Source organism: Thioclava sp. F28-4, from assembly GCF_002020045.1.
Lineage (GTDB): Bacteria > Pseudomonadota > Alphaproteobacteria > Rhodobacterales > Rhodobacteraceae > Thioclava > Thioclava sediminum.
In genome coordinates this window covers 562,017-618,429 of record NZ_MPZQ01000001.1, presented here as the reverse complement: position 1 = coordinate 618,429, position 56,413 = coordinate 562,017, and the positions used below count along the sequence as shown (strand labels likewise).

The window sequence follows — 56,413 nt, the reverse complement described above, 5'->3', positions numbered from 1 at the left end:
GCGGTCGAGACGTTGGAGCGCGACAGGCCAAGCTGCGTCACCAGATCATCTGCGGAGGGCGCCTGCGCCGCGCGCCAGATCGCGCCGAGGCAGCGGCCCGCGGGGCGGGAAAATCCGAAACGGGGGGCGAGTTCGGCGAAGGCTTCGGGCAGTTCGGTTTCACTCATGCATCCATCCTCTGCCGCCTATTTTCGCCGCTCGGTTACGCGCCGGGTCGGCGCGCCGCGGACAGCCCCGCGATCAGCGCGGCCTCCCCGTCGCCCAAAGTGACCTGCGCGCCCTGCGCTTGCAAGCCGCGGGCGCAAATTTCCGACCAGCCGGGGGCAGAGGCGGAGGACAGCGCCAGCACGGTTTGCCCGAGCCACCACGGCTTCGCCGCGGCGAGTTCCGCGCCAAGCACGGCACCGGCGGCGCGCGGGGCGGGACGTCCGAGGCTGAGGGGCGCCAGTTCGCGGGCGAGGCGTTCGGGGCGCGAGAGCGTATCGGCGAGGGCTGCGTCGAACCCGTCGCCTGCCTCCAGCGGTGCGCCAAGGGCGGCCAGCATCGCGGCGGAGCCTGCGCGCATCGCGCTGACGACTTCACCCGCCGAGATATGCGCCCAGATCGCGCTTGCGCCGCAGATCCAGATCACGCCGTCGAATTGCGGGAGGCCGGCGAGGATGCCGGCGATCCGGGCCGCCTCGGGGGCGGTGATCTCGGTGCCGTCGCTGTCTTGGATCAGGCCGGGCAGGGCGGGATAGCTTTGCCCGCCGATTTCGGTCAGCGGCAGCGCGCCTTCGGGGCGAGGGGTGCAGGGCAGGGCGCGCGGGGCAGGGCCTGCAGCGGAGGCCGCCACGATCGCAGCGGCCCCGTTGGGCAAGAGCGGGCGCGCGGCGGGCCCGGATTTGCGGTCGCTCACCGCCCCGTCCGAGACATTTGCGGCGCGCCAGCGCCCGAATTCTTCCGTGAGTGCGATCCAATCAGCCATGGCGCATCAGATCGCACGGAGGTGGTGCGGGATCAACCCTGCGACAGGCAGGCGGTGATCGTGTCCGCCATTCCCTGCATCAGGTCCTCATAGAGGCCGGGGCCATAGGTCAGCGCGGTGCCCGAAGGATCGAGCGGCTTGCCGAGCGTCACCGGCGTCCCATCGACGAGGATTTCGACCATTTTCGGGTCGTGGTTCGCTTCCGGGAAAGCACAGACGGCATCCTTTGCCGAGGCCTCGTCGCGCAGGCTCACCAGATGCGCCGCGCCGGGGGTCGAAGCGTCGCTGGGCGAGAGCGCACCCATGATGGTTAGCCCGTAATGATCGGCCAGATAGCCGTAAGCTGCGTGATAGACGAGGAAGGGCTTGTCCGCGACTGGCGCAAACTCAGCCTTGAGCTTGGCGTCGAGCGTCTCGATCCGGGCCTGCGCGGCTTCGGCATTGGCCGCGTAGGTGTCGGCATGTTCGGGATCGGCTTTGGAAAGGTCGTCGGCGATCAGGCCGAGCCAAAGCTTCGCATTGTCGGGGTCGAGCCACGCATGGGGATCGGTCATCTGGTCGACCTCGCCGTGGTCGTCGTGCCCCGCCTCGGCGTGATCCTCGTCCTCGTCGAGATCGGCGCTGTGATCATGCGGGTCCTGCGCCGAGAAGCTGCGCACATTCGTGCCGGGGGCGTGCAGCAATTCGACCGATTGGCCCTTCACGCCGACGCCCTCGATCGCGCGTTCGAGCCAAGGCGTCAGGCGCGGGCCGACCCAGAAGACGAGATCGGCATCCTGCAGATCGCGCGCTTGGCTTGGCTTTAGCTGATAGTGATGCGCGTCCGAATTCTGACCGAGCAGCACTTCGGGCTTGCCCAGATCGCCCATCACCTGCGCGACGAGAGACTGCACCGGCGGCACATCGGTGACGACGCTGGGCACTTCGGCTTGGGCGAGCGCGGGCAGCGCGACGAGGGCGCTCACGAGAACGGGAAGGGTGGGGCGCATCGGATGTCTCCTGTCCAACTTGATCTGAGGAGCGGAACATGTATGTTATAAAATCACTCGTCAAGAAGAAATGTGATAAGGTAACGCTCTCGTGGGATCTTCGACCTCTTCCGCCAAGGCTTTCACGCCGCATGACCACAGCCGATGCGCCGGCACGACGCTGGCGCGCGCCGAGGCTGTCGCCGCCGAAAAGGGCGCGCGTCTGACCCCGGTGCGCAAGCGCGCGCTGGAAATTCTGCTGGAAGAACACCGGGCTATGGGGGCCTACGAGGTGCTCGACCGGCTCGCAGAGGATGGGTTCGGCAAGCAGCCGCCCGTCGCCTATCGCGCGCTGGAATTCCTTGTCGAGCACGGTCTTGCGCATCGCGTGCGCCGCCTGAATGCCTTTGCCGCCTGCATGAGCCCGGGCGAGGAACATGCGCCGGTCTTCCTGATCTGCCGCAACTGTGGCGAGGTCGCCGAGGCTGGACCCGAAGAGGGGGCCGAAGAGGTGCGCCACGCGCTGCAGGGCGCGGCCGAGCGGCTGAATTTCCATGTCGAGCGGGCAACCGTCGAGGCGCTGGGGCTCTGCCCGAACTGCGCCGCTGAGGAGGCGCAATGAGCGAATTGATCACGGCGCAGGGCCTGAGTGTGCGCCATGGCGAGGTCGAAGTGCTTCACGGCGTCGACTTCACTATTTCCCCAGGCGAGATCGTTACCGTCGTCGGGCCCAACGGCTCGGGTAAATCGACGCTGATCCGCGCTCTGATCGGGCTGGAGCGCGCCGCGCGCGGCAAGGTGAACCGTCAGGCGGGGTTGCGGATCGGTTACGTCCCGCAAAAGCTGCATGTCGATGCGAGCCTGCCGCTGACGGTGCGCCGCTTCCTGTCGCTGCCCAAGCGCGTCTCGAACGCCCGCGCCGAGGCCGCCCTGGAGCGCACCGGCGTTCCGCATCTGGGCGCGCGGCAGATTTCGCGCCTCTCGGGCGGGCAGTTCCAACGGGTGCTTCTGGCGCGCGCCTTGCTGTCGGAGCCTCAGATCCTGATCCTCGACGAGCCGACGCAGGGGCTCGACCAGCCCGGCACGGCGGGGTTCTACAAGCTGATCGAGGAGGTCCGTCAGGAAACCGGCTGCGCGGTGCTGATGGTCAGTCACGATCTGCACGTCGTGATGTCGGCCTCGGATCGGGTGATCTGCCTCAACGGCCATGTTTGCTGTCAGGGCACGCCGAAGGTGGTGGCCGAGGCACCGGAATATCGCGCGCTGTTCGGGATGGGCACGCAAGGGGCCTTCGCGCTCTACCAGCACAGCCACGATCATGGCGAACATGCGGATCACGCAACCTGCGGCCACGATCACGCCCATGACGCGGCGCAGGACGGCACTCAAACCCACGGGCAGGCGCATGTTTGACGATTTTCTTTTCCGCGCGGCGCTGGCCGGGATCGGCCTGACCTTCGCGACCGGCCCCTTGGGCTCTTTCGTGGTGTGGCGGCGGATGGCCTATTTCGGCGATGCGACCGCCCATGCGGCGATCCTCGGCGTCGCGCTGAGCTTCGCCTTCGGTATCTCGGTCTATCTGGGCACGCTTGGCGTGGCGCTGGCGATGGCGCTCACCGTCGCACGGCTGTCGGGGCGCGGTCATGCGATGGACACGCTATTGGGGGTGCTCGCGCATTCCGCGCTTGCCTTCGGCCTTGTCGCAGCGTCGCTGCAATCGGGGTTGCGGGTCGATCTGTCGGCATGGCTGTTCGGCGATATTCTCGCCGTGTCGCGCAGCGATCTGGCCGTGGTCTGGGGCGGCTCGGCCGTGGTCGTGGCGCTTCTGGCATGGCGCTGGCAGGGGTTGCTGACCGCGACGATCAATGACGAGCTGGCGATGTCTTCGGGGCTCGATCCGCGGCGCGAACAGATGGCGCTGACCATCGCGCTGGCGCTGACCGTGGCGGTGGCGATCAAGATCGTCGGCGCGCTGCTGATCGCGGCGCTGCTGATCATCCCGGCGGCCACGGCGCGGCAATTCGCGCGCGGGCCCGAGGCGATGGCGGCGGGCGCGACCGGGGTGGGGATCGCCTCGGTGCTGCTGGGGCTCTGGGGCTCGTTGCAGTTCGACACCCCTGCCGGTCCGTCGATCGTGGCGGCCTCGACCGTGCTCTTCGTGCTGTCCTTGCCGTTGCGTCGCGCGCGCTAAGCCGCGCTGCCGCTTGCCATTCCCCCGCCCGCGCGTTGAGATGCGCGGCAAAGGAGCCCCGATGGATCACCGCAGTTTCAAGACCCCGGCGCAGATATTCGTCGACCTTGCCGCAGGCAATCCGCAGCGCCGCATGGCTTTTGATCCCGCGCAGCGGCGCGCGGCGCTGCAGGCGCTCTCGCGCGCGATCCACGATTGCGAGGCGGAGATCCTCGCGGCGCTGGCCGCGGATTTCTCCAAGCCCGAGGCCGAAATCCGCCTGACCGAGATCCTGCCCGTTCAGGCCGAGATTTCGCATGCGCTGCGCCACCTGAAGACGTGGACGAAGGTCCGCCGGGTCCGCCCGACCCGCGCGATGCTGGGCACCCGCGCGCGGATCGTGCCCGAGCCGAAGGGCACCGCGCTGATCATCGCGCCGTGGAATTACCCGCTGGCGCTGTCGCTCGGGCCGCTGGTTTCGGCCATCGCGGCGGGCTGTGCCGCGATCGTCAAACCGTCCGAGCTGGCCCCGGCCAGCGCCGCCGTGATCGCGCAGATCGTCGAGGAGGCGCTGCCCGCCGATCTCGTGCGCGTGGTGCAGGGCGGGGTCGAGGTCAGTCAGGAACTGCTCGACCAGCCTTTCGATCATATCTTCTTCACCGGCTCGCCGCGGGTGGGCAAGATCGTGATGGCGGCGGCGGCGAAGCATCTGACTTCGGTGACGCTGGAGCTGGGCGGAAAATCCCCGGTCATCGTCGGCCCCGGCGCGGATCTGAAAAAGGCCGCGCGGATGATCGCCTGGGGCAAGTTCGCGAATGCCGGTCAGACCTGCATCGCCCCCGATCACGTCTATGTCGCCAAGCAGATCGAAGCGCCGTTTCTGGCCGAGCTGAAAGCTGCGATCGCGCGGATGTATGGCAAGACGGAAGAGGCGCAGGCGGCGTCGCGAGACCTCGCGCGGATCATCAACCCGGATCATTTCGCCCGCCTGATGGGCATGATCGAGAGCGCGCAATCTGCTGGAGCAAAGGCGCTGACCGGTGCCACCAGCGAGGCCGAGAGCCGCTATATCGCGCCCACCGTCCTGATGGGCACCGACCCGTCGATGCGCGTCGAGCAGGAGGAGATTTTCGGCCCCGTTCTGCCGGTCATCCCCTTCGACGATGCGGCCGATGTCGTGGCGCGGATCGAGGCCGGGCCGAAGCCGCTCGCCCTTTATATCTTCGAGCGCGACCGCGGTCTGATCGACCGGTTGCGCCGCGCGACAAGTTCGGGCGCGGTCGGCGTCAATGTCGCGCTGGTCCATTACCTGCACCAGAACCTGCCCTTCGGCGGGATCGGGAATTCGGGTGTCGGGGCGGCGCATGGGCATTGGGGCTTCGAGGCCTTCACCCATCTCAAGCCTGTGCTCGAGAACCGGTTCGCGCCGCTTGCGATGCTGATGCCGCCCTATCGCAGCGGCCGCATGGCGAAGCTCGCCCAGAAATTCCTGCGCTAAGTCCGACTACAGATTTCACGCGTGATCGCGTTCCGCCACAAGCACGTGTAATCGCTCCGGTTGGCGAAATCGCGCCCTAGTTGAACCCTTGTGATTAATAAGAAACAGGGGATTAACCAATGGCATCAACAGAAACGATGGCCGGAGGAGGCAAACTGCGGCGTGACGCCGGGGTCATCGGGCTGCTCTTTGCCTCAACGACGTCGATGATCGGCTCGGGCTGGTTGTTCGGCGCCTATCACGCCTCGAAAATCGCAGGGCCGCTCTCGGTCTGGTCCTGGGTGATCGGGGCCGCGATCATCATGCTGATCGCGCTGTGCTTTGCCGAACTCTCCACGATGTTCTCCAAATCCGGCGCGCTCGTCCATATGAGCCATGCGAGCCACGGCGCGACGCTGGGCCGGCTTTGGGGCTGGATGCTGTTTCTCAGCTATGCGCCGGTGCCTGCGGTCGAGGCCGAGGGGATCGTGACCTATGCCAATAACTACCTGCCGTATTTCCTGCGCGGGGACGGGTCGGGCACGCTGACGCTGGTGGGCTTCATCACCTCCGCGCTGCTTCTGAGCGTGTTGGCGCTGCTGAACCTGCTGGCGATCAAGGCGCTTTTGAAGGTGAACAACACCGTGACCTGGTGGAAGATCGCCGTGCCGCTGATCACCGTGGTCGGCCTGATCGCGGCCTCGTCCCATTGGGGCGTCTGGCATGCGGCACCGGGCACCTACAAGGCGCAGGGCATGTTCACGGCCATTCCCGCCGCGGGGATCGTGTTCTCCTTCCTTGGCTTCCGCACCGCGATCGACCTGGGCGGCGAGAGCGCCAATCCGGGCCGCAATATCCCGATGGCGGTTATCGGCTCGGTCATTCTTGCCGCGATCGTTTATGTTCTGCTGCAGGTGGCCTTCATCATGGCGCTCTCGCAGGGCGATCTGGCGAATGGCTGGTCGTCGTTGAGCTTCAAAGGCTCCGCTGGTCCCTTCGCCGGTCTCGCGGCGACGCTGGGCATGGGATGGCTGGCGCTGCTCCTTTACGTCGACGCTTATGTCTCGCCCGGCGGGACGGGGCTGATCTACGTCACCGGCGGCTCGCGTATCCTCTATGCGGTGGGTGACACCGAGAGCGGGCCGAGCGCACTGACCCATACGACCCGCCACGGCGTGCCGTGGCTGGCGGTCGCGGTGATGTGGGCCGTGGGCGTGTTCTTCCTGCTGCCCTTCCCGGCATGGCAGCTGCTGGTGGGCTATATCAGCTCGATCACGGTTCTGACCTACGGCCTCGGTCCGATCGTCCTGATGGTGCTGCGCCGCAGCCAACCCGATGCCGAGCGCGCCTTCCGCCTGAAAGGGGCGGAAATCCTCGCGCCGCTGGCCTTCATCGCGTCGAACCTCGTGATCTACTGGACGGGTTTCTACACCGACTCGATCCTGTTCGGGATGCTGCTCGGGGGTTTCGCGGTCTATGCGGTCGTCTTCCACGTCGTGCAGAAGAAATCCGCCTCCGAATTCGGCTGGGGCCATATCGGCTGGCTGGCTCTGTGGTTCGGCGGGCTTTGGGTGATCACGGCGCTCGGTACGTCGGATCACGCGCTAAATGTGTTGAACTTCTGGGGCGGGATGGCCCTGGTCGCGGTGTGGTCGCTGGTGGTGATCTGGTTCGCGCTGCGCGCGGCCCTGCCCGCCGAGGAGACCGGTGCGCTGATGGAGCGTATCCAGCGCGGTAACTGAGCCTTTGCGAAATGACAAAAGGGCGCGCGGGGAAACTCGCGCGCCTTTCTTATGTCCGCTTCACCTTCCAGCGGCGATGGATCCAGAGCCATTGCTCCATGTGCTTGAGGATCATCTCCTCCAGCCCGTCATTGAGCGTCTGCGTCATCGCCTCGGGGGTGCTGTGCGGGACGGGCTTGTCGGCATAGATCTTGAAGTTGAGCCCGTCGGGCTGCCGGATTGCGTAGATCGGCACCAGATCGGCTTTCATCTTCAGCGCCATTTCCGCCGCCGACAGGGGTGTGCGCGCAGGCAGACCGAAGAAGCTCAGTTCCGCGCCCTTGTTGAAATGCTGGTCGAAGCCGAAGGCCACCATCCCGCCGTCGCGCAGGAATTTCATCATGTCGCCCAGACCCCGGCGCGAGCGCGAGAACAGCGGCTCCGCGATGGCCGAGATGGTCGAGACATATTGTTCGTTGAAAAGCGGGTTGTTCATCGGGCGATAGATTGCGCCGACCCGGTAGCCGCGCCCGGCAAGCGCCGCGCGCCACGCGTCGTAATTGCCGAAATGGCCCGCCGCGAGGACGACGGGGCGACCCTCGCGATGCGCGGCTTCCAGCGTCTCCGCGCCGGGGCCCTCGATCGGCAGATCGCGGACGCGCGCCACGAATTCCTCGCCGGAATAGATCTCCGCCAGCATCCGGCCCAGATTGTCGGGCATCTCGCGCTGCAGCCGCTTGATCTCGTCCTCGGAGAGGTCCGGGCAGGCGATACGCAGGTTCTCGCGGATCTTGCGGGTGAAGCCGAGGATCGGGGCGAGCCGCGCGACCATCCGTCCCGCCGCGGGGATGCGCCGCTCGTAGGGGAGGCGCTGGACCAGCCGCATCACCGCCACGAAAAGGGCATTCGAGGCGCGGTCGGACAGGGTGGGTTCGCGGTTCTTCATCGTGTCGAGTGTCAGGCTCTGGCTTGGCGCGCGGCACGGCGCTCACGCGACCAGACATAGAGGCCAGCCCCCACGATCACAAGCGCCCCGGCAATGGTGAACCCGTCGGGGAACTGCCCGAACATCAGCGATCCCCAGAACGACGCGAACAGCAGCCCCGAATAGCCGAAGGGCGCGAGTGTCGAGGCTTCGGCCAGTGCAAAGGCGCGGATGAGCAGGAATTGCGACAGGCTGCCCGCAAGCCCGAGACCGAGGAAAACCCAGAGATCGGACAGCGCGATCGGCTGCCAGATGAAGGGCAGGGCGAGCGAAGAAAGCGCAAGCCCGGTGAACGCCGACCAGAGCTGAGAGGTGGCCGCGCTGTCGCCGCGCAGGTAGCGCGTCAGCAGCACCGCGCCGGCGAAGCTGAACGCGGCCAGCAGCGCGAGAAACGCCGCCGGATGCAGCCCCCCGAAGCCCGGACGCAGGATGATCATCGCGCCGATGAACGCAGCGACGATGCCGAAAATACGGTGCGGGCCCAGCCGCTCGCCCAGAAACAGCGCCGCGCCGAGCGTCACGATCACGGGGTTCAGATCGCCAAGCGCGGTGGCAGTGGCTAGCGGCACATGTTTCAGCGCGTAGAAAAACGACACGATCGCGCCCATCTGGAACAGCGCCCGGCCCAGCTGGAATTTCGGCTGCGCGCTGCGGATGCGGCGCGGCAGGCTGCCGCGATAGATGAAAGCCAGCACGGCAGCATTCACCGCGAAGCGCGCCCAGACGATCAAGAGCGGGTGATAGCCTTGCCCGAGAAGCTTGGCGAACGCGTCCATCAGCGTCAGCATCGAGAACGCGCCAAGCATTAGCGCGATCCCCATCCCGGGACGATCACCCTCGGGATGTGAAGAGGGGGCCACGGCGGGCCCCCTCGCAGTCGCTTTCAAGCCGGGCAGAGCCATCAGAGGAGGCTCTTGACCTTCTCGGCCACAGCCTCGGGGGTGATCCCGAACTTTTCGTAAAGCTCGCCTGCGGGGGCGGAGGCGCCGAAGCCCTCCATGCCCACGAAGCCCGCTTTCGCCTCGCGGCCACGCTCGCCCAGAAGCCAACGGTCCCACGGCTGGCGCACGGCGGCCTCGACGGCCACGCGGACCGAGTTCGGCGGCAGCACGCGCTTGCGGTAGGCCTCGTCTTGCTCGGCGAACAGCTCCATGCAGGGCATCGAGACGACACGGGTGCCGATCGCTTCCTTCTGCAGCAGCTCGCGGGCTTTGATCGCGATTTCCACTTCCGAGCCGGTCGCCATCAGGATCACCTGACGCTTGCCGTCGGCCTCGGCCAGAACATAGGCGCCGCGCGCGGTGAGGTTCTGCGGCTTGTACTCGGTGCGCAGCGTCGGCAGACCCTGACGCGACAGTGCCAGAACCGAGGGCGTGCCCTCCTGGTTCATCGCGATTTCCCACGCCTCGGCGGTCTCGATGACATCGGCGGGGCGGAAGGTCAGCGTGTTCGGCGTCGCGCGGCAGATCGCGAGATGCTCGACCGGCTGGTGGGTCGGGCCGTCTTCGCCCAGACCGATGCTGTCATGGGTCATGACATAGACGGTCGGCACTTTCATCAGCGCCGACAGACGCATCGCGCCGCGCGCGTAGTCGGTGAAGCAGAAGAACGTGCCGCCATAGGGGCGCACGCCGCCATGCAGCCACTGGCCGTTCATCGCAGCAGCCATGCCGTGCTCGCGGATACCGTAATGGATGTAGCGGCCCTTGCGGTTCTCCGGGTTGAAGACCGTCATGTCCTTCGACTTGGTCAGGTTCGAGCCGGTGAGGTCGGCCGAGCCACCGATGGTCTCGGGGCAGGCGGCATTGATCGCGCCCAGCACCATCTCGGAGGCCTTGCGAGTCGCGATTTTCGGCGCGGCTTCGGCCTGCTCTTTCTTGAACTTGCGGATCGCGCCGGTGAGTTTCTTCGAGACGCCGCCTTCCATGATGCGGGTGAACTCGGCCTGCTTGGCTGCCGAGAGCTTGCCGAAGCGCTCTTCCCATTCGCCACGCTCTGCCGCGCCGCGGGTGCCGATCGCTTCCCATTGCGACTTCACGTCTGCGGGGATTTCGAACGGACCGTGATCCCAGCCGTAGATCGCCTTGGTGCGCGCGATTTCCTCGTCGCCCAGCGGCGAGCCGTGGGCCGAGTAGCTGTCGGCCTTGGTCGGTGCGCCGAAGCCGATGATGGTCTTGCAGTCGACCAGAACCGGGCCCTTGGCTTTCTTGGCCTTGGTAAGTGCCTCGTCGATGGAGGCGGGATCGTGGCCGTCGCAGGCAAAGACCGTCCAGCCCGACGCCTCGAAGCGCTTGCGCTGGTCGGTCTTGTCGGACATCGACACGCGGCCGTCGATGGTGATGTCATTATTGTCCCACAGCACGATCAGGTTCGACAGTTCCTGCATCCCGGCAAGGCCGATGGCCTCCTGGCTGATGCCCTCCATCAGGCAGCCGTCGCCTGCGATGACCCAGGTGCGGTGATCGACGAGCTTCTTGCCCCATTGGGCGCGCAGCGCCTCTTCGGCGATGGCCATGCCGACCGAAGTCGCGAGACCCTGGCCGAGCGGGCCGGTTGTGGTCTCCACTGCGTCGAGCAGGAAGTTCTCGGGGTGGCCGGCGGTCAGCGCGCCCGACTGGCGGAAGTTCTTGATCTGGTCGAGCGTCACCTGCTCGTCGCCGCAAAGATAGAGCAGCGAGTAGATCAGCATCGAGCCGTGACCCGCCGACAGGATGAACCGGTCGCGGTCCGCCCATTTCGGGTTCTTCACGTCGAATTTCAGGTGGTTCTGGAACAGAACGGTCGCCACATCGGCCATGCCCATCGGCATGCCGGGGTGACCGGAATTGGCGGCCTGCACCGCATCCATCGCCAGTGCGCGGATCGCGGAGGCAAGTTTCCAATGCTCAGGATGGGCGGCGCGCAGCTCTTCGATTTCCATGAAACGTCCTTTCGCGGGGCAGCTGTTGGATGGGTCCGCGCCCCTGATAGCAGGGATCGGCCCAAGATCAAGCACGGCCCACAAGTGCTTGAGGCAAAAGGGTGGGCTTGCCCTGTCGCAAAAGGTTAGACTTAACCAAACCCGCAGTCGGCCGCGATTCGGCCATGGCAAGCGAAAAACATGAGGACGAGGAGGCGCGTATGAGTGACATAGCCGAATACGAACGCCGCATCGCTTTCGCGCTCGAACGGATCGGGCGCGGGGTCGAAGCGCTCAAGCAGCGCGAGGCATTGCAGGCGCAGGCTGCGCCGGATGCCACGCACCAGCCCGAGCCGGAGACCGCACCGCCTGCCGAGGCAGAGCTGCCCCCCGTGCCGGAGGCGCCGCCCGCCGCCACTGCCGATCCCGCCGAAGTGGCCGAGCTGAAAGCCGCGCTCGCCGCGGAGCAGGAAGCCAATGCGCAGCTCTCCGAACGCGTCCGCGCGATCCGCGAGAAACAGGACACCACGCTGGGCGCGATGGAGCGCAAATACGGCGCGGCCGTCCGCGCGCAGGAAGCCGCTTTCAAGGAAGTCGCAGCCCTCAAGCAGGCCAACGCGGCGCTGGTCGCGGCCAATCGCAAGCTGATGGACGAGGGCGTGGCCTTCTCCGAGGAGGCGCTGATGGCCGAGCTGCAAAGCCTGCGCGCCGCGCGCGACGGCGAGAGCGCCGAGCTGGAGCAGATCATCGCGGGTCTCGACCCGATCATCGAAGCGGCGAACCGCGAGGAGGAGACCGATGCCTGAGGTGACGATTTCCATCGGCGGCCGCGATTTTCAGGTCGCCTGCCAAGAAGGTGAAGAACATTTCCTGCGCTCTGCCGCCGGGATGCTCGACAGCGAGGCGCAGGTGCTTCTGGGCCAGATCGGGCGGGTGCCCGAGAGCCGGATGCTGCTGATGTCGGGGCTCATGCTGGCCGACAAGGCCGCAGGCATCGAGGACCAGCTGCGCGACGCGATGAACCGTCTGGGCGAATTGCAGGCGAAGATCGACGAGCTGCAGTCGAACCCGGCGCATGTCGAAGTGCCGATTGTGCCGCCCGAAGTGACCGAAACGCTGGCCGAGATCGCCGCACGCGCGGAGTCGCTTGCCGACCGGGTCGAGGACGACGCGTGAGACGGGCGCTGTTCGGCGCGGCGCTCGCAAGTGTCGCGCTGGCGGGACCTGTCGCGGCGCAAGACGCGGTGCAGGGCACGGCCCCGGATGACGGATCGGTCGAGCGGTTGGAGCCGCTCAACCCGATTGTCGGCGACGGCCCCCCGGCGGTGTTGACCGCCACCTATCACTGCGAGCGCGGCGCGGAAGTGCACGCCGCCTATCTCAACGACACCGATCCGCAGCGCGCAGTCGTCTTCCTACAGGGGCGGCTGGTAGTGATGAGCCATATCCGCTCCGCCGACGGCGCGAAATATGCCGAGGATGGCGAGGGCGAAGCTGGCTATGTCTGGTGGACGCGCGGCGCGCAGGCGATGCTCGACTGGATCGCCGAGGATGGCGAGGTGCAACCGCTGCTCAGGGCCTGCCGCCAAGAATAAGGGCCGCAACGCGGATCAGCGCGGGGGCCCTCATCTTGTTCGTTCGGGAAACCTGAAGCGTCGCGCGCTTACTCGGCCGCCTTCATCTCGAAACCCTTCTCCAGCTGATCCGACGGCGTGATCGGATACTCGCCCGAGAAGCAGGCATCGCAATATTGCGGGCAGGAATTGTCGCGGCCCTCGGCCTCGCCCACGGCGCGATACAGCCCGTCGAGCGAGATGAATTTCAGGCTGTCCACGCCGACCCAGTTGCGCATTTCCTCTTCGGTCATCTGCGCCGCCAGCAGCTTGTCGCGGTTGGGCGTGTCGACGCCGTAGAAGCACGGCCATGCGGTCGGCGGCGAGGCGATCCGGAAATGCACCGACTTCGCGCCCGCATCGAGGATCATGTCCTTGATCTTGCGCGAGGTGGTGCCGCGCACGACCGAGTCGTCGACAAGGACCACGCGCTTGCCGCGAATGAGCGACTTGTTGACGTTGAGCTTGAGGCGCACGCCCATGTTGCGGATCTGCTCGGTCGGCTCGATGAAGGTGCGGCCCATATACTGGTTGCGGGTGATCCCGAGCGCGAAGGGGATGCCGCTTTCCTGACTGTAGCCGATCGCCGCCGGGGTGCCGCTGTCGGGCACGGGGCAGACCAGATCGGCTTCGACCGGGGCCTCGCGGGCCAGCTCGACGCCGATCGCGCGGCGGGTCTCGTAGACCGAGCGGCCACCGATCATGCTGTCGGGGCGCGAGAAGTAGACGTGCTCGAAGATGCAGAAACGGCCGGTGGAAGGGCCGAAGGGGCGCGAGCTCTCGATATGGCCGTCCTGAATGACGACCATCTCGCCCGGGTCGATCTCACGGACGAAGTCCGCACCGATGATGTCGAGCGCGCAGGTCTCCGAGCTCAGCACATAACCATGCTCGCCCAGCTTGCCCAGCACCAGCGGGCGCACGCCCAGCGGGTCGCGCACGCCGATCAGCTTGGTCCGCGTCATCGCGACGATGGAGAAGGCGCCTTCCACGCGGCGCAGCGCATCGGCGATCCGGTCGGCATGCTTGCGCTGGATCGAGCGGGCCATCAGGTGGATGATGCATTCGCTGTCCGACGACGACTGGAAGATCGCGCCGCGTTCGATCAGCTCACGGCGCAGCGCGTCGGCATTGGTCAGGTTGCCGTTATGGGCGACCGCGCAGCCGCCCATAGAGAACTCGCCGAAGAAGGGCTGGATGTCGCGGATCACCGCACCTTTGGAGCCTGCGGTGGAGTAACGCACATGGCCGATGGCGACATCGCCCGGCAGCGTTTCCATCAGGCTCGACTTGGTGAAGTTGTCGCGGACATAGCCGAAACGGTGGGCCGAATTGAAGCCGGTGGCGGCGTCATGGGCGACGATGCCGCCCGCTTCCTGACCGCGGTGTTGGAGGGCGTGAAGACCGAGGGCCACGAAATTCGCGGCGTCGGAAATGCCGACAACACCGAAGACGCCGCATTCTTCCTTGAGCTTGTCGTCGTCGAAAGGGTGGGCGTAGTGGGTCTTCTGGGCGGCGGGGCAGGACATGGCATCAGCTCCGTATGACGCTAGGGGAGGGCGCTTTGGCCCATTTATAGACAAACGCGAGAGGTGTTAACCCCTCGCGCCTGTAAAACCGTCATGTGACTGACATCAATTGTCGGTCGCCGGAGGCAGTTCGTCCGTCCGGGCCGGGGCATCCGCGCCCGGAGGGGCGGGGCAGGCGGCCACAAGTTGTTCGTAACGCTGCACGATCCAGCCGGGTGCATCGGCGGGCATCGATTCGTCGAGTTGGCCCGAGGCGCGCGAGAACACTTTGGCTGAACGCGAGTCGTCTACCACCGGCACGGGGTCGTTGCTCATCACGCGGTCATAGACCACAAAGGCCACCGCCACGAGGACCACCCCGCGCAGCACGCCGAACAGGAAGCCCAGACCCTGGTCGATCCCGCCAAGCGCCGAGCGCTGCACGGCTGAGGCAAAGAGCGGCGTGAGGATCGAGAAGACGACCAGCGCCACGGCGAAGACCACCGCGAAGCCGCCGATCATGCCCAGCTCGCAGCTTTGGCCGATGAACTTGTCGAGGCCGGGGATCTGCTGCACCAGAGGGCGTGCCTCGTTGGCGAAGATATAGGCGACGATCGCCGCTGCGATCCAGCCGACGATGGCCAGCGCCTCGCGCACGAAGCCACGCGAATAGGCGAGGATCGCCGAAAGAATGATGACGACCGCCACGATGGCATCGACAATGGTGAACCCGTCCATTTGCGCTCCTGTGTTCTCGGCGTTAACCGGCGCCGAACATCTCCCCGGTAAATGTCACGAGATCGCCCAGCTTGCGCAGGGACATCCCGCTTGACCCTTCGGCTTTCGTTCCCGAGGGTGCGATCGCTTGTGAAAAACCAAGTTTCGCCGCTTCTTTCAACCTGTTTTCCGTCTGACCCACGGGACGCAGCGCGCCCGACAGGCTGATTTCCCCGAAAATGACCATATCGGCAGGCAGTGCCACATCTTCGCGCGCGCTGAGAAGGGCTGCGGCGGCGGCGAGGTCCGCTGCTGGCTCCACCACTTTCATGCCGCCCGCGACATTCAGGAACACGTCGAGCCCCGCAAACGGGATGCCACAGCGCGATTCCAGCACCGCGAGAATGGTCGATATCCGTCCGCTGTCGAGCCCGACCACGGTTCGTCTCGGCGAGGCGAGCGTGGACGGCGCAACCAGCGCCTGAATCTCTGTCAGCACAGGCCGCGTGCCTTCGATTCCTGCGAAAACCGCCGAGCCCGGTGCGGGTTGGCCGCGCTCGGACAGGAACAGCGCCGAGGGGTTGGCCACCTCGGCGAGACCCGCGCCGGTCATCTCGAAGACGCCGATCTCGGAAGCCGGGCCGAAGCGGTTCTTCACCGCGCGCAGGATGCGGAACTGGTGGCCGCGCTCGCCTTCGAAATAGAGCACCGTGTCGACCATATGCTCGATCACGCGGGGGCCGGCGATCTGGCCTTCCTTGGTAACGTGCCCGACGAGGATCACGGCGGTGCCGCGCTTTTTGGCGAAGCTCACCAATTCGTGTGCGGCGGCGCGCAACTGGCTCACCGATCCCGGCGCGCTGTCGACATTGTCCGACCACATGGTCTGGATCGAATCGATGATCACGAGATCGGGACGCTCGGCTTCCAGCGTCGTCAGGATGTCGCGCAGGGACGTTTCCGCGCCCAGACCGACCGGCGCATCGGCAAGACCAAGACGTTGTGCGCGCATCCGCACCTGGCTCGCCGCTTCCTCGCCCGAAATATAGAGCGCCTTCACCCCTTTGCGGGCGAAACTGGCGGTCGCTTGCAGCAGAAGCGTCGATTTCCCGATGCCGGGATCGCCGCCGACCAGAACGGCAGAGGCCGCGACCAGACCGCCGCCCAAGACACGGTCCAACTCCTCCATGCCCGATTTCACGCGAGCTGGCGGTGTTTCCTTCGTGTCGAGCGCTGTGAGCGGGATCACCTTGCCTTTCGCGCCCTTCATGCCGGAGCCGGGCGTGGTCGAGATCGGCGCTTCCTCGTGGATCGAGTTCCACGCGCCGCAGGCGTCGCAGCGCCCGGACCATTTGGCGTGCGTCGCGCCGCATTCGGCACAGCGGAAGATCGCGGATTGCTTGGCCATAAGGTCAGCTACGTTCCAGATTGGTGGCGATCAGGCTCGCGCATTGCTCGGGATGGGTGGCGGGCAGCATATGACCGGCGCCCTCGACGCAGGCCACGCCCACGTCCGGAAGACGCGCGGCGATCGCCTCGGCAACCTTCGGCATCGTCGCGGGCGAGCGGTCGCCATGGATGATCATTGCAGGCGCGTCGATCTGCTCGAACCCATCGGGCCGGGCGATCTGCGCCGGATCCTCGAAATTGGCGCGGGAGATATTCTCGACCATCGGCATGCAGGCGGTGAAACGCTCGCGCTGCGTCTCGGAATAGCTGTCCCACGGCTGACCGGTGCCCCAGTCGCGCATGAAGCCGCGCGCCGCCGGTTCATAGTCGCCCGCTTCCATCAATTGCTCGAAGTGATCTTGCTTGGCGCGCAGGTCCTGCCAATCCGGGTCGTCCTCGGGGAGCGCCGCGAACAGCACCGGCTCGATCAGCGTCAGCGAACGGACGGCTTCGGGCGCGCCCACCGCGATGCGCAGCGCGACCGAGGCGCCGAAACTATGCCCGATCAGGTCCACGGGGCGCTCGATGAAGCTGGCCGCGATGCGCGTCACCAGCGTCTGGAAGCTGCCCGGCTCGCTCGTGTCGCCGCGCCAAGGGGCGGATTGCCCGTGGCTCGGCTGATCGAAGGCGACGGCGTGGATCTGCTGGCCCAGCGGCGTCAGCGCCTTCGCCCAGAGGTTCGAGCTGCCCAACGTGCAATGGATCGCGATCGCCGGACGCTCGCCCTGACCGAAGCTCTGCCAGAAAACCTCGGCCCCTTGTCGTTGGTCTCGCGGCATTCAGAGCGTCCCCAGATAGTCGTCGAGCAACTCCAGATGATCCTGCCCCCAGAACCGCTCATCCGTATCGGTCACGATATAGAAGGGCGAGCCGAAGACCCCGGCCTCGACCGCGTCCTCGAGGTTCTTCTCATAGGTGACCGCGCCGTCGAAGAGGCCCGTGGTCGCCAGATTGCCGTCAAAGCCATTGGCTTCCAGCGCTTCACGGATCACCTCGTCCGAGGCGATATCTTTATCCTCGGCCCAGCAGGCGCGCAGGATTGCGTTGACCAGCCCGCCGACATCGCCGCCGCCCGCTTTTTGCGCTGCGATGATCGCGTAAGAGGAGGGCGCGGGGTTCGGCGGATAGCCGGGCGGAGTGGTATTCATCTCCATCCCGAGCCGCTTTGACCAGCGCTTGAGCTCCTGCATCCGGTATTCCATCCGGCTCTGGTGACGCTGCGCCGGACGCACCCCGCCGGTGCGGTCGAACAGGCCCAGAAGGTCGAGCGGTTTGTAAGTCACGTCAGCGCCATGACGCGCCGCGATCTCTTCGAATCGCGGGCCGCCAAGGTAGGCCCAGGGGCTGAACGTGCCGAAATAGTAGTCGATGCGTGCCATTCATAACACTTTCTTGACAGTCGAAATTGCCGCCACGCTACCCCGGTGCTAAGGCAGGCGCAATCAAGCGAATCCCGCCGGCACTGACCGGCGTCACGAAGGAACTGGCCCATGTCCGTCGTCACTGAACCGAAGCTCATCTCCGGAAATTCCAACAAACCGCTCGCGCAATCCATCGCGCGGCGCATGTCGATGCATCGCGGCATGTCCGTCGGTTTGGTGGATGCGCGGGTCGAGCGTTTCAACGATGGCGAGATCTTCGTCGAGGTTTTCGAGAACGTCCGCGGCGAGGATATGTTCATCATCCAGCCGACCTCGAACCCGGCCAATGACAACCTGATGGAGCTGCTGATCATCACCGACGCGCTGAAACGCTCCTCGGCCGATCGCATCACCGCCGTGATCCCCTATTTCGGCTATGCCCGTCAGGATCGCCGCACCAAGGCCCGCACGCCGATCTCGGCCAAGCTGGTCGCGAACCTGCTGACCGAAGCCGGGGTCGACCGCATCCTGACGCTCGACCTGCACGCAGCCCAGATCCAGGGCTTCTTCGACATTCCGGTGGATAACCTCTACGCCTCGCCGGTCTTCGCGCTCGATATCCTGCACAACTTCAAAGGCCAGACCGACGATATCATGGTCGTCTCGCCCGACGTGGGCGGCGTGGCCCGCGCGCGTGAGCTGGCCAAACGGATCGACGCACCGCTCTCCATCGTCGACAAGCGCCGTGAGAAGGCGGGCGAGGTTGCGGGCATGACCGTGATCGGCGACGTGAAGGGCCAGAAATGCATCATCGTCGACGACATGGTCGACACGGCAGGCACGCTGTGCAAGGCCGCCGACCTGCTGATGGAGCACGGCGCGACCGAGGTTCACGCCTATATCTCCCACGGCGTCCTGTCGGGCCCGGCGGTCGAGCGCGTGACCAATTCGGCGCTGAAATCGCTGGTCATCACCGACTCGATCGAGCCGACCGACGCGGTGAAAGCCTGCCCCAATATCCGCATCGTGCCGACCGCACCGATGTTCGCGCAGGCGATACTCAACACCTGGTCGGGCACGTCCGTATCCTCGCTCTTCGAAACCGACACGCTCGTCCCGATCTACGAGGGCATGTATACCCGCGACTGATCCGCGGTTCGCCCGAGACAAGAAAAAGGCCCGGATCTGAGCGATCCGGGCCTTTTTCATTGCGCCCGATCCCGAGCGCCGGGTTACGAGGCTTTCTTGAGCGCCTTCTTCGCCTCTTTCAGCTTCTTTTCCTGACGCTCGACCTTGGCCTTGCGCGTCTTTACTTCCTGCTTCAGCTCTTTGAGCGTCGCTTTCTTCGCCATGATCCGGGTCCTCCGTGTCAATCCCTAGCCTTTGCATCGTGCGGCAACGGTTCCGCGATGTATAGGGCCGGGCGGTTCCGCGATGTATAGGGCCGGGCGTCGAAGCCATTGTTTTCGCGTCGGCCAAAGGTCGGGCTGGACAGCGTCGCGTGGCGCGGCGATGACTTGAGCATGCGCCTTTTCGCCCTCACCGCCCTCGTCATGGTCGCCTTCGCGGCCAACTCGGTGCTCAACCGGATGGCGGTGCATGATGCGGGATGGGGACCGGCCGCGACGGGCTTCGTGCGGCTCGCCTCGGGCGCGCTGGTGCTGCTGATCCTCGCGATCCGGGCCAAAGGCGCGCGCGGGCTGCGGCTGCCGGGCGCGGTGCTGGGGGTCGGGGTTGCGACGCTGGCGCTTTATATCTTCGGATTTTCCATCGCGAGCGGGCTGATCGACGCGGGCGTTGGCGCGCTGACGCTGTTCGGAATGGTGCAGATCACCATGTTCGCGGGCGCCCTGTGGCTGCGCGAGGCGATCTCGCTCTGGCGCTGGATCGGGGCGGGGCTGGCCTTCGTGGGGCTGGCTGTTCTGCTGCTGCCCGCCTCGGGTGCGGCCCATATCGACCCGCGCGGATTTGCGATGATGGCGCTGGCCGGGATCGGCTGGGGGCTCTATTCGCTCAACGGACGACGCGCGGGCGATCCGCTGGTCGCGACCGCGCTCAACTTCGCACTCGCCACGCCGCTTGCGCTGATCTGGATGCTGGGCGCGGGCGATTGGGGGCAGGGGGCAAGCTGGGGCTGGACGCCTGCGATCCTCTCGGGCGCGGTGACCTCGGGGCTGGGCTACGCGCTGTGGTATCGCGTGATACCGCAAATCCCCGCGAGCCTCGCCGCCATCGCTCAACTCTCCGTGCCCTTGATCGCGGCGCTGGGCGGGGCGGTTTTGCTCGCGGAGACGCCTTCGGCACGCTTCTGGCTAGCCGCGGCGCTGGTGATCGGCGGGATCGCCCTCTCGCTGAGGCGAAAAACCTGAGCGCATCTCTCGGATTTTCGGGCCGGAAACGGCTTGACCTCGGAACCTCCAGCGCTTCTTTAGTGTTTGACACACGTACCTTCGAACTAATGAGAGGACATCATGGCTTTTGAACTTCCCGATCTTCCCTATGCCCACGACGCACTCGCGGATCTCGGCATGTCGAAGGAGACCCTCGAATATCACCACGACATTCACCACAAAGCCTATGTCGATAACGGCAACAAGGCGATTGCCGGTACCGAATGGGAAGGCAAGTCGGTCGAAGAGATCGTGAAGGGCACCTACCAGCCGAACGCGGTTGCGCAGAGCGGCATCTTCAACAACGCCTCGCAGCATTGGAACCACACCCAGTTCTGGGAAATGATGGGTCCGGGCGCCTCGGCCATGCCGGGCGAACTGGAAAAGGCGCTGACCGAAAGCTTCGGCTCGGTCGACAAGTTCAAGGAAGACTTCGCCGCCGCAGGCGCGGGCCAGTTCGGCTCGGGCTGGGCATGGCTCGTGAAGGACACCGACGGGTCGCTGAAAGTTACCAAGACCGAGAACGGCGTGAACCCGCTGTGCTTCGGCCAGACCGCGCTTCTTGGCTGCGACGTGTGGGAGCACTCCTACTACATCGACTTCCGCAACAAGCGCCCCGCCTACCTGTCGAACTTCCTCGACAAGCTGGTGAACTGGGAAAACGTCGCGTCGCGCATGTAATTTCCGCGCGCGATACGAATTGGAAGGGCGTCCTGCGGGGCGCCCTTTTTCGTTTTTCTACCCGTGATGATTGCCGGAACGGAAAGTCTGCAAAGCAGGAACCGCGACCCTGCCAAATCGGTTTTCTTGACAGCTACCAGAAACCAAGAGGAGGATATGATGGCAGAGCGTATTCGTTCGAAAGACGGCAAGCGCGAAACCGAAGAGGTCCTCGGCGAGAAGCCCGAGAATATCGAGACGCCGGAAGGGCAAGGCAGCTCGGGCGGGAACCTCAATCGCAAGGTCGGCACCCGCGACGAGAAGAAACGCCTGGATGAGACTTCGGCAGGCGCGACCCGTCCGTTGGGCGGCGACGAGCGCGACAGCGGTGAAAAGGAGAAGATGTGATGACCAAGCTTTCCAAAGGCACCTGGGTTGTGATCGCGGATGGCGAGAAGGCGCTGTTTCTTGAAAACATGATGGACGAGCAGGATCCCAACCTCGTCGTGCGCCGCATCGACGAGCAGGAGAACCCGCCGGATCACGAGCAGGGCACCGACAGCCCCGGACGTATGGCCGATGACGGTCCCGGCCATCGCTCGGCCTTCCAGGAGACCGACTGGCACGAGCTGGCGAAGATGCGCTTCGCCGACGATCTGGCAGAGCGGCTTTACAAGATGGTCCATAAGGGCCGGATCGAGCGGCTGGTGATCGTTGCGGCGCCGCGCGTCCTGGGCGAGATCCGCTCTGCACTGCACAAGGAAGTCTCCGACGTGGTGGTGGCCGAGATCGACAAGACGCTGACTAATCACCCGCGCGACGAGATCGAGAAGCTTGTGAAGGAAGAGCTCGCGACCGCCTGAGCCGCGCCTCGCCAAGATGACAGGAAAAGCGCCGTGCGGGTCTCGCGCGGCGCTTTTTCATTGGGGCTTGAGAAGGAAGTGGCGGCTGCTGGCGGTCCGAGCGCCACCGATCGTTCAACCCGCCATGCGTCTCCGGACGTCTGTCGAGCAACGCACAAACGCCGCGCGAGACCCGCGCGGCGTTCTTTGGATGGCGAGGACAGAGGCGGATCAGTCGTCGCTCTCGAGGCTCTGCTTGAGCGTCTCGATATCGGGGTCGCTGGCGCGCGGCACGATCCGATAGACGGCGTTGACGAAGCAGAACACGGCGAAGCCGAGAAGGCCCACGCAGATCGCCCCGGTCAGGACCTGCCCGAACGGGTGTCCGCGCAGCCAGTCGAACACCTTGCCGAGGCCGCCCGCGCTTGAGGGATCGTAGCTATAAGCGGCATAGACGATCAGCGCGCCCATGATCGCGATCACCACGCCCTGCGCCACAAGCCCCGCCTGCAGCACGATATTGGCGCGCCGGGTAACCTCGTTGGCTTTCAGATGTTTCAGGTAGGCCTTGGTGATCCCTTTATAGAGGTAGTAGCCGCCCGCGCCGATCACGATCAGCCCAATGACGCCAAGCGCGATACGCCCCATCGGGGCGCTCAGTATCGTGGAGACCAGTTTGCTCGTCCCGTTGTCGCCGCTAGCACGGGCGACCAGAGCCGTCACGGCGATACCGCCGATACCCAGATGGACGAGGCCGCTCACGACGAGGCCGATCCGTGCGACCCAGCCCTTCATCTCGGAGCCATAGGCCTCAAGATCCCAAACCGCATCGACCACGCGCCAGATCGCGTAAGCCGCCATGCCGAGCGCGATGGCGACCAGCACCACGGCGCCCCAGCCGCTCGACAGCTTCTCCAGAACCTGCTTGGTGCCCTCGGCGCTGCCGCCATGAAAAAGCGACCAGAGCGAGACTCCGGCGACGACGAGATAGACCAGCCCGCGCCCCCCGTATCCCGTGCGCATCACGGGCACTGCCCAAGCGAAATCGTCGGGGTCGTGGCTGTCTGTAGCGGACATTGGCGGTCTCTCTCGGTACTGTGAATTGACGCAGACCCAATGCGTGGACAAGCGCACAGGTTCCCGTGAGGCGCGGCCTTTCCTTTCGCCCGCCGATCGGTCAGGGTCACGCGGTTGAGAGAAGGGAATTTCGATGAACGAGGCGGTCAAGGGCTTCTGGGCGATGGTGACGGCCTGCGTCATCTGGGGGCTGTCGGGCCTCTATTACAAAATGCTCGACGGGATGCCGCCGATCGAGGTGCTTGCCCATCGCACGCTCTGGTCCTTCCTGTTCTTCGCCGTGATCCTCGGGCTGAAAGGCCGCCTTGGCGAGCTTTGGATCGCGCTCGCGGAACGTCGCGGGCGCGGGGCGCTGGTGATCGCGACGGCGGCGCTGATGATCTCGGCGAACTGGTTCACCTTCATCTGGTCGGTCCATTTCGGCCATGCGGTGCAGGCGTCGCTTGGCTATTACATCTTCCCGCTCGTTGCCGTCGTCCTCGGGCTGATCGTCTATCGCGAGGCGTTGAGCACGCGGCAGTGGATGGCGGTCGCGCTGGCGGCCACGGCGGTCATGGTCCTAACGATCGGGCTGGGCGTCGCGCCTTGGGTGTCGCTGATCCTTGCCGCGACTTTCGGCACTTACGGGCTGATCAAGAAGGGGCTGCGCGCGGGTCCGATGGTCTCGGTCTGCGCCGAGGTTCTGCTGCTCTCGCCGGTCGCGCTGATCGTGCTCTGGGGCTATCACGCGGGCTGGTGGGGCAGCGCGCCCGGTGCGGGCCATTTCGGCGGCGACTGGAAGACGACGCTGCTGCTGATCTTCTCCGGGCCGCTCACCGGCACGCCTTTGCTGCTGTTCGCCTATGCGGCGCAGCGCGTGCGGATGGCGACCGTGGGGCTGGTGCAATATCTCAACCCGACGCTGCAATTCGCGGTGGCGACGCTGGCCTTCGGCGAGACGGTCACGATCTGGCACGCGATCGCGCTGGGGCTGATCTGGACGGCGCTCGCGCTCTATTCCAGCGCCAACCTGCGGATGCGCCGCCTGCAGCCTGCGGCACAGCCCGCCACGCAGCGCGGTTTAGGCGAAGGCTGAGACGAGCGCGCTTTCCAGCTCCGCCACGCTATCGACCGTCACGACCAGCTCGCGCAGCGACGCATCCGCGAAGCCCTCGCCGATGATATGGTCGATCAGCGCCTCGAGTGGCGCCCAGTAGCCTTCGATATTGAGCAGATAGATCGGCTTTTCATGCAATCCGATCTGGCGCCATGTCAGCACCTCGAACAACTCGTCGAGCGAGCCCGCGCCGCCCGGCAGCACCACCACCGCATCGGCATTCATGAACATCACCTTCTTGCGCTCGTGCATCGTCTCGGTGACGACGAAGGTGGTCAGGTCGCGCTTGCCGACCTCGCGCGGGAAGAGATGCTCAGGGATCACGCCGAAGGTGCGCCCGCCCGCGGTTTGCGCCGCGCGCGCGACCTCTCCCATCAGCCCGACATCGCCCGCGCCGTAGACCAGCTGCCAGTCGCGCGCGGCGAGCATCTCTCCGGTTTCCTGCGCTGCTGCCGCATAAGCGGGCTTCGCGCCCGAACGAGAGCCGCAATAGACACAGACGGAACGGGGAAGGGTCATGACGGTGTCTCCGAAAATGCATTGTTATTGAGCGGTGATACCGGGGTTGCTAAGTTCCCTCAAGGGACCGGGTGACCTAGCCGCACATAAGAACAGGCGGCAGGCCCCGAGGGATGACGTGAAGGCGGGACTTAAATGAATGAAAACGTGACGGATCAACCAGTCGAGAGCACCGGGCTCGGGGCGGTGAAAGGGGGGGCGGTCGCGCTGCTCCTCGTGGTCTTGGGGCTGGTGCTTTGGGGCGTTCTGCGCCCGGTGGAGCGTGATGGGACGCAGCCGTCGGGGACAGATGCGACCGCCGCGACCGGTTCCGCAGGGGCGCCGCAACCGACACAGGAGGGGGGCGCGGAGACGGCCTCTGGCACCGCCGCACCGCAAAAGCAAGGCGTGGAAACCGTGGTTCAGGAAGCGGAAGAGGCGGCGAGTGCCGTGGCTCCGCTGGCTGAGGAACCCACGGATAAGCTGGTTGAAACGGTCGACGGTCAGGGTGCTGAGGCCTCGGCTGCAGCGTCCGCCACCGGGACTGAGATGGGGGCTGACAGCACCACTGCGAAGGCGGCAGCGGACGGCAAGTCGCTCGCCCGGGTGAAATTCGATGCGCTGCGCGCCGCGCCCGACGGATCGGTGACGCTCGCCGGGCGGGCCGAACCGGGCGCCAAGCTCGATATTCTGGTTGACGGGAAAGTCGTGGCGAGCACGCTGGCCGATGGCGGCGGCAGCTTCGCCTCGCTCTTCGATCTGCCGCCTTCCGATGGCCCGCGCGCGCTCTCGCTGCGGGTGACCGGCGCGGATGGCACCACGCGCGACAGCGCCGAGACGCTCGTGCTGCGCGGCCAGCCGAAACAGGAGCGCCTTGCTTCGGCAGGTGAGAGCGCGACCTCCGGAATGGCAGCGAATGGTGCGACAGATGGAAGCGCCGGGGCGACGGCTTCGGCGACAGATGGTGCGGCGATGACCGGCACTGACGCAGGCGCGTCCGCCGCAACCGGGACTGACGCGGCCCCCTCCACACCCACGCCGCCGGCAGCGCCGCTCATCGCGGATGCCGATGGCGCGCGGCTGCTCGCTCCGAAAAGCGACGATCTGGTGATCGACACGATCTCCTTCGGCTCGGGCGAGGTTGCGCGCAGCGAAGGGCGCGGCGCGCCCGAGGGCACGACGCTCAGCGCCTATCTCGACGACACGCTCGTCGCCGAGGCGCAGCCGGGTGCGGATGGGCGCTGGTCGCTCAGCCTGCCTGGCTTGGGCACGGGCGAGCATAAGCTGCGGATCGATGCGCAGGATGCGTCCGGCAAGGTGGTCGCGCGGGCCGAGACCGGTTTCGACCAACCCGACGAGATCCTCGTGGCGAGCGCGGCCGATCCGACCGGTGCGCAGGCGGCTTCGGTGCGCGCGACCGGAGAGGTCGGCGACGCGGTGAAAGTGGTGCAGATCGTGAAGGGCAATACGCTCTGGGCGATCGCACGCGAGGTCTATGGCGACGGGTTCCTCTATGTGCGGGTCTTCGATGCCAATCGCGACCAGATCCGCGACCCCGACCTGATCTATCCGGGGCAGGTTTTCAACATTCCCGCCCCCGATGCGCAGCCCGCCGAGGCTGCGCAGTAGCGCACAGACCGCTTGCATGGCTGGACTCCTGCGCGCCGCCGAGTAGGTTGCGCGCAGGTTTGACCGGTGAGGGGCGCTGCCCCGCTCCCTGACGGGAGCCCCCGGGATATTTTCGCCAAGAGGAAGAGGAGGGCGCGATGCCTCCGGCACAGATCACGACCAAGGGCAAGATGAATGCCGAGGAACGCGCCCGCGGCTGGCGCACGATCCGCGCGGTGCTGCCCTATCTCTGGGCGCATGAAGCCCCGTGGGTGAAGCGCCGCGTCGTCTTCGCGATGGTGATGCTGGTTATCGCCAAGATCATCTCGGTCGCGACGCCCTTCGTCTATCGCGAGGCGGTCAACGCGCTCTCGGGCGAGGGCACCTCGGCGGCCTGGGCGCTGGGCATGGGGGCGGTGGCGATCACCGTGGCTTACGGCGTTGCGCGCCTGATGACGGTGGCCTTCGGCGAGCTGCGCGATGCGATCTTCGTGAAAGTGGCGCAACGCGCGCTGCGTCATCTGGCGCTGCAGACCTTCACCCACATGCATCAGCTGAGCCTGCGCTATCACATCACCCGCAAGACCGGCGGCCTCAGCCGGATCATCGAACGCGGGGTGAAAGGCGTCGAGTTCCTGCTGCGCTTCATGCTGTTCTCGGTCGGCCCGCTGATCGTCGAGCTGACGCTGGTGGCGATCATCTTCGCGGTGGTCTTCGACTGGCGCTATGCCGCGGTCGTGCTGGTCACCATCGCGGCCTATATCAAGTTCACCTTCAAGGTCACCGAGTGGCGCGTGAACATCCGGCGCGAGATGAACAAGGCCGATACGGCGGCGAACCAGAAGGCGATCGACAGCCTGCTGAACTTCGAGACGGTGAAATATTTCGGCGCGGCCAAACGCGAGGCCGAACGTTACGACGACTCGATGAAGGGCTACGAGGCGATGGCGGTGAAGACCGGCCAATCGCTCGCGGCGCTCAATGCGGGCCAGACGCTGATCATCACGATCGGGCTCGTGACGGTGATGGTCATGGCCGCGATGCAGGTGCAGGCGGGCACGCTGACGGTCGGCGATTTCGTCATGGTGCAGGCCTACATGATCCAGATCACAATGCCGCTGGGCTTCCTCGGCACGGTCTATCGCGAGATCCGGCAGGCGCTGGTCGATATGGGCGAAATGTTCGATTTGTTGCAGCAACCGGCCGAAATTCAGGACAAAGAGGGCGCAGATGTTCTGAAAGTGAAAGGCGGGCATATCAGCTTCGACCATGTCGAATTTGCCTATGATCCGACGCGGCCGATCCTGAAGGGGATTTCCTTCGACGTGCCAGCCGGGCAGACGGTGGCGCTGGTCGGACCCTCGGGCTCGGGCAAATCCACGATCGGGCGCCTGCTGTTCCGCTTCTACGAGGTGACCGGCGGCGCGATCCGTATCGACGATCAGGACCTGCGCGATGTGACGCAGGAGAGCCTGCAGCAATCGATCGGCGTGGTGCCGCAGGATACCGTGCTGTTCAACGACACGATCCGCTACAATATCGCTTACGGTCGTGCCGATGCCTCGGATGAAGAGATCGTCGCGGCCGCGAAGGCGGCGCGCATCCATGACTTCGTGCTGAGCCTGCCCGAAGGCTATGACACGGCCGTGGGCGAGCGCGGTCTGAAGCTTTCTGGCGGCGAAAAGCAGCGGGTGGGTATCGCACGCACGATCCTGAAGAATCCGCCGATCTTGTTGCTCGATGAGGCGACCTCGGCGCTCGATACGCAGACCGAACGCGACATCCAGATGAGCCTGAAGGCGATGGGCGAGGGGCGCTCGGTGATCACCATCGCGCACCGACTGTCGACTATCGCGGATGCCGATCAGATCCTCGTGCTCGACAAGGGCGAGATCATCGAGCGCGGACGCCACGAGGAGTTGCTGGCACAGCGTGGCCGCTACGCCTCGATGTGGGCGCGGCAATCGGCGGAAGAGGAAGACGAGGCAGAGCAAGGGGCGGCGTAAGGCGTGAAGGGCCGCGCTCGACCCTTGGGTGGGCGCGCCCATCCCTGCGAGGCTTGGCGCTTTATCTCGAAAGCCCGCAGGTCGGTCGTGCCTGCTCCGACATCGCCAATGTGCCCTCCCGGGGGAGGGTCGGGCGCGGCCCGGGCTAGCCGCCCGGGCATTTTCGCAGCTTCACTCCGCCGCGTCGGGCCGTGTCACCAGATGCGGCTTCACGCCGCCTTCGGGTTCGCCGTCCTCCCAGATGATCTCGCGGCCACGCATCTTGCGCATCGCACGCTCCAGCGCGAGGTCGCGCGCGGCCCGGCTGTCGATGCCCTGCATAAGTGCCGAAAGCGCCTTGGTCCCGCGATAGGCGCCGGTGTTGAACCAGACCCGGATCGCCAGCAGCGCGGGCGTCAGCACCAGCGTCAGCACGGTCGCGGTGCCAAGGCCGAACACCACCGCCGTCGCCAGTTGCTTCCACCAGAGCGCCGTCGGGCTGTCGATCGAATAGCCGCCATTGAAGAAATCGAGCGACAGGCCGAACATCATCGGCGCGAGCCCTGCCATCGTGGTGATCGTGGTCAGCAGCACGGGGCGCAGGCGGGCCTCGGCGGTACGGATGATCGCCTCGAGCTCGGGCATGTAGCGCGAGAATTCCTGATAGGTGTCGATCAGGATGATGTTATTGTTCACCACGATCCCCGCCAGCGCGACGATGCCCACGCCGGTCATGATGATCGAGAATTGCTGGCCCATCACCAGCATCCCTATCAGCACGCCTGCCGTGGACAGTACGACCGCCAGCAGCACCAGCACTGAATTGTAGAAGCTGTTGAACTGCGCGAGCAGGATCACGAACATCAGCGCCAGAGCCCCGCCGAAAGCGGTCATCAGGAAGTCCTGGCTCTCGTTTTGCTCGACCAGATCGCCGGACCATTCGTAGCTGACGCCGGGGGGCAGCGCGGCCTCGGTATCGAGCCACTCTCCCAGTGCCGCGATCCGCTCGTTGCCGGTGATCGGCTGGCCGTCGTCATTGGTGAGGCCTTCTTCGACCCCCGCCTTGATGTCGTAATAGCGGGTCTGGTCGATCCGGTCGATCTGGCCCAGCTTGGGGGCGGGCGTGCGGGTGATGAAATTCGCGAGCGGCACCAGCCCCTCGGAGGTGCGCAGCTTCAGCGTGTCGAGGGTCGAGAGAACCCGGTCTTCCTCGGGCAGGCGCACGCGGATCTCGATCTCCTCGTCAGATGAGGGCACGCGCATCGTGTCGAGCAGGATGCCGCGCGTCACCAGCTGCACCATCCCGCCCACCGTCGCCACATCCGCGCCGAAACGGCCCGCGCGGGTCACGTCCACGTCGATCACCCAGTCGATGCCGGGCAGGGGGCGGGTGTCCTCGATCGCGGTGACGCCCTTCATCTCCGCCATATGCGCCTCGACCTGCCGCACGGCCTTGTCGAGCGCTGCGAAATCGTCGCCCTCGAGGCGGAGCTGGATCGGCTTGCCGGAGGACGGCCCGCGATCCTGCGCGAGATATTCGGACTGGATGCCGGGGATCGTGGCGATCTTTGCCATGATCTTCTCCATCACCACATCGCCATCGAGCGCCGGGTCGTCCTTGCGCTCGGCCCAGGGGATCATCTCGACCTGAATCTGACCGATCGTGTCGCGCGGCGCGCTGGCCCCGCCATTGTTCTGGTTCAGCCCGCCTTCGCCCGCGAAGGAGAAGACCGCGCCCACGCCGGGCGTGCCGATCACCATGTTTTCGGCTTCCTGCAGCAGCGCGTCCTTCTCGGTCAGCGAGAGGTTGCCGCGGCCCCGGATATAGACGATCGCCTGTTCCACCTCGCTATCGGTGAAGAACTGGGTGCCGTTATTGTTCTTGCCGTAATAGCCGAAGGTCATGACGACGCCGGTCACGATCCCCGCGACCACGATCAGCGGCATGATCGGATTGCCCGCGATGGCGGCGGTGAAATAGCCGAAGGGGCGGCGGCGATAGCCCGCCTCGATGGGCTTCGGTTTGCCTTGGGGCTTGGCCGCCGTGAAGGTGATCGAGCTGAGCAGCGTAGCTATCACGAAGAGGATCACGCCGGGCAGCGAGGCCAGCAGATTGCCCGAAGCGGTATGCGTGCCCGTAAAGAAGGCCGGGTTGAGCGTCAGGAGCGCGCCGAGGAAGACGAGTCCGGCCGAGGCTACGGCCAGCAGCAGGCGCAGCGCGTAAGGCCAGCCTTTGATGACGCGCGCGCCCATGTCGAGACGACGGCTCATCCGGCCCGCGACGCCGCCCACGACGGGCAGGTAGATCAGCGCCACGACCAGCGAGGCCGAGAGCACGAAGATGATCGTGACCGGCAGCATCCCCATGAACTCGCCCGGCACGCCCGGCCAGAACAGCATCGGCAGGAAGGCGCAGAGCGTGGTTGCGGTGGAAGAGACGACCGGCCAGAACATGCGCTTCGCGGCTTCGGTGTAGGCGGCCATCGGGCCGGAGCCTTCGGAAATCCGCTTATCGGCATATTCCACCACCACGATCGCGCCATCGACCAGCATCCCCACCGCGAGGATCAGACCGAACATCACGATATTCGAGATCGGCACGCCCATCGCGCCCAGCAGCAGGAAGGTCAGCAGGAAGGAGGTCGGGATCGCGAAGCCCACCAGCAGCGCCGAGCGCGTGCCCAGCGTCGCCAGCACCACGATCATCACCAGCGCGATCGCGGTCAGCACCGAGCCTTCGAGCTGGCTCACCATCGCGCCCACGGTTTTGGATTGATCGAGCGAGATGCCCACATCGACCGCGCGCTGCAGCGGCTCGGGCCATTTGCTCTCGGTCTCGGCCACCGTCTTTCGCAGCAGGTCCACCGTGTCGATGACGTTGTAGCCTTTGCGCTTGACGATCTGCAGCGCCACCGTTGGCTCGCCGTTGAAGCGCGCGGTGCCGGTGCGGTCCTCGAAAGTCAGGCGGATATCGGCCAGATCGCCAAGCGTCACGACGCTCTCGCCGTTCTTCTTCACCGGCAGCGCATAGACATCCTGCGCGGTTTCGAAGGTCGCGGGGATCTTCACTGAGAACGCGCCGCCATCGGTCTCGACTTCGCCTGCCGCGATCAGTTGGTTATTGGCTTGCACGACATTGATCAGCTCGGGCGCGGTGACGTTATAGGCCTCGAGCTTGAGCGGATCGATCACGACTTCCAGCATCTCGTCACGCTGGCCCGCGATCTGGGCTTCCAGCACCGGCTCCAGCCCCTCGACCTCGTCCTGCAATTCGCGGGCGAGCTTTTGCAGGGTGCGCTCGGGCGCGTTGCCCGAAAGCGTCACCACGACGATCGGGAATTCGGAGAAATTGATCTCGTTGATCGAATATTTCTCGGCTCCGTCGGGGAATTTGCCCTCGGCGGTGTTCATCGCATCGCGCACATCGGCGATGATCTTCGTCTTATCCCAGCCGAAGTCGAATTCGAGCATCAGGCCCGCGTAATTCTCCTTCGCGATGCCGGTCATCTTGTCCAGCCCGTCGAGCCCGGCCAGTTCGGTCTCCATCGGCTTGACCAGCAGCTTCTCGGAATCGGTGGCCGAGATGCCGGGGAAGGGGACCGAGATGAACAGCATCGGGATCTCGATATCCGGCTCGCCCTCCTTGGGCAGGCTCAGATAGGCGGTCAGCCCCGCGAGGATCGAGATCGCCACGAAGGCGATCACCATCCGCGCGCGCGCTGCGGCCCAATCGACGATGCCGGTCATTGCGCGGCCCCGTCAGTGGCGTCTGCGGCACCGCTATCGGTTTGCGGGGCGGGCGTCATGGGGGCAGGCGTATCTTGGGCCGCATCGCCCGGCGCGTGATCGACGAGGGTCACGGCCACGGGCGAGCCCTCGGTGACGTAATCCTGTCCGACCACGATCACCGTCGCGCTCTCCGGCAGGCCCGCCAGCCAGACGCCCTCCGGCGTATCGCGCAGGAAGTCGACCGGGGCGAAACGGGCCACGCCGTCCACCGCGAGCCGCACGCCCAGCTTGCCCTGATCGTTCAGCGTCATCGCGGAGGCGGGCAGGAAATGGGCCTTTGTCCCATCGGCGGCGATGATCATCTCGACCGTCTGCCCTTCGCGGATCGAATGGTCGCCATTGGGCGCTTGGGCCTCGATGCGGAAGGTGCGCGTGGCGGCATCCGCCGATTGCGAGACGAAGGTGACCTTGCCCATCACCTCGCGCCCGGTCGCAAGCCGTGCGCCGACCATCGCGCCGGTCTTGACCCGGTCGATCTCGGTCTCAGGGACGTAGCCCACCAGCTTGATCGGATCGAGCTGGATCACGGTGGCGCAAAGCCCGCCCGCCGAGAGAAGCGAGCCCAGTTCGGCGGTGTCTTCCTCGATCATACCGGCGAAGGGCGCGGTGATCTCGAGCCGCGCCAGTTCCGTCTGCGCGGCCCCGACGGCGGCGCTGGCCGCTTCGAGGGCCGATTGTGCCGAGGCGGTGGAGGTCTCCGACCGGTAGCCGCCCTCTTTCAGCTTCTCGGCGGCGGTGGCGTTGAGCCGCGCTTCCGCCAGCCGGGCCTGCGCTTCGGCCAGTGCGGCGGGCCGCGTGCCGGGATCGAGCTTGCACAGCAGTTGACCTTTTTCGACCTGCGCGCCCTTGCCGAGCGGTTCGGAAATCACCTTGCCGGTCGTCTCGGAGCGTACCTCCACGCGGCGCGCGGCCTCGGTCTGTCCGCGCGTCAGAACGCCCTGATCGAGCGGTTGCGCGGTCGAGACCATCGCCTGCACCGGCACGGCAGGGGTGCCGGTTTCCTCGACTTGTTGCGCTTGCTCGGCAGGCGTCGCGGCATCGCCGAGATAGCCCATCAAGCGGTCGCGCTCGAACACCAGAAGGTAGAGCGCGACAAGAACGAGGATCGCGTTAAGGATCGGGACCGGACGCATCGGCGGGCTCCTGTATGTGGGCACGGCGTCTCGCCAAAATGGGGACTGAACCGCAGCGTTCAACTTACCGAGAGCGGCGCGTGATCTCAAGGCTTGCATTCCGCCACGACCCGCGCGACCAGAGCGGTTCGTGCGGCCCTTGGCAGCGCCGGGGGAGCCGTGTAAGAGGGGCGCCAAAGCTACGAGGAGACCCGCGCGTGAGTGATACCGACAGTTTCATCGACGAAGTCACCGATGCCGTGCGTCAGGACAAGCTCTGGGCGGCGTTCAAGAAATGGGGCTGGATCGGCGCGGTAATCATCCTCGCGATCGTCGGCGGCACCGCTTGGAATGCGTGGCAGAAGGAAAAGACCGAGGCCGATGCGCGCGCCTTTGGCGATCAGGTAATGGCGGCCGTGAACGGTGACGCCACCAGCGCCGACCTCGCCAAGGTCACGCCCGACGGTCCCGGCCGCGCCGCGGTTCTCAAGATCATGCAAGGCGACGCCGCGATCGAGGCGGGCAAGCCCGACGAGGCGATCAAGTTCTTCGACGCAGTCAGCGCCGAGCAGGGCCTGCCGCGCTCGATCAGCGATCTCGCGAAGCTCAAGGCGGTGATCGCGGCGGGCGACAAGATGGATGCGGCCAAGCGCGACGCGACGCTGCAGGAGCTGGCTACCCCCGGCGCGCCCTACCGCCTTCTGGCGATGGAGCAGCAGGCAGCCGCAGCCGTCGCGTCCGGCGACACGGACGGCGCGATCTCGATCGCCCAGCAAATTCTTCAGGACGCCGGCCTCACGCCGGGCTTGCAACAACGCGCGACAGAGTTGATTGTGGCGCTGGGTGGCGAAGTGCCGACCCAGCCGGGGCAGTCCGCTCCGGCACCGCAAGAGTAAAGGGTTGAACCGGCGCGCCTTTATCGGGCGTGCGGGCACTGCAAGAGAGCCGAGACAGGCAGGGGGAACGGGCGTGAAGCTGAGCAAGACGATCTGCGTGCTGAGTGTGGCGGCTTTCGTGGCAGGCTGTACCAAGGAAACGATCCTTCCCGGCGAGCGTCTCTCGCCCCGCGACGCGCTGCGCGCCGAAGAGGGGCTGCCGCTGGCCGACGCGCCGGCCCAGCAGTCGCTGCCGATCTCGCTGCCGCGTCAGGTGGGCAATGCCGAATGGCCGCAGCGGGCTGGCTCGGCGACCCATAGCCTGTTCAATGCGGCGCTCGGCAACGGCACGACGCCGGTCTGGTCCGCCGATATCGGTTCGGGCAATGCGCGCCGCTACCGCATCACCGCCGATCCGATCGTGGCAGGCGGCAAGATCTACACGCTCGACAGTCAGGCCCGCGTGACCGCGACCGCGACGAATGGCGGGCGCGTCTGGCAGACCGACATCACGCCTCCGGGCGACCGTCAGGGCGATGCTTCGGGCGGCGGCGTGGCTTATGCCAACGGCACGGTCTATGTGACCTCCGATTTCGCCGAGCTCGTCGCAATCGACGCAGCCACCGGCGGCATCAAGTGGCGGCAGTATTTCGACGCAGGCATCGGCGGTGCGCCGACCGTGAAGAACGGCGTGGTTTATGTGGTCGCGCGCGACTCTTCGGCTTGGGCGATCCGCGCCAGCGACGGCAAGGAAATCTGGCAAGTGCCGGGTGCGCCGTCGGCTTCGGGCATGACCGGCGTCTCCTCGCCTGCCGTCACCGATCGCATGGTGATCTTCCCGTTCTCCTCGGGCTTCCTGAGCGGCGTCCTGCCGCAAAGCGGGATGCAGATGTGGAACTCCAAAGTGCCGGGCGCACGTCCGGGCGTGGGCTACGCCAATATCGTTGACCTGACCGGCGATCCGGTCGTGGTGGGCGATACCGTCTATGCGGGCTCCTCGGCGGGCAAGCTGGCGGCCTTCGACGTGAATTCCGGCGAGCGGATCTGGACCGCGACCGAAGGGGCCAACAGCCCCGTGCAGGTTGCGGGCGGCTCGATCTTCCTGGTCTCGGATCAGGGCAAGATCGTGCGTCTCGATTCCAAGACCGGCGATCAGATCTGGTCCAAGGACCTGCCGTACTACACCAAGGACAAGCCGAAGCGTCAGCGTGACATCGTCGCGAGCTACGGCCCGGTTCTCGCTGGCAACAAGCTGTTCGTCGCGTCTTCCGACGGCGTGCTGCGCGTCTTCAGCCCGATCGACGGCAGCCTGATCGGCCAGGCGAAGATCCCGGGCGGGGCTGCGACCGATCCGGTCGTGGCGGGGCGCACCCTCTACGTCGTCGGCGGCGATGGGAAACTGCACGCTTTTCAGTGAGCCCTTTAGGGTGTAAGGGGGCCGCTTACGACCGCCCAAGGAGGGCATCATGAGCTTTACCCTGGCCATCGTGGGCCGCCCGAATGTCGGAAAATCGACGCTGTTCAACCGGCTTGTCGGCAAGCGACTCGCGCTTGTCGATAACATGCCCGGCGTCACGCGCGACCTGCGCGAGGGCGACGCGCGTCTGGGCGATCTGCGTTTCATCGTGATCGACTCGGCCGGTCTGGAACTGGCCGAAGACGACAGCCTTCAGGGCCGGATGCGCCGCCTGACCGAGCGCGCCGTGGAAGAGGCCGATATCTGCCTCTTCATGATCGACGCGCGCGTGGGCGTGACGCCCGCCGACGAGATTTTCGCCGATATCCTGCGCAAGAAGAACGCCAACGTCATCCTCGCGGCCAATAAGGCCGAAGGGGCGGCAGGCGATGCGGGCGCGATGGAGGCCTGGAGCCTTGGTTTGGGCGAGCCGCTGCGGATTTCGGCCGAGCATGGCGAAGGTCTCGACGATCTCTACACCGCGCTGGTGCCGCTGGCCGATGAATTCGCCGAGCGCAACGCCGCGAACGCCCCCGTCACCGATATCGTGATCGAGGACGAGCTCGAGGAAGGCGACATCCCCGCCTACCAGCCGCCCTCCGCCACGAAGCCGCTGCAGCTTGCCGTGATCGGGCGCCCGAACGCGGGCAAGTCGACGCTGATCAACAAAATCCTCAACGAAGACCGCCTGCTGACCGGCCCCGAGGCCGGGATTACCCGCGATGCGATCTCGGTCACCGCCGATTTCATGGGTACGCCGATGCGAATCTGGGACACGGCGGGGATGCGCAAGAAGGCGCGGGTCACCGACAAGGTCGAGAAGCTGAGCGTGGCCGACGGTCTGCGCGCGGTGCGCTTCGCCGAAGTGGTCGTGGTGCTGCTCGACGTGAATATTCCGTTTGAAACCCAAGACTTGCGGATCGCCGATTTCGCCGAGACCGAGGGACGTGCGGTCGTGGTTGCCGCGAACAAATGGGACCTCGAAGAGGACAAACCCGAGAAGCTGAAGGAACTGCGCGAGGCGTTTGAGCGCCTGCTGCCGCAGCTGAAAGGTGCGCCGCTGGTGACCGTCTCGGCCAAGACCGGCAAGGGGCTCGACCGGCTGCACAATGCGATCCTGAAGGCCCATGAGGTCTGGAACCGCCGCGTGCCGACCGCGAAGCTGAACAACTGGCTGACCGCGATGACCGAGGCGCACCCGCCGCCTGCGCCCGGCGGCCGCCGGATCAAGCTGCGCTACATCACGCAGGCGAAAACCCGTCCGCCGGGCTTCGTGGTGAAATCCACCCATACCGACAAGATCCCGGAAAGCTACGAGCGCTATCTGGTTAACGGTCTGCGCGAGAGCTTCGACATGCCGGGAACGCCGATCCGCCTCTACATGCGCGATCAGGGCAAGACGAACCCCTATAAGGATCGCAAGAAGTCGATCCCGTCGCGCCTGAAAAAGCACGTCGATGCGAAAAAGCGCTCGGCCCACAAGGAATCGGCGCGTAAAGCGCGCGAGGCGAAGAAGGGCGAGTAAGTCTTTAATCCTAAAAGAAAACGCCCGCCGGAAGATGTCGAAATCTCCGGCGGGCGTTTTTCGTTTCAGCGAGGCCGACGCGCTTTACAGAAAGCCTAGCCGATCGAGGGCCGCTTGGGCGCGTGCGCGCTCTTCGGTCGAGTCCGAAAGCACGCTCGCATTGATCTCCGCCATCAGTTTCGACAGCGTCTTTTCCCGGCGCATCGCGATGATCTGCGCGGGGATCTGGTCCTCGCCGATCTCGAGAATGCGCCTCATCAAGACGCTATCCCGCTTGTGCGTGACTGTTACGGACATGTGCAGCTCTCCCGGCGACTCACTTCGAACACGGAAACGTTAACAACGTTCCCGGCCGGAGTCTTGCGTCGCCGGGTCGCAGTGTCAGGCCAGCTTGCCGTCGACCAGCCGGGTCTTGCCGCCGAGATAGGGGTGCAGGCAGGCGGGCAGGGTGACGGACCCATCCTCTTCCTGACCGTTCTCCAGAACCGCGATCAGGCAGCGTCCGACCGCGAGGCCCGAGCCGTTCAGCGTCGCGATGAATTCGGGCTTGCCGCCGCCTTCGGGCTTGTAGCGCCCGTTCATCCGGCGCGCTTGGAAGCTGCCGCAAGTCGAGACGGAGGAAATCTCGCGATAGGTGTTCTGACCCGGCAGCCAGACCTCGAGATCGTAGGTCTTCTGCGCGCCGAACCCCATGTCGCCGGTGCAAAGCACGATACGACGATAGGGCAGCTCCAGCGCCTCCAGCACCGCTTCGGCGCATTTGGTCATGCGCTCATGCTCGTCGATCGCGGTCTCGGGCGTGCAGAGCGTCACCATCTCGACCTTCTCGAACTGGTGCTGACGCAGCATTCCCGAGGTGTCCTTGCCCGCCGAGCCCGCTTCCGAGCGGAAGCAGTTGGTATGGGCGCACATGCGCTGGGGCAGGGCGGCAGCGTCCATGACCTCGCCATTGGCGTAGTTCGTCAGCGTCACCTCGGCGGTGGGAATCAGCCACCAGCCATTCGTCGTCTGATAGCTGTCCTCGGCGAATTTCGGGAGTTGCCCGGTGCCCATCATCGCCTCGTCGCGCACCAGTACGGGCGTGATGTTCTCGGACAGGTCATGCTTGTCGACATGCAGGTCTAGCATGAATTGCGCGAGCGCCCGGTGGACGCGCGCGACCCCGCCCTTGAGCACCACGAAACGCGAACCCGACAGCTTCGCCGCCGTCTCGAAATCCATCTCGCCACCCACCGCGGACAGCTCGAAATGCTCTTTCGGATCAAAGGCGAACTCGCGCGGGGTGCCCCAGCGGCTCACTTCGACATTCTCGTCCTCATCCGCGCCATCGGGCACATCGGCCAGCGGCAGGTTCGGGATCGTCATCAGCAGATCGCGCAGCTTGGCGTCGAGTTCGCCCGCCTCGGTCTGCATCTGCGCCACTTCGGCTTTCTTCTCGGTCACCAGTGCGCGCAGGCGCTCGAATTCGGCCTCGTCGCCCTTCGCCTTCGCGGCGCCGACTTGCTTCGACGCAGCGTTCTGATCGGCTTTCGCGGTCTCGGCGGCGTGGATCGCCGTGCGGCGCGCCTCGTCCATTGCGAGAATCTCGGGCGAGAGCGGCGAGAGCCCCCGCCGCGCCAGCTGCGCGTCGAATTCTTCGGGGTTTTCGCGGATTGCGCGGATATCGTGCATCTCACCATCTCCAAGACTGTTGCGGGAAAGGCTTTAGCGCATGAAAGTGAAAGCGAAAACCCCCGGCGATGCGGCCATGACACAGGTCAATGAATTCGAGCCTGTGGAGTGGTTGTATTCTGTCGGGCGAATACATATTCAATAACCGGAATATAAATTGCAGGCGCAGGGGCGCGCCGGTAAGGGAAGGGAACCCGAGATGACGTTGAAGCTTCTGCCGTTGGCATTCGCCGCGTTGATCCTGCCGGGAATCGCGTTGGCGCAGGACGGGGCGATTACGGTCGAACCGCAGGTCGTGACCGATTGGAAGTCTGTCTACGGGCAGGTCGAGGCAAAGAACACGATTGCGGCGCGTGCGCGGATTTCCGGCACGATCACCGCGCTTGACGTGACCGAGGGCGACGAGGTCAAGGCCGGTCAGGAGATCGGCAAGATCACCGACCAGACGCTCGATTATCAGATCGGCGCGGTCGATGCGCAGATCAACGCGCTCGAAGCGCAGCTGGAGAATGCCAAGACCGAGCTCAAGCGCGGGCAGGAATTGCAGGCGCGCGGTGTCTCGACCTCGCAGAATGTCGATCAGCTTCAGACGCAGGTGAATGTCTACGAGGGCCAGATCGCGGCGCAGAAAGCGCAGCGCAAGGTCTATGAACAGCAACAGGAATTCGGCACCGTGACCGCGCCGATCGACGGCAAGGTCGTGACGGTTCCGGTCACCAAGGATGCCGTCATCATGGGCGGCGAGACGATCGCGACGATCGGCGGCGGCGGGTTCTTCCTGCGCCTGTCGATCCCCGAGCGTCACGCCGACACGCTGCACATGGGCGACACGATCATGATCACCGATCCCGACGGCAAGGAAATCGAGGGCAAGCTGGCCAAGATCTACCCCGAGATCGAGGGCGGTCGGGTGCAGGCCGATGTCGAAGTGCCCGATCTGGATTCGCGCTTCGTCGGCGCACGGCTTCTGGTGAAGCTGCCGATGGGCGAGCGTGACGCGATTGTCATCCCGCAGGACTATGTCTTCAACCGCACCGGGCTCGATTTCGTCCGCGTGAAGGAAGCGGACGGCACCTATCTGCGCACGGTCGTGCCGGGCGTTAAGGTCAATATCGACGGCCAGGACATGGTCGAAGTTCTTACCGGTCTGAGCGCCGGCGACACGGTGGTGCCGAACGATGAGCAATAACCAAGGCACCGGGCCCGAGACGCCCGAAGACGACGAAATCCACGTCAAACTGGGAATAGCGGGGGGGCTCACGAAGTCCTTCATCCGCTCGGCGCTGACGCCGCTGATGATCCTCGCCGCGATCGCGGTGGGTCTGGTCGCGCTGATCTCGCTGCCGCGCGAAGAAGAGCCGCAGATTTCCGTGCCGATGGTGGATATCCACCTGCAGGCGCCGGGTCTGAAGGCGCAGGACGCGATGAAGCTGGTGACCGAGCCGATGGAAACCATCGTGCAGGGCATCAACGAGGTCGAGCACGTCTATTCGCGCACGCAGGACGATTATTCGCTGGTGATGGCGCGCTTCAAGGTCGGCACCTCATCGGATGCCGCGATCCTGCGCGTGCATGAAAAAGTCCGCGCGAATATGGACAAGATCCCGAAGGGTATCCCCGATCCGGTGATCGTGGGTCGCGGGATCGACGATGTCGCGATCGTCTCGCTGACGCTGACCGGCAAGGACGGCGCGCAGGTGGACAGCGACGAGCTGACCCGTGTCGCGCGCGAATTGCAGACCGAGGTCACGAAGATCCAGAACGTCGGCCTGACCTATCTGGTGGGAGACGCCACGAGCGAGATCCGCATCGAGCCCGAGCCCGACAAGCTCGCGCTCTACGGCGTGACGCTGCAGCAACTCTCGAACAAGGTCACGCAGGCGAACCGCGCCTTCAACACCGGCAATATCCGCCATGAGGGCAAGCAGATCAGCCTGTCAGCGGGCGAGACGCTGACCGCGCCTTCCGAGATCGCGGGCCTTCTGCTGACCACGCGCGACAACCGCCCCGTCTATGTGGCCGATGTCGCGAAGGTCTCCTATGTGCCGGACGCCTCGGACCATATCGTCTCCAATGTGCAGCGCGACGCCAATGGCGAGATCGAGCGCTCGCCTGCCGTGACGTTGGCCATCGCGAAGCGCGCGGGGTCCAACGCCGTGGTCGTGGCCGAGCATATCCTCGACCGCGTGCACGAGCTGCACGGCCAGCTGATCCCCGACAATGTCGAGGTGAAGGTCACCCGCGACTATGGCGAGACCGCGAACGAGAAGGCCAACGAGCTGCTGTTCCACCTTGGCCTCGCGACGGTCTCGATCGTGGGCCTCGTGCTGGTTGCGATCGGCTGGCGCGAATCCATCGTGGTTGCGGTCGTCATTCCGGTGACGATCCTGCTGACGCTGTTTGCGGCCTATATCATGGGCTTCACGCTGAACCGGGTGTCGCTCTTCGCGCTGATCTTCGCGATCGGTATTCTCGTCGATGACGCCATCGTGGTGATCGAGAATATCGCGCGACACTGGGCGATGAAGACGCCCGGAAGTCGTGTGACCAAGGCGATCGAGGCCGTGGCCGAGGTGGGCAACCCCACCATCGTAGCCACCCTGACCGTTGTGGCCGCGTTGCTGCCGATGCTCTTCGTGTCGGGGCTGATGGGGCCCTACATGTCGCCCATTCCGGCGGTCGCCTCGGCGGCTATGATCTTCTCCTTCTTCGTGGCGGTGATTATCACCCCGTGGCTGATGGTGAAGGTCGCGGGCAAGGCGCAGCTGCATGGCCATCACGGCGATGACGACGCCTATGGCGGCGAACATGCGGGCGGCAAGCTCGGGCGGATGTACAGCGCTGTGGCGCGTCCGATCCTGAAGACCAAAGGCCGCTCGGGTCTGTTCCTGCTGGTCGTGTCGGTGCTGTCCTTCGGCTCGCTGGGGCTGCTTTATACCAAACATGTCACGGTGAAGCTGCTGCCCTTCGACAACAAATCCGAACTCTCGGTCGTGGTCGATATGCCTGCGGGCACTTCGGTCGAGGGCACGGATGCGGTCGCTCAGCAAGTGGCCGAGATCGTGACCAAACTGCCCGAGGTGCTCTCGGTGCAGACCCATGCGGGCACCTCCGCGCCGTTCAACTTCAATGGGCTCGTGCGCCACTACTACCTGCGCGCGCAACCCAATCAGGGCGATGTCGAGCTTCAGCTCGCGCCGAAAGGGGAACGGGACCGCACCAGCCACGAGATCGCGCTGGAGATCCGCGACAAGATCAAGGCGATCAAGCTGCCCGAAGGCGCGAGCCTGAAGACGGTCGAACCGCCGCCCGGTCCGCCGGTGATCGCGACGCTTCTGGCCGAGGTCTATGGCCCGACGCCCGAGATGCGCCGTGACGCGGCCCGCCGGATCGAGGATGCGTTCAAGCAGGTGCCCTATATCGTCGACGTGGATAACAGCTTCGGCATCCAGCCCGACAAGCTGCGCGCCACGGTCAATTCCGACGATCTGGAGTTCTACTCGGTCTCCGAAGGCGATGTCTGGGACACGCTGGGGATGCTGAACGGTTCGACCACGGTGGGCTATTCCCATCGCGGGCAGGAGCGCCAGCCGATCCCGATCGTGATGGAGCGCTCGAAGTCGAACAAGGTGATGAACGAGGAAACGCTCTCGACGCCGATCCCGGCCAATGTCCTGCCCGGCGCGCGCGGCGTGGTGGAGCTTGGCGACGTGGTCAGCGTCGACAAGGAGAAGGCGTCCTATCCGATCTTCCGCCATAACGGGCGCGAGGCCGAGATGGTCACCGCAGAGCTCGCCGGAAAGTTCGAGGCGCCGCTCTACGGGATGCTCGCCGTCGACGATGCGATCAACAACATGGACTGGCCCAAGGGCGAGAAACCGGTCGTGTCGCTGCATGGCCAGCCGCAGGACGAAAGCCATGTGACGCTTCTGTGGGACGGCGAATGGGAGGTGACCTGGGTGACCTTCCGCGACATGGGCGCGGCCTTCGCCGTGGCGCTTCTGGGGATCTACATCCTCGTCGTCGCGCAGTTCGGCTCGTTCCGCCTGCCGCTGGTGATCCTGACCCCGGTGCCGCTGACCTTCCTCGGGATCATGCTCGGCCACTGGATCTTCCACGCGCCGTTCTCGGCCACGTCGATGATCGGTTTCATCGCGCTGGCGGGGATCATCGTGCGCAACTCGATCCTGCTGGTGGACTTCATCCGCCACGGCAGTCACGAGGGCAAATCGCCGACCGAGGTGCTGATCGAGGCAGGGGCCATCCGCTTCAAGCCGATCCTGCTGACCGCGATCGCAGCGATGATCGGTGCCGTGGTGATCCTGGCCGACCCGATCTTCCAGGGGCTCGCGATCTCGCTGCTGTTCGGTCTGCTCAGCTCGACCCTGCTGACCGTGCTCGTGATCCCGGCGATCTACCGGATCTTCAAGACCTGATCCGGTCTCCGACCTGAAACGCGAAACCGCCCGCACGTCTCTCTCGTGCGGGCGGTTTTTCTTTATCGGATCGCGGAGCGGCCCCCCCTTCGCCTTGGCGAAAATATCCCGGGGGTGAGGGCGCAGCCCGAGGGGGCAGAGCCCCCTCCCTGTTAAGTTTTGTCGCCCTCCGGCGACGGGGGCAGAGCCCCTTAACCCGGTTGCCGCTCAGCCCAGCCTGCGAAGATCTTCTCCAGCGCGACGACGGCGTAATAGAGCAGGATGCCCAGGAAGGCCAAGGCGATCAGCACCGCGAACATCAGCGGGTAATCCCCGTTGGTCTGACCCGACAGGAACAGCGCGCCGAGGCCTTTGCCATGGGGCGAGATGATCTCGACGAGGTTGGTGCCGATGAAGGCCAGCGTCACCGAGACCTTCAGCGCGCCGAAGAATTCGGGCAGGGTTTTCGGCAGGGCGATCTTGCGGAAGATGGTGAATTTCGAGGCCCCCAGCGCGCCCAGAATATCGCGATATTCCGGCTCCAGCGTCGACAGGCCGATCCCCACCGAGACCGCGATCGGGAAGAAGGAGATCATGAAGGCCATCAGCACGGTGTTGAAGTCATGCGCGCCGATGAAGAGAAGCGCGAGCACCGGCACCACGGTCGCTTTCGGCACCGCGTTGAAGCCCACCAGAAGCGGATAGAGCGCATCGCGCGCGGTGCGCGAAAAGCCCATCACCATCCCGAGGAACGTCCCGAAGACGATCGAGATCGCAAGACCTGCTACCGTCCGCCACAGCGTCTGCCAGCTATCGATCAGGAACAGGTTCCAGTAGCGCATATAGGCGGCGGGCAGGTCCGAGGGCGAGGCCATGACGTAATTCGGCCAGCCATTCGCCCAGACGATGAATTCCCAGATCGCGAGGAAGGCGATGATCGACAGGATCGGGGTGAGGATTTTCTTGAAGTCCATCAATGCATCTCCTCGTCGCGGCCCTGAGCGATCCGGATCTGGTCGCGCAGCAAATGCAGCATGTCGACGGCTTTCGGCTCGTAGAGAATGTCGATCGTGCGATCCTTCGGCAGGTCCACATCCAGCACATATTGCGTATGTGCCGGGCGGCCCGAGAGCACGATGACCTGATCGCCGAGGAACACGCTCTCGCGCAGGTCATGGGTGATCAGAACGGCGGTGAAGGGCTCGGCGGCGCGCAGGTCGCGCATCGTCTGCCACAGATCCTCGCGGGTGAAATTGTCGAGCGCGCCGAAGGGTTCGTCCATGATCAGGACATCCGGCTTATGCACGATGGCGCGGCAGAGCGAGGCGCGCTGCCGCATCCCGCCGGACAGCTCGGAGGGGCGCTTGGTCTCGAACCCCTTCAGGCCCACCATCTCCAGCAGATGCTCGGCGCGCACGAGCTTCTCGGATTTTGCCATGCTCGGAGCCACGATCTCCAAGGGCAGCATGACGTTCTCGATGATCGAGCGCCATTCCAGCATCACCGGGTTCTGGAACGCCATGCCAACGGTCTTGCGCGGGCTGGTGACCTTCTCGCCATGCAGCCAGACCTCGCCCTGATCGGGCTTCATCAGCCCCGCCACCAGACGGGTGAGGGTGGATTTCCCGCAGCCCGACGGGCCGACCACGGCGCAGAACTCGCCCTGCGGTACGCGGATGTCGAGATGGTCGAGCACGGGCAGGGGGCCATGCTTGGTTTGATAGGCGTGGGTCACGCCGCGAATGTCGATGAGGTTTTCCATGAGGGTCCGGCGCGAGAAGGCAGAGAAAAGGGGCGGGCGCGTCTGTGGCGCCCGCCCCCGAGACGGTGACGGATCAGTCGATCTTCAGCTCTGCCGCGTCGGGCAGGTATTCGCTGTCGAAATAGAGCGCCGCGTCAGGCGTGTTCTGGAACTCGTAGACGGTCTTCGTCTGCTCGATTGCGGTGGCCATACGGTCCGCGTCGATCCCGCCCATGCCGTTTTCCTTGACGTAGTCGGTCAGCACATTGGCATCGATCGCCATCTGCAGGCGCTCGGTCTCCAGATCCTTGTCGGCGGCGGGGTTGCGCTTGAGAAGCGCGTCCACGGCCTTGCCCGGATCGGCGACAGCGGCTTTCCAGCCTTCGGCGGTCGCTTTGATAAAGCCCGTGATCTCTTCGGGATGGGCCTTCGCGTAATCGGTGTTCACGATGATCGCGTTGCCGTAAAGCGCCACGCCGTAATCGGCCATCAGCAGGATCGACTGGTCATCCATGCCGACGCCGAGGCGCTTGAGGTTGAGCGTCGAGGAGAAGGAGAAGCCGGTGACCGCATCGACCTTGCCCTCGGCCAGCATCGGCTCGCGCGTGGGGAAGCCGACGGGCTCGACCTTGATCTTGTCCATGTCGAGGCCGGTCTCCTTGGCGAAGATCGGGAATTGCGCCCATGCGCCATCCGGCGGCGGCGCGCCCAGCACCTTGCCTTCGAGGTCTTTGGGCTCGTTCACCCCCTGCGACTTGCGGCCGACCACGGCGAAGGGCGGCTTGTCATAGACCATCATCACGGCGGTGACGGGTGCGCCGGGGTTCTGATCGAGGAATTTCATCAGCGAGTTGATATCGGCGAAGCCCACCGGGTAGGCGCCGGTCGCCACTTTCGGAATCGCGTCGAGCGAGCCCTTGCCCTCTGCGATCTCGACGTCGAGCCCGGCCTCGCCGTAATAGCCTTCGTCCACGGCGAGGAAATAGGGCGCCGAGGGGCCTTCGAATTTCCAGTCCAGCGCGAAAGGCATCTTGGTTTCGGCCTGAGCCAGCGTGGCCGAGAGGCCGAGCGCGAGCGCCGCGAAAAGCCCCGGTTTGATGTGCAGCATGATATCCCTCACTTCGTTAATCCGTTTTCGCACCGATCCTGACCGGCGGCGCGCGGGGGTAAACTCAAACCGCGCGCGCCATGCGAACAGGCGGGGCGCTCACGGTTCCGTGATTAAGTTTTGGGCGGGGTGCTGTAAGAATGCAAGAAAATTAGGCGCGGCATCGGCGGGCGCTCAGAGCGAAATCTCCAGGGGCAGAAACCCATTCGCGTCGACCGGTCCGGAAGACGCGCGCAGCCCCGCCTGTTCCAGTTCGCAGAGATAGGCCGCGGCGCCGGGACCCGTATGGTAGAGCGCACGTGCGCCGGGCAGCGGAGAAAACCGCCAGATCGGTGGGGCGTCGAGATGCAGCGGCCCCACCTGCGCGTCGATCTCTTCGAGCAGCAGATCGCGCACCAGCACCGGCTCCGGATCGATTGGAACGGGACGGCCCCGCCGCTTGAAGCCGCCGCCGCCCGACAGGCGGAAATCATTGCTGACGACGATGAAGCGGTCGCTGTTGCTGATCCGGGCGCCCTCATGACGCAGGTCGCGGATGCGGCCGGGCGCGGCGGGCCGCAGGCTGCCATCAGGGCGGAAACGCGGGGGTTGAGAGAGGTCGATCTCGTAGGTGATCCCCGAGATCACGTCGAAATGGTAGCTCGCGAAGGTGAGGTCGCAAAGCATCCGAAACTGCCCGTCGGGATGCTGTTGATTGTAGATCGAGGCCGCCTGTTCGAGCCAGTCGCGCAGCTCCGCGCCGTTCAGCTCCACCGCGCCTACGGTATTGTTGAACAGGTAGATATCATCGACATGGCTCATCCGCAGCGGGCCGGGGGGGATGTCGATGAAATGGGCAGACCCCGCCGCGCCGCCCGATTTGAAGCTCGACGCGGCCCCGAGGAGGGGCAAGTCTGCCTCGGGGCGACCGGCGAGCCGTTCGCGGGCATAACGCCGCTTCGCCGCACTGATCAGCGCGAGCGTCCGGTCCGGTGCAATTTGTGTGAAATAGCTGTGCAGCGGGTCAGCAGTGGTGCCGATGGGACGGCGGATGTGATCGAGCGTGCGGCGATGGGCAGGCTCGGAGGCGGCAAGCACCGCCGCGCTGTCCGGCCCGGCCTCCTGCTGCGCCGGGCGCAGTTCCGCCCGATGCGCCGCGAGTTTCCAGCCGTCCTGAGTCTGCTCCAGCACGAGGTCGAGAACGCCCAGATGTGTTCCGCGCGCGCCCGCATTGAGCGCGGGCTTGCCGTGAAGCGTGCCGAGAACGGGGTCGATCCCCGCGAAGGCCGGCCGTGTGGCGTCGGGAAATCCGTGATGGTCATGCCCGGCCAGCACGACGTCGACCCCGTCGAGCCGCGCGACCGCAAGCGCCGCCCGTTCGGCAGAGTTTTCGGGGTCTTGCGATGCCTCGTCCCCCGGCGGCAGCGGCGAAATCCCGGTATGGGCGAGGGCGATCACGAGATCGGCGCCCGAGGCGCGGATCAATTGCAGCTGAGCCTCCGTCGCCTCCAGGAGCGAAGAGGTCGAAAGCTCGGCCCCGGGCCGGGTCTCGAGCCAGGCGAGGCTGGGGGGCGGCAGCACGCCGATCACCGCGATGCGCAGGGTCCGCTCGATGCCGTGACTGTCGAGCAGGTTGCGTTCGAGCATCGCCCAGGGCCGGATCGGCGTGCCGATGGAGGCGCGCAGATTGGCGCAGAGCGTGGGAAATTTCGCCGCCTCCAACGCTTGGACGAGCGGCCCGATCCCGAAATCGAACTCATGATTGCCAAGCGCCGCCGCGTCGTAGCCCAGAGCGTTCATCGCCGCGATCATCGGATTTTCGCCGTCGTGGCTGCCTGCGATCTTGCATGGCTCGCTCCAGAGCTGCGTCAACGGCGTGCCCTGAAGGAAATCGCCGCAATCGAACAGAAGGCAGTTCGGGGCTTCGCTGCGCGCTTGCGCGATTTCCGAGGCCAGCGCTGCCAATCCTCTGCGCGGGGCGGGGCGATCGTTGAAGTAATCGTATCCTCGAGCTTGACCATGCAAATCGGTCGTCTCGAGAAGCCTCAGCGCGAGTGTGACGCGCTGATCCGAAAACTGGCCGGGCCAATCCCGGTCAGACAGTTTTCCCATATGATCCCCTTGGCCCGAAATTGACCTTTTATCGTTGTAATGCCGCCTTTTGGCGGTCGCGTGTCCCCACACGCAACCTAGAGTAGAGGTCGGTCATTTGCCAAGTTTTAAATTGACGTAACGTACTTGCGAGGTAAGGCGGGTGGCGAATGTGGCCGATGCGCGTCACCTGATCGGCACTGGTCTCCGGTCGCCGGCTCGTGGCATGGGTAGGGCGTTCCGCAGGAGTTTTTCATGCCGCCCGATTCCCTCGCCGACGCGCCAAAGCCGATTTCTCAACCCGCCCGGTTGTCTCAAAGACGTGCGCTCGATCCGCGGGGATTGGCCTTTGCCGAAGCGCCGGGCGCGTTGGAGCGGGCGGCCCATCTGCGGGGCGACGCAGAGCGGCTCGCGGAGCTGCGCGCCGGAGACGCCGCGCGGGTGATCGCGCTTTGGCGCGGGCGTCCGCTGTTCGGACCCGAGGGGCTGCACCTTCTGCGCGCGGGCGAAGCGGCACTCGAGGCGATGCCGGGACCGGAGATATTCCTCGGGTGTCACGACGGGTTGGCCCTGTTTTCCCGTGATGTGTCTGCCTTTGAGCCGGATGGCGAACGACCCGACGGGGCGGCCTTCTTCGATGCCTCCGAGCAGCGTCATCCAGATCTGCCCGACGATATCGTCTTCGCGGAGCTGCGCGGGCGGATGGGCTTCCTCAGTCCGGTCGAAGCGGAGATCGCCGCCACCGCGCGCGGGCTCGTGGAATGGCACCGGACGCATCGCTTTTGCTCCACCTGTGGCGCTGAGAGTAAAGCCGAACAGGCGGGCTGGCATCGGCGCTGCCCGGTCTGCGAGCGACACCATTTCCCGCGCACCGATCCGGTGGTCATCATGCTGATCACCCACGGCAACCGACTGCTCCTAGGGCGCGGCCCGCATTGGCCCGAGACGATGTATTCCTGCCTCGCGGGGTTCATGGAGCCGGGCGAGACAGTGGAGGCCGCCGTGCGCCGCGAGGTCTTCGAGGAAAGCGGCGTCGCGGTGGGCGAGGTCTCTCTTGTGGCCTCGCAGCCCTGGCCTTTTCCGGCCTCGCTGATGCTGGGCTGTCGCGGGGTGGCGACCACCGCCGAGATCACCATCGACCCGGTCGAGATCGCCGATGCGCGCTGGATCAGCCGCGAGCGGCTGCTGCAGGTCGTGGCGGGGCGCGATCCTGAGATATCTGCGCCACGCCAGGGCGCGATTGCCGGCTGGCTGATGCGCGAGTGGCTTGCAGATCGGCTGGAATGAGGCCAGTTTGCCCCGCACGGTGCGCCACTCCCCGGCCTCCGATCTGCCCTGAGGACCTGGCCTTATGAAATTGTCGACCCGCACCGATATATCTGCCCCCGCCGGTTTCGTCTTCGAGCGGCTCGCGGATTTCGGCAGCTTCGAGCGGGTCGCGATGCGGCGCGGGATCACGCTGAAACGGCTCGACACGCTGAGCGAACCCGGCGCGGGCATGTCCTGGGATATCGGCTTTCGCTTCCGCGGCAAGCAGCGCCAGATGATCACCGATGTGAAGCATTTCGAGGTGCCGGAGCTGATCGTCTATGAGGGCGTGTCGAACAGTTTCGAGGCGGTGATGGATTTCGATCTGACCGATCTGTCGAAGACCCGCACGCGTCTGCAGGTCGGGCTGGACCTGAGGCCGCGCAGCCTCGGCGCGCGGCTGATGATCCAGTCGGCCAAACTCGGCAAGGGCAATCTGGAACGCCGCTTCAAGGAGCGGATCGAACAATTCGCCCAGGATATCGAGCGTCAGCACGAGAAAAGCGCCTGACGCCCTGATCCTCAGCCGTCGCGTTTGCCTTAGCTGTCGCGTTCGGGGGCGGCCGGATAGACGCCCAGAATTTCCAGATAACTGGTGAAGTAGTCTAGTTCTTCGAGCGCACGCGCCAGCGCCGGATCGTCCGGGTGACCTTCGACATCGGCATAGAACTGGGTCGCGGTGAAATGCCCGCCGACCATGTAGCTTTCCAGCTTGGTCATGTTCACGCCATTGGTCGCGAAGCCGCCCATCGCCTTGTAGAGCGCGGCCGGGATGTTGCGCACCCGGAAGACGAAGGTGGTCATCATCTTCTCGCCGCGCGGGCGGGTGTCGGGCTCGGTGCCCATGATCAGGAAGCGCGTTGTGTTATGCGCGTGATCCTCGATATGGCGCGCGAGGATGTTGAGCCCGTAGGTCTCGGCGGCCATGTCGGAGGCCAGCACGCCCACGCTCCGGGTCTGCGCCTGCACGAGTTCGGCCGCCGCGCCTGCGCTGTCGGCGGCCGCCTCGCCCCGGATGCCATAGCGCGACAGGAAGCTTGCCGCCTGCGGCAGAAGCACCAGATGCGCGCGGACCTTTTCCAGTTCCTCGATCTCGACGCCGGGCAGGGCCATCAGGCTGATATGCACGCGCACGAAGGCCTCATCGAGAATATGCAGCCCCGATTCCGGCAACAGGCGGTGAATGTCGGCCACCCGCCCGTAGGTCGAATTCTCCACCGGCAGCATCGCGAGATCGGCATCGCCTTTCTTCACGGCGGCGATCACGTCCTCGAAGGTGCGGCAGGGGACCGGCTCGAGGTCCGGGCGTGCGTCGCGGCAGGCCTGATGCGAATAGGCGCCCAGCTCGCCCTGAAAGGCGATCCGACCGGTTTTCGGCGATTGTCCTTGGCGGCTCATGTGCAATCCCCCGCACTGATCTTGTCTTGCGCCCTGCCTAGCCCGTGCCCGCGCGGAAGGGAAGGGCCGGGGCGCGGGAGGCTCACGCTGCGTCATTCATTATCCACCCTCTGAAAATCCGATCACATCTGGTAAAGTTCCCTTGATCTGAAAGGCCCTGTGCGGATAGATGCGCGGGACGACGACGCATATCAGGGACGAGACATGTTCAATACCATGACCTTTACCAAGGCGGCGGGCGCGTTTCTGGGCGCGTTGCTGTTCTTCCTGCTCACGGCCTGGGCCTCGAGCGCGCTCTATACCGTTGGCGAGAGCCACGACGCTTCGGGCGGCAGCGAGCACGAGATGAAGGACATGATGTCCGCAGCCCCCGGTGATCTGCTGGCGACTGAGGACGCAGGCGATGGCGCGGCTCAGGAAGAGGAAGTCGCACAGATCGAGCTTGGCACCGGCGACGCGGCCAAGGGCGAGAAAATCTTCGGCAAGTGCAAGGCCTGCCACTCGATGGAAGGCAAGAACGGCGTTGGCCCGCATCTCGACGGCGTGGTCGGTCGCGCGGTCGCCTCGGTCGGGGACTTCTCCTATTCGGACGCCCTCAAGAGCCACGGTGGCGAATGGACGCTCGAAGCGCTCAACTCGTGGCTGGAAAACCCGAAAGACTACATCCCGGGCAACAAGATGTCCTTTGCCGGTCTGAAGAAACCCGAAGACCGCAACGACGTGATCGCCTATCTGCAAGAGAATTCGAACTGAGGCAAATCCCTCTCGAATCTTCTCAAGGCCGCCTCTTTGGGCGGCCTTTTGCATTTCCCGTCCTGCTTTACAGATTCGTAACTTGCTCCCTGCGCACTTAGGCTTTTAGCTAGGCAGACGCGAAAACGCTTTGGAGCAGGGAGCAGGTGTGCATGGCAAAAGCGCGAGTGGCGAGTAAAGCGATCGATACGGATTGGACGCAGGTGGTGCCGCGCGCGCTGAGCGGGCTGGTTGCAGCGGGTCTGATCTGGGCGGGACTAGCCTTCGGCGCACATGCACAAGACAGCACGCAAAGCGGCGACACGATCACCTCCTACGGGATCGCGACGCTGGGACATCTGAAATATCCCGCCGATTACACCCATCTCGATTACGTCAATCCGGATGCGCCCAAGGGCGGCGAAATCTCGGAATGGGCGCCGGGCGGGTTCGACAATTACAATCCCTATTCGATTCAGGGCCGGGCCGCCGCGCTGTCCTCGGTTCCGCTGGAATCGCTGATGGAGGGCACCGCCGACACGGTGGGGGAGCTGTACTGCCTGCTCTGCAAGAGCCTCGAATATCCACCGAGCAAGGACTGGGTCGTCTTCACGCTGCGCGACGGGATCAAATTCTCCGACGGCACGCCGCTGACCGCGCAGGATGTGGTGTTTTCGTATGAGCAGCTGCGCGACAAAGGGCTGAGCTCCTTCCGCGCAGTGATCGCTCAGCAGGTGAAATCGGCCGAGGCGATCGACGACACGCACATCCGTTTCGAGTTCCAGCCCGATTACCCGCGCCGCGATATCATCCAATCGGTCGCGTCGTTGCCGATCTTCTCCAAGGCGCAGTTCGAGAAGGAAGATATCGACCTGTCGCAGACCTCGCCGGTGCCCTTCATCGGCTCGGGCCCTTACATGTTCGACAGCGTCAAAAACAATCGCGCGATCACGTGGAAGCGCAACCCCGACTATTGGGGCAAGGACCTGCCGATCAACAAGGGCCGCTCGAATTTCGACAAGATCCGCGTCGAGTATTTCGGCGATTACCAATCGGCTTTCGAGGGCTTCAAATCGGGCACCTACACCTTCCGCAACGAGGCCAGCTCTATCATCTGGGCCACTGCCTACGACTTCCCGGCGATGCAGACGGGCGAGGTCGTGAAGGCGGAACTGCCCAACGGCAACATCGCCTCGGGGCAGGGCTTCGCGATCAATCTGCGCGAGCCGAAATTCGACGACGTCCGCGTGCGCGAGGCGCTCGATCTGGCATTCAATTTCGAATGGTCGAACGACACGCTGTTCTACGGGCTCTATGACCGGGTCGAGAGCTTCTGGGAAAATTCCAAGCTGCAGGCGCAGGGCAAGCCCTCGGAGGCGGAGAAGAAAATCCTCGAACCGCTCGCCAAGGACCTGCCCGACGGCATCCTGACCGACGACGCGGTGATCCAGCCGGTCTCGGGCAAGCGCCAGCTGGACCGCAAGAACATGCGCAAGGCGGCGAAGCTGCTGGAAGAGGCGGGCTGGACCGTCGGCGATGACGGGATGCGCCGCAACGCCGAAGGCGAGAAGCTGACCGTGGCGATCCTCAACGACAGCCAGACCTTCGACCGTGTCATCAACCCTTACGTTCAGAACCTGCGCGCGCTCGGCATCGACGCCAGAATGGACCGCGTCGACGACAGCGAATATGAGAACCGCCGTCGCAGCCACGACTTCGACATGATAACCACCCATCTGGGTCAGGACGAAATTCCCGGCTCGAACCTGCAGCAATATTTCGGCTCGGGCTCGACCGATGACGTCTTCAACGCGATGGGGCTGAAGAACCCCGCGATCGACAAGATGATCCGCATGGTCGAAGAGGCGAATACGGAAGAGGAGCTGCTGCCGCGCGTCCATGCGCTGGACCGCAGCCTGCGCGCCTTGCGTTTCTGGGTGCCGCAATGGTTCAAGCCCACCTATACGGTCGCCTATTACGATATGTACGATCACCCGGAAAACTTGCCGCCCTACGCTCTGGGAGAACTGGATTTCTGGTGGTATGACGCCGACAAGGCCAAGAAACTGAAAGCGAGCGGCGCACTCTGAGCGACCGCCGATAAACGAGCAGAGGGCCGGACATGGGCGCCTATATCCTGCGGCGATTGCTGATGGTGATCCCCACCTTGCTGGGAATCATGATCATCAACTTCACGCTGACGCAATTCGTCCCCGGCGGGCCGATCGAACAGGTCATCGCCCGTGTGGAGGGCGAGGCGGATTCGATGCGCAATATCTCGGGCGGCGGGGATGCGGGCACGCAGAACCAGGGCGGCGTCGAGGATAGCGGCTATCAGGGCGCGCGCGGTATCTCTCCGGAGTTGCTCAATCAGCTCGAAGTGCAGATGGGCTTCGCGCGGATCGTCTGCGATGACGGGTTCACCGGCACGCCCGATCTGGCGGACCCGGCCTGCCACAAGGAGAAGATCCCGGCGTGGCAGCGCTTCGCGATCATGATGAAGGGCTATCTGACCTTCGATTTCGGCAACAGCTTCTTCCGCAACGAGAGCGTCGTGAACCTCGTGATCGACAAGATGCCGGTCTCGATCACGCTGGGCCTGTGGTCGACGATCCTCGCCTATATCATCTCGATCCCGCTCGGCATCCGCAAAGCGGTGCGCGACGGCACGCCCTTCGATACCTGGACCTCCGGCGCAATCATCGTGGGCTACGCGATCCCGGGCTTCCTGTTCGCGGTGATGCTGATGGTGCTGTTCGCGGGCGGCAGCTATTTCAAGATATTCCCGTTGCGCGGCCTGACATCGGATAATTTCGATCAGCTGACGATGATCGGCAAGGCGCTCGATTACCTGTGGCACATCGCGCTGCCGGTGACGGCGACGACGATCGCGAGCTTCGCCACGATGACGCTGCTGACGAAGAACTCCTTCCTCGACGAGATCAACAAGCAATACGTGATGACCGCCCGCGCCAAGGGCCTGTCCGAGAAGAAGGTCCTCTACGGTCACGTCTTCCGCAACGCGATGCTGATCGTGATCGCGGGCTTCCCGGCGCAGTTCCTCGGCATCTTCTTCGGCGCGTCGATCATCGTGGAGACGATCTTCTCGCTCGACGGTCTGGGCCTGCTGGGCTTCCAGGCGGCGGTGGAGCGCGACTACCCGGTGATCTTCGGCACGCTCTACATGTTCGGCCTGATCTCGCTCGTCGTGAATATCATCTCCGACATGATGTATGTCTTCGTTGACCCGCGGATCGATTTCGAGAAGAGGTCCGGCTGATGGCATTGTCTCCTCTCAACCAACGCCGCTGGCGCAACTTCAAAGCCAATCGCCGCGCCTTCTGGTCCGCGATCATCTTCGCCGTGCTTTTCGTCCTTGCGATGTTCGCGGAGTTCATCGCGAACGACAAACCCATCGTGGTCAGCTACCGCGGCGAGCTGTATTTCCCGATCTACAACTTCTACCCCGAGACCGCCTTCGGCGGCGATTTCCGCACCGAGGCGATCTATCGCGACCCGACCGTGCAATGCCTGATCGAGACCGGCGGCACCGAGGGCTGCTTCGACGCTGACGACCCGAAAGCCTTCGCGAACGAGGCGCTGCAGGCAGGCGAGGTCGATGGCGAGAAGATCGAGAAGGGCTGGCTCCTGTGGCCGCCGATCCCCTACAGCTACAACACGATCAACGATGTGGGCACCGCGCCCTCGGCCCCCGATGCCGATCATTGGCTGGGCACGGATGACACCGCGCGCGACGTGCTGGCGCGGGTGATCTACGGCTTCCGCACCTCGGTGCTGTTCGCGCTGATCGTGACCGGGATCGGCTCGATCATCGGGATCGCGGCGGGCGCCGTACAGGGCTATTTCGGCGGCAAGGTGGACCTGTTCTTCCAGCGTATTCTGGAAATCTGGTCCTCCACGCCCGCGCTCTACGTTATCATCATCCTCTTCGCGATCCTGGGCCGAAGTTTCTGGCTTCTGGTGATGGTCTCGATCCTCTTCGGCTGGCCCGCGCTGGTGGGCGTCGTCCGGGCCGAGTTCCTGCGCGCGCGCAATTTCGAGTACGTCCGCGCCGCCCGTGCGCTTGGTGTGTCGGACCGGGTGATCATGTTCCGCCACATCCTGCCCAATGCGATGGTCGCGACGCTGACCATGCTGCCCTTCGTGATCACCGGCGCGATCGGCGCGCTCGCCTCGCTCGATTATCTGGGCTACGGGCTGCCGTCCTCCGCACCGTCGCTTGGGGAGCTTGCGCTACAGGGCAAGCAGCACCTGCAAGCGCCGTGGCTGGCTTTCTCGGCCTTCTTCACCTTCGCCATCATGCTCTCGCTTCTCGTCTTCGTCTTCGAGGGTATCCGTGACGCGTTCGATCCCAGAAAGGTGTTCCGATGAAACCGGTTCTCGAGGTCGAAAACCTGAAGGTCGCCTTCAGCTCCGAGGGCAAATTTACCCCGGCCGTGAAAGGCGTGAGCTTCACCGTGAACGCCGGCGAGACCGTCGCGTTGGTGGGCGAGTCCGGCTCGGGCAAATCGGTGACCGCGCTGTCGACCGTGGCGCTGGTCGGCGGCAATTCCAAGGTCGAAGGCTCGATCCGCTACGAGGGCCGCGAGATGGTCGGTGCCTCGGAACGCGAGCTGATGCAGGTGCGCGGCAACGATATCAGCTTCATCTTTCAGGAGCCGATGACCTCGCTCAATCCGCTGCACACGCTGGAAAAGCAAATTGGCGAAAGCCTCGCGCTGCACCAGGGCGTCACCGGCGAGCAGGCCAAGAAACGTATCATCGACCTGCTCGACAAGGTCGGCATCCAGAACCCGGCGGACCGGCTGCAGGATTACCCGCACCAGCTCTCGGGCGGGCAGCGCCAGCGCGTGATGATCGCGATGGCGCTCGCGAACGGACCCGATCTGCTGATCGCGGACGAACCGACGACCGCGCTCGACGTGACGATTCAGGCGCAGATTCTCGAGCTGCTGGCCGATCTGAAGCGCGACATGGGGATGAGCCTGCTGTTCATTAGCCACGACCTCGGCGTTGTGCGGCGCATCGCGGACCGGGTCTGCGTGATGCAGCACGGCGAGATCGTGGAGCAGGGGAAGACTGAAGACATCTTCGCCAATCCGCAGCACCCCTATACGAAGAAACTTCTGGAGGCCGAACCCGCCGGTCGCGCCGAACCGGTGCCCGAGAACGCGTCCGAACTGGTGCGCACCGAGCATCTG

50 protein-coding genes (2 of these 50 only partly in view) are annotated in these 56,413 nt (G+C 65.0%); 28 read left to right on the top strand and 22 right to left on the bottom strand.

Translation table 11 applies throughout. The features are described 5' to 3' along the window. The 3 genes in view from BMI87_RS02735 to BMI87_RS02725 are tightly spaced (at most 35 nt apart) and all read right to left on the bottom strand, a layout consistent with a single transcriptional unit that may run on beyond the window. A protein-coding gene (locus BMI87_RS02735; protein ID WP_078519622.1) for a GbsR/MarR family transcriptional regulator crosses the window boundary here: on the bottom strand, window positions 1–167 show its start. 364 nt of this gene lie to the left of the window's left edge; only the first 167 of its 531 coding nucleotides appear in the window; its start codon is at window positions 165–167; its stop codon lies beyond the left edge, outside the window. A gap of 35 nt (window positions 168–202) precedes the next feature. Beyond that, complete coding sequence (locus tag BMI87_RS02730) at window positions 203–967, bottom strand: 2-dehydro-3-deoxygalactonokinase (RefSeq protein ID WP_078519621.1); 765 nt, start codon at window positions 965–967, stop codon at window positions 203–205. Window positions 968–999: 32 nt separating this feature from the next. Further along, window positions 1,000–1,956, bottom strand: coding sequence for a zinc ABC transporter substrate-binding protein (locus tag BMI87_RS02725; RefSeq protein ID WP_078519620.1), 957 nt, complete (start codon window positions 1,954–1,956; stop codon window positions 1,000–1,002). A gap of 91 nt (window positions 1,957–2,047) precedes the next feature. Here BMI87_RS02725 and BMI87_RS02720 point away from each other — a divergent pair, with 91 nt between their 5' ends. The 5 genes from BMI87_RS02720 to BMI87_RS02700 all read left to right on the top strand — a co-directional run bounded on the left by BMI87_RS02720 (window position 2,048) and on the right by BMI87_RS02700 (window position 7,324). Continuing rightward, window positions 2,048–2,557: a Fur family transcriptional regulator gene (locus BMI87_RS02720; protein ID WP_078519619.1), complete on the top strand. Its 510-nt coding sequence runs from the start codon at window positions 2,048–2,050 to the stop codon at window positions 2,555–2,557. Beyond that, entirely contained in the window at window positions 2,554–3,348 is a 795-nt protein-coding gene (locus BMI87_RS02715) for a metal ABC transporter ATP-binding protein (protein ID WP_078519618.1), read from the top strand. The genes BMI87_RS02720 and BMI87_RS02715 overlap by 4 nt, the downstream gene beginning before the upstream one ends. Continuing rightward, window positions 3,341–4,126 carry a metal ABC transporter permease gene (locus BMI87_RS02710; RefSeq protein WP_078519617.1) on the top strand — a complete coding sequence of 262 codons (786 nt, stop codon included), beginning with the start codon at window positions 3,341–3,343 and terminating at the stop codon, window positions 4,124–4,126. Before BMI87_RS02715 ends, BMI87_RS02710 begins: the two co-directional genes overlap by 8 nt. A gap of 61 nt (window positions 4,127–4,187) precedes the next feature. Further along, complete coding sequence (locus tag BMI87_RS02705; protein ID WP_078519616.1) at window positions 4,188–5,603, top strand: aldehyde dehydrogenase family protein; 1,416 nt, start codon at window positions 4,188–4,190, stop codon at window positions 5,601–5,603. 119 nt (window positions 5,604–5,722) lie between these two features. Further along, complete coding sequence (locus tag BMI87_RS02700; protein ID WP_078519615.1) at window positions 5,723–7,324, top strand: APC family permease; 1,602 nt, start codon at window positions 5,723–5,725, stop codon at window positions 7,322–7,324. A 49-nt stretch (window positions 7,325–7,373) separates the two neighbouring features. On the opposite strand, the gene BMI87_RS02695 is transcribed toward BMI87_RS02700, so the two are convergent. From BMI87_RS02695 to tkt, 3 genes are read right to left on the bottom strand one after another with little or no spacing between them, the layout of a single operon-like run. Then, entirely contained in the window at window positions 7,374–8,249 is an 876-nt protein-coding gene (locus BMI87_RS02695; RefSeq protein WP_078519614.1) for a lysophospholipid acyltransferase family protein, read from the bottom strand. Window positions 8,250–8,260: 11 nt separating this feature from the next. Further along, entirely contained in the window at window positions 8,261–9,148 is an 888-nt protein-coding gene (locus tag BMI87_RS02690; RefSeq protein ID WP_168175147.1) for a DMT family transporter, read from the bottom strand. Window positions 9,149–9,189: 41 nt separating this feature from the next. After that, a complete protein-coding gene (gene tkt, locus BMI87_RS02685; RefSeq protein ID WP_078519612.1) occupies window positions 9,190–11,208 on the bottom strand; it encodes a transketolase in 2,019 nt (672 codons plus the stop codon). A gap of 200 nt (window positions 11,209–11,408) precedes the next feature. On the opposite strand from tkt, the gene BMI87_RS02680 reads away from it, so the two are divergent. From BMI87_RS02680 to BMI87_RS02670, 3 genes are read left to right on the top strand one after another with little or no spacing between them, the layout of a single operon-like run. Continuing rightward, entirely contained in the window at window positions 11,409–11,993 is a 585-nt protein-coding gene (locus BMI87_RS02680) for a hypothetical protein (protein WP_078519611.1), read from the top strand. Beyond that, the gene (locus BMI87_RS02675) at window positions 11,986–12,363 is read left to right on the top strand and encodes a cell division protein ZapA (RefSeq protein ID WP_078519610.1); all 378 of its coding nucleotides are present in this window, start codon (window positions 11,986–11,988) and stop codon (window positions 12,361–12,363) included. The genes BMI87_RS02680 and BMI87_RS02675 overlap by 8 nt, the downstream gene beginning before the upstream one ends. Then, window positions 12,360–12,782, top strand: coding sequence for an MliC family protein (locus tag BMI87_RS02670; RefSeq protein WP_078519609.1), 423 nt, complete (start codon window positions 12,360–12,362; stop codon window positions 12,780–12,782). The genes BMI87_RS02675 and BMI87_RS02670 overlap by 4 nt, the downstream gene beginning before the upstream one ends. Window positions 12,783–12,850: 68 nt before the next feature. Here the strand turns inward: BMI87_RS02670 and purF are convergent, their stop codons facing one another. From purF to BMI87_RS02645, 5 genes are all read right to left on the bottom strand, one after another. Then, window positions 12,851–14,329: an amidophosphoribosyltransferase gene (purF, locus tag BMI87_RS02665; protein ID WP_078519608.1), complete on the bottom strand. Its 1,479-nt coding sequence runs from the start codon at window positions 14,327–14,329 to the stop codon at window positions 12,851–12,853. 105 nt (window positions 14,330–14,434) lie between these two features. Further along, the gene (locus BMI87_RS02660) at window positions 14,435–15,046 is read right to left on the bottom strand and encodes a CvpA family protein (RefSeq protein ID WP_078519607.1); all 612 of its coding nucleotides are present in this window, start codon (window positions 15,044–15,046) and stop codon (window positions 14,435–14,437) included. Window positions 15,047–15,068: 22 nt separating this feature from the next. Continuing rightward, on the bottom strand, window positions 15,069–16,433 hold the full coding sequence (radA, locus tag BMI87_RS02655; protein ID WP_078519606.1) for a DNA repair protein RadA: 1,365 nt from the start codon (window positions 16,431–16,433) through the stop codon (window positions 15,069–15,071). Between the two features lie 4 nt (window positions 16,434–16,437). Next, on the bottom strand, window positions 16,438–17,253 hold the full coding sequence (locus BMI87_RS02650; RefSeq protein WP_078519605.1) for an alpha/beta fold hydrolase: 816 nt from the start codon (window positions 17,251–17,253) through the stop codon (window positions 16,438–16,440). Beyond that, a complete protein-coding gene (locus BMI87_RS02645; RefSeq protein WP_078519604.1) occupies window positions 17,254–17,853 on the bottom strand; it encodes a 2-hydroxychromene-2-carboxylate isomerase in 600 nt (199 codons plus the stop codon). A 111-nt stretch (window positions 17,854–17,964) separates the two neighbouring features. On the opposite strand from BMI87_RS02645, the gene BMI87_RS02640 reads away from it, so the two are divergent. From BMI87_RS02640 to BMI87_RS02620, 5 genes are all read left to right on the top strand, one after another. Beyond that, window positions 17,965–18,984, top strand: coding sequence for a ribose-phosphate pyrophosphokinase (locus tag BMI87_RS02640; RefSeq protein ID WP_078519603.1), 1,020 nt, complete (start codon window positions 17,965–17,967; stop codon window positions 18,982–18,984). A gap of 374 nt (window positions 18,985–19,358) precedes the next feature. After that, window positions 19,359–20,204 (top strand): DMT family transporter, encoded by an 846-nt coding sequence (locus tag BMI87_RS02635; protein WP_078519602.1) that lies wholly within the window; start codon window positions 19,359–19,361, stop codon window positions 20,202–20,204. 102 nt (window positions 20,205–20,306) lie between these two features. Beyond that, window positions 20,307–20,906 (top strand): superoxide dismutase, encoded by a 600-nt coding sequence (locus BMI87_RS02630; RefSeq protein ID WP_078519601.1) that lies wholly within the window; start codon window positions 20,307–20,309, stop codon window positions 20,904–20,906. 159 nt (window positions 20,907–21,065) lie between these two features. Next, window positions 21,066–21,293 (top strand): hypothetical protein, encoded by a 228-nt coding sequence (locus tag BMI87_RS02625; protein WP_078519600.1) that lies wholly within the window; start codon window positions 21,066–21,068, stop codon window positions 21,291–21,293. Continuing rightward, a complete protein-coding gene (locus tag BMI87_RS02620; RefSeq protein ID WP_078519599.1) occupies window positions 21,293–21,748 on the top strand; it encodes a host attachment protein in 456 nt (151 codons plus the stop codon). The genes BMI87_RS02625 and BMI87_RS02620 overlap by 1 nt, the downstream gene beginning before the upstream one ends. Window positions 21,749–21,958: 210 nt before the next feature. Here BMI87_RS02620 and BMI87_RS02615 read toward each other — a convergent pair whose 3' ends face one another. Next, window positions 21,959–22,804 (bottom strand): DUF1206 domain-containing protein, encoded by an 846-nt coding sequence (locus tag BMI87_RS02615; RefSeq protein ID WP_078519598.1) that lies wholly within the window; start codon window positions 22,802–22,804, stop codon window positions 21,959–21,961. A 133-nt stretch (window positions 22,805–22,937) separates the two neighbouring features. Between BMI87_RS02615 and rarD the strand changes: the two genes are divergently transcribed. Continuing rightward, a complete protein-coding gene (rarD, locus tag BMI87_RS02610) occupies window positions 22,938–23,879 on the top strand; it encodes an EamA family transporter RarD (protein WP_078519597.1) in 942 nt (313 codons plus the stop codon). Here the strand turns inward: rarD and BMI87_RS02605 are convergent. Further along, entirely contained in the window at window positions 23,865–24,419 is a 555-nt protein-coding gene (locus BMI87_RS02605; protein WP_078519596.1) for a TIGR00730 family Rossman fold protein, read from the bottom strand. The genes rarD and BMI87_RS02605 overlap by 15 nt on opposite strands. A 147-nt stretch (window positions 24,420–24,566) precedes the next feature. Here BMI87_RS02605 and BMI87_RS02600 point away from each other — a divergent pair, with 147 nt between their 5' ends. Both BMI87_RS02600 and BMI87_RS02595 read left to right on the top strand, forming a co-directional pair. Further along, window positions 24,567–26,027 carry a LysM peptidoglycan-binding domain-containing protein gene (locus tag BMI87_RS02600; RefSeq protein WP_168175146.1) on the top strand — a complete coding sequence of 487 codons (1,461 nt, stop codon included), beginning with the start codon at window positions 24,567–24,569 and terminating at the stop codon, window positions 26,025–26,027. Between the two features lie 137 nt (window positions 26,028–26,164). Beyond that, window positions 26,165–28,012 (top strand): ABC transporter ATP-binding protein/permease, encoded by a 1,848-nt coding sequence (locus BMI87_RS02595; protein WP_078519594.1) that lies wholly within the window; start codon window positions 26,165–26,167, stop codon window positions 28,010–28,012. Window positions 28,013–28,183: 171 nt separating this feature from the next. Here the strand turns inward: BMI87_RS02595 and BMI87_RS02590 are convergent, their stop codons facing one another. Next, window positions 28,184–31,738 (bottom strand): efflux RND transporter permease subunit, encoded by a 3,555-nt coding sequence (locus BMI87_RS02590; RefSeq protein WP_078519593.1) that lies wholly within the window; start codon window positions 31,736–31,738, stop codon window positions 28,184–28,186. Continuing rightward, window positions 31,735–32,913 carry an efflux RND transporter periplasmic adaptor subunit gene (locus BMI87_RS02585; RefSeq protein WP_078519592.1) on the bottom strand — a complete coding sequence of 393 codons (1,179 nt, stop codon included), beginning with the start codon at window positions 32,911–32,913 and terminating at the stop codon, window positions 31,735–31,737. Before BMI87_RS02585 ends, BMI87_RS02590 begins: the two co-directional genes overlap by 4 nt. A gap of 197 nt (window positions 32,914–33,110) precedes the next feature. Here BMI87_RS02585 and BMI87_RS02580 point away from each other — a divergent pair, with 197 nt between their 5' ends. From BMI87_RS02580 to der, 3 genes are all read left to right on the top strand, one after another. After that, window positions 33,111–33,788 carry a hypothetical protein gene (locus BMI87_RS02580; protein ID WP_078519591.1) on the top strand — a complete coding sequence of 226 codons (678 nt, stop codon included), beginning with the start codon at window positions 33,111–33,113 and terminating at the stop codon, window positions 33,786–33,788. A 73-nt stretch (window positions 33,789–33,861) separates the two neighbouring features. Then, window positions 33,862–35,184: a PQQ-binding-like beta-propeller repeat protein gene (locus tag BMI87_RS02575; protein WP_078519590.1), complete on the top strand. Its 1,323-nt coding sequence runs from the start codon at window positions 33,862–33,864 to the stop codon at window positions 35,182–35,184. 49 nt (window positions 35,185–35,233) lie between these two features. Then, entirely contained in the window at window positions 35,234–36,748 is a 1,515-nt protein-coding gene (gene der / locus BMI87_RS02570) for a ribosome biogenesis GTPase Der (protein ID WP_078519589.1), read from the top strand. Between the two features lie 84 nt (window positions 36,749–36,832). Here der and BMI87_RS22445 read toward each other — a convergent pair whose 3' ends face one another. Beyond that, on the bottom strand, window positions 36,833–37,006 hold the full coding sequence (locus tag BMI87_RS22445; RefSeq protein ID WP_158522071.1) for a hypothetical protein: 174 nt from the start codon (window positions 37,004–37,006) through the stop codon (window positions 36,833–36,835). 123 nt (window positions 37,007–37,129) lie between these two features. Continuing rightward, on the bottom strand, window positions 37,130–38,419 hold the full coding sequence (serS, locus tag BMI87_RS02560; RefSeq protein WP_078519587.1) for a serine--tRNA ligase: 1,290 nt from the start codon (window positions 38,417–38,419) through the stop codon (window positions 37,130–37,132). Window positions 38,420–38,618: 199 nt separating this feature from the next. Between serS and BMI87_RS02555 the strand changes: the two genes are divergently transcribed. Both BMI87_RS02555 and BMI87_RS02550 read left to right on the top strand, forming a co-directional pair. Then, window positions 38,619–39,608: an efflux RND transporter periplasmic adaptor subunit gene (locus BMI87_RS02555; RefSeq protein WP_078519586.1), complete on the top strand. Its 990-nt coding sequence runs from the start codon at window positions 38,619–38,621 to the stop codon at window positions 39,606–39,608. After that, window positions 39,598–42,855, top strand: coding sequence for an efflux RND transporter permease subunit (locus BMI87_RS02550; RefSeq protein ID WP_078519585.1), 3,258 nt, complete (start codon window positions 39,598–39,600; stop codon window positions 42,853–42,855). Before BMI87_RS02555 ends, BMI87_RS02550 begins: the two co-directional genes overlap by 11 nt. Window positions 42,856–43,046: 191 nt before the next feature. Here BMI87_RS02550 and BMI87_RS02545 read toward each other — a convergent pair whose 3' ends face one another. The 4 genes from BMI87_RS02545 to BMI87_RS02530 form a co-directional block, all read right to left on the bottom strand. Beyond that, the gene (locus BMI87_RS02545) at window positions 43,047–43,808 is read right to left on the bottom strand and encodes an ABC transporter permease (protein WP_078519584.1); all 762 of its coding nucleotides are present in this window, start codon (window positions 43,806–43,808) and stop codon (window positions 43,047–43,049) included. After that, window positions 43,808–44,596 carry an ABC transporter ATP-binding protein gene (locus BMI87_RS02540; protein ID WP_078519583.1) on the bottom strand — a complete coding sequence of 263 codons (789 nt, stop codon included), beginning with the start codon at window positions 44,594–44,596 and terminating at the stop codon, window positions 43,808–43,810. The genes BMI87_RS02545 and BMI87_RS02540 overlap by 1 nt, the downstream gene beginning before the upstream one ends. 73 nt (window positions 44,597–44,669) lie before the next feature. Beyond that, window positions 44,670–45,683: an ABC transporter substrate-binding protein gene (locus BMI87_RS02535; RefSeq protein ID WP_078519582.1), complete on the bottom strand. Its 1,014-nt coding sequence runs from the start codon at window positions 45,681–45,683 to the stop codon at window positions 44,670–44,672. A 174-nt stretch (window positions 45,684–45,857) separates the two neighbouring features. Next, window positions 45,858–47,774 carry a 5'-nucleotidase C-terminal domain-containing protein gene (locus BMI87_RS02530; protein ID WP_078519581.1) on the bottom strand — a complete coding sequence of 639 codons (1,917 nt, stop codon included), beginning with the start codon at window positions 47,772–47,774 and terminating at the stop codon, window positions 45,858–45,860. A 234-nt stretch (window positions 47,775–48,008) separates the two neighbouring features. Between BMI87_RS02530 and nudC the strand changes: the two genes are divergently transcribed. Both nudC and BMI87_RS02520 read left to right on the top strand, forming a co-directional pair. Next, window positions 48,009–49,040: an NAD(+) diphosphatase gene (gene nudC / locus BMI87_RS02525; protein WP_078519580.1), complete on the top strand. Its 1,032-nt coding sequence runs from the start codon at window positions 48,009–48,011 to the stop codon at window positions 49,038–49,040. Window positions 49,041–49,104: 64 nt separating this feature from the next. Beyond that, window positions 49,105–49,572 carry an SRPBCC family protein gene (locus BMI87_RS02520; protein WP_078519579.1) on the top strand — a complete coding sequence of 156 codons (468 nt, stop codon included), beginning with the start codon at window positions 49,105–49,107 and terminating at the stop codon, window positions 49,570–49,572. Window positions 49,573–49,601: 29 nt separating this feature from the next. Here BMI87_RS02520 and BMI87_RS02515 read toward each other — a convergent pair whose 3' ends face one another. After that, window positions 49,602–50,459: a prephenate dehydratase gene (locus BMI87_RS02515; protein WP_078519578.1), complete on the bottom strand. Its 858-nt coding sequence runs from the start codon at window positions 50,457–50,459 to the stop codon at window positions 49,602–49,604. Between the two features lie 204 nt (window positions 50,460–50,663). Between BMI87_RS02515 and BMI87_RS02510 the strand changes: the two genes are divergently transcribed. From BMI87_RS02510 to BMI87_RS02490, 5 genes are all read left to right on the top strand, one after another. Continuing rightward, on the top strand, window positions 50,664–51,212 hold the full coding sequence (locus BMI87_RS02510) for a cytochrome c family protein (protein ID WP_078519577.1): 549 nt from the start codon (window positions 50,664–50,666) through the stop codon (window positions 51,210–51,212). A 152-nt stretch (window positions 51,213–51,364) separates the two neighbouring features. Further along, a complete protein-coding gene (locus BMI87_RS02505; protein WP_078519576.1) occupies window positions 51,365–53,281 on the top strand; it encodes an extracellular solute-binding protein in 1,917 nt (638 codons plus the stop codon). A gap of 32 nt (window positions 53,282–53,313) precedes the next feature. Then, a complete protein-coding gene (locus tag BMI87_RS02500; protein WP_078519575.1) occupies window positions 53,314–54,471 on the top strand; it encodes a microcin C ABC transporter permease YejB in 1,158 nt (385 codons plus the stop codon). Continuing rightward, complete coding sequence (locus tag BMI87_RS02495; protein WP_078519574.1) at window positions 54,471–55,583, top strand: ABC transporter permease; 1,113 nt, start codon at window positions 54,471–54,473, stop codon at window positions 55,581–55,583. Before BMI87_RS02500 ends, BMI87_RS02495 begins: the two co-directional genes overlap by 1 nt. Continuing rightward, window positions 55,580–56,413, top strand: the 5' portion of a protein-coding gene (locus BMI87_RS02490) for an ABC transporter ATP-binding protein (RefSeq protein WP_078519573.1). Its footprint extends 777 nt past the window's final position; the window shows 834 of its 1,611 coding nt (coding positions 1–834); its start codon is at window positions 55,580–55,582; its stop codon lies off the right edge, out of view. Before BMI87_RS02495 ends, BMI87_RS02490 begins: the two co-directional genes overlap by 4 nt.

What these genes read in the sequence shown, in the direction of transcription:
- radA (WP_078519606.1), bottom strand. Translation starts at nt 16,433, where the DNA reads ATGGCCAAGCAATCCGCGATCTTCCGCTGTGCCGAATGCGGCGCGACG.
- BMI87_RS02555 (WP_078519586.1), top strand. Translation starts at nt 38,619, where the DNA reads ATGACGTTGAAGCTTCTGCCGTTGGCATTCGCCGCGTTGATCCTGCCG.
- BMI87_RS02590 (WP_078519593.1), bottom strand. Translation starts at nt 31,738, where the DNA reads ATGACCGGCATCGTCGATTGGGCCGCAGCGCGCGCGCGGATGGTGATC.
- BMI87_RS02515 (WP_078519578.1), bottom strand. Translation starts at nt 50,459, where the DNA reads ATGAGCCGCCAAGGACAATCGCCGAAAACCGGTCGGATCGCCTTTCAG.
- BMI87_RS02620 (WP_078519599.1), top strand. Translation starts at nt 21,293, where the DNA reads ATGACCAAGCTTTCCAAAGGCACCTGGGTTGTGATCGCGGATGGCGAG.
- BMI87_RS02595 (WP_078519594.1), top strand. Translation starts at nt 26,165, where the DNA reads ATGCCTCCGGCACAGATCACGACCAAGGGCAAGATGAATGCCGAGGAA.
- BMI87_RS02635 (WP_078519602.1), top strand. Translation starts at nt 19,359, where the DNA reads ATGCGCCTTTTCGCCCTCACCGCCCTCGTCATGGTCGCCTTCGCGGCC.
- BMI87_RS02540 (WP_078519583.1), bottom strand. Translation starts at nt 44,596, where the DNA reads ATGGAAAACCTCATCGACATTCGCGGCGTGACCCACGCCTATCAAACC.
- BMI87_RS02585 (WP_078519592.1), bottom strand. Translation starts at nt 32,913, where the DNA reads ATGCGTCCGGTCCCGATCCTTAACGCGATCCTCGTTCTTGTCGCGCTC.
- der (WP_078519589.1), top strand. Translation starts at nt 35,234, where the DNA reads ATGAGCTTTACCCTGGCCATCGTGGGCCGCCCGAATGTCGGAAAATCG.
- serS (WP_078519587.1), bottom strand. Translation starts at nt 38,419, where the DNA reads ATGCACGATATCCGCGCAATCCGCGAAAACCCCGAAGAATTCGACGCG.
- BMI87_RS02680 (WP_078519611.1), top strand. Translation starts at nt 11,409, where the DNA reads ATGAGTGACATAGCCGAATACGAACGCCGCATCGCTTTCGCGCTCGAA.
- BMI87_RS02725 (WP_078519620.1), bottom strand. Translation starts at nt 1,956, where the DNA reads ATGCGCCCCACCCTTCCCGTTCTCGTGAGCGCCCTCGTCGCGCTGCCC.
- BMI87_RS02705 (WP_078519616.1), top strand. Translation starts at nt 4,188, where the DNA reads ATGGATCACCGCAGTTTCAAGACCCCGGCGCAGATATTCGTCGACCTT.
- BMI87_RS02710 (WP_078519617.1), top strand. Translation starts at nt 3,341, where the DNA reads ATGTTTGACGATTTTCTTTTCCGCGCGGCGCTGGCCGGGATCGGCCTG.
- BMI87_RS02605 (WP_078519596.1), bottom strand. Translation starts at nt 24,419, where the DNA reads ATGACCCTTCCCCGTTCCGTCTGTGTCTATTGCGGCTCTCGTTCGGGC.
- nudC (WP_078519580.1), top strand. Translation starts at nt 48,009, where the DNA reads ATGCCGCCCGATTCCCTCGCCGACGCGCCAAAGCCGATTTCTCAACCC.
- BMI87_RS22445 (WP_158522071.1), bottom strand. Translation starts at nt 37,006, where the DNA reads ATGAGGCGCATTCTCGAGATCGGCGAGGACCAGATCCCCGCGCAGATC.
- BMI87_RS02640 (WP_078519603.1), top strand. Translation starts at nt 17,965, where the DNA reads ATGTCCGTCGTCACTGAACCGAAGCTCATCTCCGGAAATTCCAACAAA.
- BMI87_RS02505 (WP_078519576.1), top strand. Translation starts at nt 51,365, where the DNA reads ATGGCAAAAGCGCGAGTGGCGAGTAAAGCGATCGATACGGATTGGACG.
- BMI87_RS02550 (WP_078519585.1), top strand. Translation starts at nt 39,598, where the DNA reads ATGAGCAATAACCAAGGCACCGGGCCCGAGACGCCCGAAGACGACGAA.
- BMI87_RS02675 (WP_078519610.1), top strand. Translation starts at nt 11,986, where the DNA reads ATGCCTGAGGTGACGATTTCCATCGGCGGCCGCGATTTTCAGGTCGCC.
- BMI87_RS02730 (WP_078519621.1), bottom strand. Translation starts at nt 967, where the DNA reads ATGGCTGATTGGATCGCACTCACGGAAGAATTCGGGCGCTGGCGCGCC.
- BMI87_RS02650 (WP_078519605.1), bottom strand. Translation starts at nt 17,253, where the DNA reads ATGCCGCGAGACCAACGACAAGGGGCCGAGGTTTTCTGGCAGAGCTTC.
- BMI87_RS02645 (WP_078519604.1), bottom strand. Translation starts at nt 17,853, where the DNA reads ATGGCACGCATCGACTACTATTTCGGCACGTTCAGCCCCTGGGCCTAC.
- BMI87_RS02510 (WP_078519577.1), top strand. Translation starts at nt 50,664, where the DNA reads ATGTTCAATACCATGACCTTTACCAAGGCGGCGGGCGCGTTTCTGGGC.
- BMI87_RS02625 (WP_078519600.1), top strand. Translation starts at nt 21,066, where the DNA reads ATGGCAGAGCGTATTCGTTCGAAAGACGGCAAGCGCGAAACCGAAGAG.
- tkt (WP_078519612.1), bottom strand. Translation starts at nt 11,208, where the DNA reads ATGGAAATCGAAGAGCTGCGCGCCGCCCATCCTGAGCATTGGAAACTT.
- rarD (WP_078519597.1), top strand. Translation starts at nt 22,938, where the DNA reads ATGAACGAGGCGGTCAAGGGCTTCTGGGCGATGGTGACGGCCTGCGTC.
- BMI87_RS02520 (WP_078519579.1), top strand. Translation starts at nt 49,105, where the DNA reads ATGAAATTGTCGACCCGCACCGATATATCTGCCCCCGCCGGTTTCGTC.
- BMI87_RS02715 (WP_078519618.1), top strand. Translation starts at nt 2,554, where the DNA reads ATGAGCGAATTGATCACGGCGCAGGGCCTGAGTGTGCGCCATGGCGAG.
- BMI87_RS02660 (WP_078519607.1), bottom strand. Translation starts at nt 15,046, where the DNA reads ATGGACGGGTTCACCATTGTCGATGCCATCGTGGCGGTCGTCATCATT.
- BMI87_RS02495 (WP_078519574.1), top strand. Translation starts at nt 54,471, where the DNA reads ATGGCATTGTCTCCTCTCAACCAACGCCGCTGGCGCAACTTCAAAGCC.
- purF (WP_078519608.1), bottom strand. Translation starts at nt 14,329, where the DNA reads ATGTCCTGCCCCGCCGCCCAGAAGACCCACTACGCCCACCCTTTCGAC.
- BMI87_RS02630 (WP_078519601.1), top strand. Translation starts at nt 20,307, where the DNA reads ATGGCTTTTGAACTTCCCGATCTTCCCTATGCCCACGACGCACTCGCG.
- BMI87_RS02500 (WP_078519575.1), top strand. Translation starts at nt 53,314, where the DNA reads ATGGGCGCCTATATCCTGCGGCGATTGCTGATGGTGATCCCCACCTTG.
- BMI87_RS02695 (WP_078519614.1), bottom strand. Translation starts at nt 8,249, where the DNA reads ATGAAGAACCGCGAACCCACCCTGTCCGACCGCGCCTCGAATGCCCTT.
- BMI87_RS02700 (WP_078519615.1), top strand. Translation starts at nt 5,723, where the DNA reads ATGGCATCAACAGAAACGATGGCCGGAGGAGGCAAACTGCGGCGTGAC.
- BMI87_RS02615 (WP_078519598.1), bottom strand. Translation starts at nt 22,804, where the DNA reads ATGTCCGCTACAGACAGCCACGACCCCGACGATTTCGCTTGGGCAGTG.
- BMI87_RS02535 (WP_078519582.1), bottom strand. Translation starts at nt 45,683, where the DNA reads ATGCTGCACATCAAACCGGGGCTTTTCGCGGCGCTCGCGCTCGGCCTC.
- BMI87_RS02530 (WP_078519581.1), bottom strand. Translation starts at nt 47,774, where the DNA reads ATGGGAAAACTGTCTGACCGGGATTGGCCCGGCCAGTTTTCGGATCAG.
- BMI87_RS02545 (WP_078519584.1), bottom strand. Translation starts at nt 43,808, where the DNA reads ATGGACTTCAAGAAAATCCTCACCCCGATCCTGTCGATCATCGCCTTC.